56 protein-coding genes and 1 pseudogene (1 of these 57 running past the window's edge) are annotated in these 55112 nt (G+C 73.9%); 21 read left to right on the forward strand and 36 right to left on the reverse strand.

The features are described from left to right. The 3 genes in view from ACFU9E_RS19930 to ACFU9E_RS19940 are tightly spaced (at most 59 nt apart) and all read right to left on the reverse strand, a layout consistent with a single transcriptional unit that may run on beyond the window. On the reverse strand, positions 1 to 139 hold the start of the coding sequence (locus ACFU9E_RS19930) for a galactokinase (RefSeq protein ID WP_380683521.1). The gene continues 857 nt to the left of window position 1, outside the view; the window shows 139 of its 996 coding nt (coding positions 1–139); its start codon is at positions 137 to 139; its stop codon lies off the left edge, out of view. Continuing rightward, positions 136 to 630 carry an NUDIX domain-containing protein gene (locus tag ACFU9E_RS19935; RefSeq protein WP_380683522.1) on the reverse strand — a complete coding sequence of 165 codons (495 nt, stop codon included), beginning with the start codon at positions 628 to 630 and terminating at the stop codon, positions 136 to 138. The genes ACFU9E_RS19930 and ACFU9E_RS19935 overlap by 4 nt, the downstream gene beginning before the upstream one ends. 59 nt (positions 631 to 689) lie before the next feature. Continuing rightward, positions 690 to 1772: an NAD-dependent epimerase/dehydratase family protein gene (locus tag ACFU9E_RS19940; RefSeq protein WP_380683523.1), complete on the reverse strand. Its 1083-nt coding sequence runs from the start codon at positions 1770 to 1772 to the stop codon at positions 690 to 692. Between the two features lie 248 nt (positions 1773 to 2020). On the opposite strand from ACFU9E_RS19940, the gene ACFU9E_RS19945 reads away from it, so the two are divergent. Further along, positions 2021 to 3700 (forward strand): NAD-dependent epimerase/dehydratase family protein, encoded by a 1680-nt coding sequence (locus ACFU9E_RS19945; protein ID WP_380683524.1) that lies wholly within the window; start codon positions 2021 to 2023, stop codon positions 3698 to 3700. 315 nt (positions 3701 to 4015) lie between these two features. Here the strand turns inward: ACFU9E_RS19945 and ACFU9E_RS19950 are convergent, their stop codons facing one another. Beyond that, complete coding sequence (locus ACFU9E_RS19950; RefSeq protein ID WP_380683526.1) at positions 4016 to 4813, reverse strand: universal stress protein; 798 nt, start codon at positions 4811 to 4813, stop codon at positions 4016 to 4018. A gap of 379 nt (positions 4814 to 5192) precedes the next feature. Here ACFU9E_RS19950 and ACFU9E_RS19955 point away from each other — a divergent pair, with 379 nt between their 5' ends. After that, on the forward strand, positions 5193 to 6077 hold the full coding sequence (locus ACFU9E_RS19955) for a universal stress protein (RefSeq protein ID WP_380683527.1): 885 nt from the start codon (positions 5193 to 5195) through the stop codon (positions 6075 to 6077). Between the two features lie 186 nt (positions 6078 to 6263). Here ACFU9E_RS19955 and ACFU9E_RS19960 read toward each other — a convergent pair whose 3' ends face one another. The 4 genes from ACFU9E_RS19960 to rpe all read right to left on the reverse strand — a co-directional run bounded on the left by ACFU9E_RS19960 (position 6264) and on the right by rpe (position 10143). Further along, complete coding sequence (locus ACFU9E_RS19960; RefSeq protein ID WP_380688936.1) at positions 6264 to 6965, reverse strand: carbamate kinase; 702 nt, start codon at positions 6963 to 6965, stop codon at positions 6264 to 6266. 166 nt (positions 6966 to 7131) lie between these two features. Continuing rightward, positions 7132 to 8196 (reverse strand): 2,3-butanediol dehydrogenase, encoded by a 1065-nt coding sequence (locus ACFU9E_RS19965; RefSeq protein ID WP_380688934.1) that lies wholly within the window; start codon positions 8194 to 8196, stop codon positions 7132 to 7134. 162 nt (positions 8197 to 8358) lie between these two features. After that, positions 8359 to 9318 (reverse strand): pirin family protein, encoded by a 960-nt coding sequence (locus ACFU9E_RS19970; protein WP_380688932.1) that lies wholly within the window; start codon positions 9316 to 9318, stop codon positions 8359 to 8361. A 141-nt stretch (positions 9319 to 9459) separates the two neighbouring features. After that, positions 9460 to 10143: a ribulose-phosphate 3-epimerase gene (gene rpe / locus ACFU9E_RS19975; RefSeq protein ID WP_380688930.1), complete on the reverse strand. Its 684-nt coding sequence runs from the start codon at positions 10141 to 10143 to the stop codon at positions 9460 to 9462. A 261-nt stretch (positions 10144 to 10404) separates the two neighbouring features. Here rpe and ACFU9E_RS19980 point away from each other — a divergent pair, with 261 nt between their 5' ends. Next, complete coding sequence (locus ACFU9E_RS19980) at positions 10405 to 11265, forward strand: hypothetical protein (protein WP_380715215.1); 861 nt, start codon at positions 10405 to 10407, stop codon at positions 11263 to 11265. A 57-nt stretch (positions 11266 to 11322) separates the two neighbouring features. Here ACFU9E_RS19980 and ACFU9E_RS19985 read toward each other — a convergent pair whose 3' ends face one another. The 5 genes from ACFU9E_RS19985 to ACFU9E_RS20005 all read right to left on the reverse strand — a co-directional run bounded on the left by ACFU9E_RS19985 (position 11323) and on the right by ACFU9E_RS20005 (position 16813). Continuing rightward, complete coding sequence (locus ACFU9E_RS19985; protein ID WP_380682467.1) at positions 11323 to 11856, reverse strand: DUF4188 domain-containing protein; 534 nt, start codon at positions 11854 to 11856, stop codon at positions 11323 to 11325. Positions 11857 to 12084: 228 nt separating this feature from the next. After that, positions 12085 to 13572, reverse strand: a complete 1488-nt coding sequence (locus ACFU9E_RS19990) for an FAD-dependent monooxygenase (RefSeq protein ID WP_380682468.1) — start codon at positions 13570 to 13572, stop codon at positions 12085 to 12087. Positions 13573 to 13885: 313 nt separating this feature from the next. Then, the gene (locus ACFU9E_RS19995; protein ID WP_380682466.1) at positions 13886 to 14872 is read right to left on the reverse strand and encodes an aldo/keto reductase; all 987 of its coding nucleotides are present in this window, start codon (positions 14870 to 14872) and stop codon (positions 13886 to 13888) included. A gap of 91 nt (positions 14873 to 14963) precedes the next feature. After that, positions 14964 to 15800, reverse strand: coding sequence for an ABC transporter permease (locus ACFU9E_RS20000; protein ID WP_380682464.1), 837 nt, complete (start codon positions 15798 to 15800; stop codon positions 14964 to 14966). After that, positions 15800 to 16813: an ATP-binding cassette domain-containing protein gene (locus tag ACFU9E_RS20005; protein ID WP_380682463.1), complete on the reverse strand. Its 1014-nt coding sequence runs from the start codon at positions 16811 to 16813 to the stop codon at positions 15800 to 15802. Before ACFU9E_RS20005 ends, ACFU9E_RS20000 begins: the two co-directional genes overlap by 1 nt. 109 nt (positions 16814 to 16922) lie before the next feature. On the opposite strand from ACFU9E_RS20005, the gene ACFU9E_RS20010 reads away from it, so the two are divergent. Continuing rightward, positions 16923 to 17669: a TetR/AcrR family transcriptional regulator gene (locus ACFU9E_RS20010; protein WP_380682462.1), complete on the forward strand. Its 747-nt coding sequence runs from the start codon at positions 16923 to 16925 to the stop codon at positions 17667 to 17669. A gap of 115 nt (positions 17670 to 17784) precedes the next feature. Beyond that, entirely contained in the window at positions 17785 to 18933 is a 1149-nt protein-coding gene (locus tag ACFU9E_RS20015) for a serine hydrolase domain-containing protein (RefSeq protein WP_380682461.1), read from the forward strand. A 51-nt stretch (positions 18934 to 18984) separates the two neighbouring features. On the opposite strand, the gene ACFU9E_RS20020 is transcribed toward ACFU9E_RS20015, so the two are convergent. From ACFU9E_RS20020 to ACFU9E_RS20035, 4 genes are all read right to left on the reverse strand, one after another. After that, complete coding sequence (locus tag ACFU9E_RS20020; protein WP_380682460.1) at positions 18985 to 19407, reverse strand: hypothetical protein; 423 nt, start codon at positions 19405 to 19407, stop codon at positions 18985 to 18987. Positions 19408 to 19599: 192 nt separating this feature from the next. After that, positions 19600 to 20313, reverse strand: a complete 714-nt coding sequence (locus tag ACFU9E_RS20025) for a ricin-type beta-trefoil lectin domain protein (RefSeq protein WP_380682459.1) — start codon at positions 20311 to 20313, stop codon at positions 19600 to 19602. A gap of 66 nt (positions 20314 to 20379) precedes the next feature. After that, positions 20380 to 21189: an alpha/beta fold hydrolase gene (locus ACFU9E_RS20030; RefSeq protein ID WP_380682458.1), complete on the reverse strand. Its 810-nt coding sequence runs from the start codon at positions 21187 to 21189 to the stop codon at positions 20380 to 20382. A gap of 103 nt (positions 21190 to 21292) precedes the next feature. After that, positions 21293 to 21739 carry an ATP-binding protein gene (locus ACFU9E_RS20035; RefSeq protein ID WP_380682457.1) on the reverse strand — a complete coding sequence of 149 codons (447 nt, stop codon included), beginning with the start codon at positions 21737 to 21739 and terminating at the stop codon, positions 21293 to 21295. A gap of 168 nt (positions 21740 to 21907) precedes the next feature. Between ACFU9E_RS20035 and ACFU9E_RS20040 the strand changes: the two genes are divergently transcribed. Together ACFU9E_RS20040 and ACFU9E_RS20045 are read left to right on the forward strand one after the other, a co-directional pair. Next, on the forward strand, positions 21908 to 22768 hold the full coding sequence (locus ACFU9E_RS20040; protein ID WP_380682456.1) for a helix-turn-helix domain-containing protein: 861 nt from the start codon (positions 21908 to 21910) through the stop codon (positions 22766 to 22768). Continuing rightward, positions 22765 to 22998: a DUF397 domain-containing protein gene (locus tag ACFU9E_RS20045; RefSeq protein WP_380682455.1), complete on the forward strand. Its 234-nt coding sequence runs from the start codon at positions 22765 to 22767 to the stop codon at positions 22996 to 22998. The genes ACFU9E_RS20040 and ACFU9E_RS20045 overlap by 4 nt, the downstream gene beginning before the upstream one ends. Before the next feature lie 97 nt (positions 22999 to 23095). Here ACFU9E_RS20045 and ACFU9E_RS20050 read toward each other — a convergent pair whose 3' ends face one another. Beyond that, the gene (locus ACFU9E_RS20050) at positions 23096 to 24025 is read right to left on the reverse strand and encodes a GNAT family N-acetyltransferase (RefSeq protein ID WP_380682454.1); all 930 of its coding nucleotides are present in this window, start codon (positions 24023 to 24025) and stop codon (positions 23096 to 23098) included. Positions 24026 to 24164: 139 nt separating this feature from the next. On the opposite strand from ACFU9E_RS20050, the gene ACFU9E_RS20055 reads away from it, so the two are divergent. Both ACFU9E_RS20055 and ACFU9E_RS20060 read left to right on the forward strand, forming a co-directional pair. Further along, a complete protein-coding gene (locus tag ACFU9E_RS20055) occupies positions 24165 to 24575 on the forward strand; it encodes an SSI family serine proteinase inhibitor (protein ID WP_380682453.1) in 411 nt (136 codons plus the stop codon). A gap of 82 nt (positions 24576 to 24657) precedes the next feature. Continuing rightward, on the forward strand, positions 24658 to 25023 hold the full coding sequence (locus ACFU9E_RS20060; RefSeq protein WP_380682452.1) for a hypothetical protein: 366 nt from the start codon (positions 24658 to 24660) through the stop codon (positions 25021 to 25023). A 63-nt stretch (positions 25024 to 25086) separates the two neighbouring features. On the opposite strand, the gene ACFU9E_RS20065 is transcribed toward ACFU9E_RS20060, so the two are convergent. Further along, positions 25087 to 25533, reverse strand: coding sequence for a hypothetical protein (locus tag ACFU9E_RS20065; protein WP_380682451.1), 447 nt, complete (start codon positions 25531 to 25533; stop codon positions 25087 to 25089). Between the two features lie 222 nt (positions 25534 to 25755). Then, positions 25756 to 25965, reverse strand: a complete 210-nt coding sequence (locus ACFU9E_RS20070; protein WP_380682450.1) for a hypothetical protein — start codon at positions 25963 to 25965, stop codon at positions 25756 to 25758. A 155-nt stretch (positions 25966 to 26120) separates the two neighbouring features. Between ACFU9E_RS20070 and ACFU9E_RS20075 the strand changes: the two genes are divergently transcribed. Together ACFU9E_RS20075 and ACFU9E_RS20080 are read left to right on the forward strand one after the other, a co-directional pair. Next, positions 26121 to 27095, forward strand: coding sequence for a threonine/serine dehydratase (locus ACFU9E_RS20075; protein WP_380682449.1), 975 nt, complete (start codon positions 26121 to 26123; stop codon positions 27093 to 27095). Further along, positions 27092 to 27595, forward strand: coding sequence for a DinB family protein (locus tag ACFU9E_RS20080; RefSeq protein ID WP_380682448.1), 504 nt, complete (start codon positions 27092 to 27094; stop codon positions 27593 to 27595). Before ACFU9E_RS20075 ends, ACFU9E_RS20080 begins: the two co-directional genes overlap by 4 nt. A 31-nt stretch (positions 27596 to 27626) precedes the next feature. Here ACFU9E_RS20080 and ACFU9E_RS20085 read toward each other — a convergent pair whose 3' ends face one another. Then, positions 27627 to 28643 carry a helix-turn-helix domain-containing protein gene (locus tag ACFU9E_RS20085; protein ID WP_380682447.1) on the reverse strand — a complete coding sequence of 339 codons (1017 nt, stop codon included), beginning with the start codon at positions 28641 to 28643 and terminating at the stop codon, positions 27627 to 27629. Positions 28644 to 28698: 55 nt separating this feature from the next. Between ACFU9E_RS20085 and ACFU9E_RS20090 the strand changes: the two genes are divergently transcribed. Both ACFU9E_RS20090 and ACFU9E_RS20095 read left to right on the forward strand, forming a co-directional pair. Further along, on the forward strand, positions 28699 to 29970 hold the full coding sequence (locus ACFU9E_RS20090) for an MFS transporter (protein ID WP_380682446.1): 1272 nt from the start codon (positions 28699 to 28701) through the stop codon (positions 29968 to 29970). 110 nt (positions 29971 to 30080) lie between these two features. Beyond that, positions 30081 to 30539 carry a hypothetical protein gene (locus ACFU9E_RS20095; protein WP_380682445.1) on the forward strand — a complete coding sequence of 153 codons (459 nt, stop codon included), beginning with the start codon at positions 30081 to 30083 and terminating at the stop codon, positions 30537 to 30539. A gap of 75 nt (positions 30540 to 30614) precedes the next feature. On the opposite strand, the gene ACFU9E_RS20100 is transcribed toward ACFU9E_RS20095, so the two are convergent. After that, entirely contained in the window at positions 30615 to 31979 is a 1365-nt protein-coding gene (locus ACFU9E_RS20100; RefSeq protein WP_380682444.1) for an FAD-dependent oxidoreductase, read from the reverse strand. A gap of 394 nt (positions 31980 to 32373) precedes the next feature. Between ACFU9E_RS20100 and ACFU9E_RS20105 the strand changes: the two genes are divergently transcribed. Continuing rightward, entirely contained in the window at positions 32374 to 33495 is a 1122-nt protein-coding gene (locus tag ACFU9E_RS20105) for a hypothetical protein (RefSeq protein WP_380682443.1), read from the forward strand. A gap of 63 nt (positions 33496 to 33558) precedes the next feature. Here the strand turns inward: ACFU9E_RS20105 and ACFU9E_RS20110 are convergent, their stop codons facing one another. Beyond that, on the reverse strand, positions 33559 to 34791 hold the full coding sequence (locus tag ACFU9E_RS20110) for a serine hydrolase domain-containing protein (protein ID WP_380688262.1): 1233 nt from the start codon (positions 34789 to 34791) through the stop codon (positions 33559 to 33561). A 569-nt stretch (positions 34792 to 35360) separates the two neighbouring features. Between ACFU9E_RS20110 and ACFU9E_RS20115 the strand changes: the two genes are divergently transcribed. The 5 genes from ACFU9E_RS20115 to ACFU9E_RS20135 all read left to right on the forward strand — a co-directional run bounded on the left by ACFU9E_RS20115 (position 35361) and on the right by ACFU9E_RS20135 (position 39131). Beyond that, positions 35361 to 35495, forward strand: coding sequence for a hypothetical protein (locus tag ACFU9E_RS20115; protein ID WP_380688264.1), 135 nt, complete (start codon positions 35361 to 35363; stop codon positions 35493 to 35495). Further along, positions 35488 to 36693 (forward strand): type III PLP-dependent enzyme, encoded by a 1206-nt coding sequence (locus ACFU9E_RS20120; protein WP_380688266.1) that lies wholly within the window; start codon positions 35488 to 35490, stop codon positions 36691 to 36693. The genes ACFU9E_RS20115 and ACFU9E_RS20120 overlap by 8 nt, the downstream gene beginning before the upstream one ends. A gap of 72 nt (positions 36694 to 36765) precedes the next feature. Next, positions 36766 to 37119, forward strand: a complete 354-nt coding sequence (locus tag ACFU9E_RS20125) for a DUF6204 family protein (RefSeq protein WP_380688268.1) — start codon at positions 36766 to 36768, stop codon at positions 37117 to 37119. Positions 37120 to 37236: 117 nt separating this feature from the next. Beyond that, complete coding sequence (locus tag ACFU9E_RS20130) at positions 37237 to 38178, forward strand: polysaccharide deacetylase family protein (RefSeq protein WP_380688270.1); 942 nt, start codon at positions 37237 to 37239, stop codon at positions 38176 to 38178. Beyond that, a complete protein-coding gene (locus tag ACFU9E_RS20135) occupies positions 38175 to 39131 on the forward strand; it encodes a hypothetical protein (RefSeq protein WP_380715218.1) in 957 nt (318 codons plus the stop codon). The genes ACFU9E_RS20130 and ACFU9E_RS20135 overlap by 4 nt, the downstream gene beginning before the upstream one ends. On the opposite strand, the gene ACFU9E_RS20140 is transcribed toward ACFU9E_RS20135, so the two are convergent. Next, positions 39107 to 39967, reverse strand: a complete 861-nt coding sequence (locus tag ACFU9E_RS20140) for a DUF6597 domain-containing transcriptional factor (protein WP_380687726.1) — start codon at positions 39965 to 39967, stop codon at positions 39107 to 39109. The two genes, ACFU9E_RS20135 and ACFU9E_RS20140, sit on opposite strands and share 25 nt — an antisense overlap. A gap of 335 nt (positions 39968 to 40302) precedes the next feature. Between ACFU9E_RS20140 and ACFU9E_RS20145 the strand changes: the two genes are divergently transcribed. Then, on the forward strand, positions 40303 to 41256 hold the full coding sequence (locus ACFU9E_RS20145; protein WP_380687724.1) for a LysR family transcriptional regulator: 954 nt from the start codon (positions 40303 to 40305) through the stop codon (positions 41254 to 41256). Between the two features lie 219 nt (positions 41257 to 41475). Here the strand turns inward: ACFU9E_RS20145 and ACFU9E_RS20150 are convergent, their stop codons facing one another. The 3 genes from ACFU9E_RS20150 to def all read right to left on the reverse strand — a co-directional run bounded on the left by ACFU9E_RS20150 (position 41476) and on the right by def (position 44544). Beyond that, positions 41476 to 42939, reverse strand: a complete 1464-nt coding sequence (locus ACFU9E_RS20150; RefSeq protein WP_380687722.1) for an RsmB/NOP family class I SAM-dependent RNA methyltransferase — start codon at positions 42937 to 42939, stop codon at positions 41476 to 41478. Positions 42940 to 43007: 68 nt separating this feature from the next. Beyond that, a complete protein-coding gene (gene fmt / locus ACFU9E_RS20155) occupies positions 43008 to 43949 on the reverse strand; it encodes a methionyl-tRNA formyltransferase (protein ID WP_380687720.1) in 942 nt (313 codons plus the stop codon). A gap of 49 nt (positions 43950 to 43998) precedes the next feature. Further along, on the reverse strand, positions 43999 to 44544 hold the full coding sequence (def, locus tag ACFU9E_RS20160; protein WP_380687718.1) for a peptide deformylase: 546 nt from the start codon (positions 44542 to 44544) through the stop codon (positions 43999 to 44001). 291 nt (positions 44545 to 44835) lie between these two features. On the opposite strand from def, the gene ACFU9E_RS20165 reads away from it, so the two are divergent. Then, a complete protein-coding gene (locus ACFU9E_RS20165) occupies positions 44836 to 45498 on the forward strand; it encodes a hypothetical protein (protein WP_380687716.1) in 663 nt (220 codons plus the stop codon). 129 nt (positions 45499 to 45627) lie between these two features. Here ACFU9E_RS20165 and ACFU9E_RS20170 read toward each other — a convergent pair whose 3' ends face one another. The 9 genes and pseudogenes from ACFU9E_RS20170 to carB all read right to left on the reverse strand — a co-directional run. Further along, a complete protein-coding gene (locus tag ACFU9E_RS20170) occupies positions 45628 to 47718 on the reverse strand; it encodes a primosomal protein N' (protein WP_380690059.1) in 2091 nt (696 codons plus the stop codon). Positions 47719 to 47831: 113 nt separating this feature from the next. Beyond that, positions 47832 to 49055, reverse strand: a complete 1224-nt coding sequence (gene metK / locus ACFU9E_RS20175) for a methionine adenosyltransferase (RefSeq protein WP_380689803.1) — start codon at positions 49053 to 49055, stop codon at positions 47832 to 47834. Positions 49056 to 49207: 152 nt separating this feature from the next. Next, the gene (coaBC, locus tag ACFU9E_RS20180) at positions 49208 to 50443 is read right to left on the reverse strand and encodes a bifunctional phosphopantothenoylcysteine decarboxylase/phosphopantothenate--cysteine ligase CoaBC (RefSeq protein WP_380689801.1); all 1236 of its coding nucleotides are present in this window, start codon (positions 50441 to 50443) and stop codon (positions 49208 to 49210) included. 178 nt (positions 50444 to 50621) lie between these two features. After that, positions 50622 to 50888 carry a DNA-directed RNA polymerase subunit omega gene (gene rpoZ / locus ACFU9E_RS20185; RefSeq protein WP_030056185.1) on the reverse strand — a complete coding sequence of 89 codons (267 nt, stop codon included), beginning with the start codon at positions 50886 to 50888 and terminating at the stop codon, positions 50622 to 50624. Positions 50889 to 50924: 36 nt separating this feature from the next. Further along, positions 50925 to 51482: a guanylate kinase gene (gene gmk, locus ACFU9E_RS20190; RefSeq protein ID WP_380688882.1), complete on the reverse strand. Its 558-nt coding sequence runs from the start codon at positions 51480 to 51482 to the stop codon at positions 50925 to 50927. Between the two features lie 48 nt (positions 51483 to 51530). Further along, complete coding sequence (gene mihF, locus ACFU9E_RS20195; protein WP_030056187.1) at positions 51531 to 51857, reverse strand: integration host factor, actinobacterial type; 327 nt, start codon at positions 51855 to 51857, stop codon at positions 51531 to 51533. Positions 51858 to 52228: 371 nt separating this feature from the next. After that, positions 52229 to 53062, reverse strand: a complete 834-nt coding sequence (gene pyrF / locus ACFU9E_RS20200) for an orotidine-5'-phosphate decarboxylase (RefSeq protein ID WP_376094343.1) — start codon at positions 53060 to 53062, stop codon at positions 52229 to 52231. Positions 53063 to 53093: 31 nt separating this feature from the next. Next, a complete protein-coding gene (locus ACFU9E_RS20205) occupies positions 53094 to 54206 on the reverse strand; it encodes a quinone-dependent dihydroorotate dehydrogenase (RefSeq protein ID WP_380688885.1) in 1113 nt (370 codons plus the stop codon). A 66-nt stretch (positions 54207 to 54272) separates the two neighbouring features. Then, positions 54273 to 55112 (reverse strand): annotated as a pseudogene (carB, locus tag ACFU9E_RS20210) (carbamoyl phosphate synthase large subunit); the annotation flags it as partial.

The raw sequence follows: 55112 nt of genomic DNA on the forward strand, positions 1-55112 counted from the left end.
CACCGGGCACCACCTCGACGGTGGTCGGCAGGTCGAGGGCGAGGCTGACCGAGCGGCCGTCGCCCAGCCAGTCCAGGTCCTCCCCCGACAGACAGGCCCGGCACGGCACCGCGACGCGGATCGCTTCTTCCTCGCTCACCTTGCCCGGAACCTCCCGTCCGTGAGAAACGCCCGGTACATCTCCAGTACGACCCGCGTGGGCGGATGCAGCGGCGCCGGCAGGTCGTCCAGCGGCCGGAACCGCGCCCGACGCACCTCGTCCGCCCCCGGGGACAGCTCCCCCGACCAGCGCGTCGCCGCGAAGCACAGCGCGAAGCAGTGGTTGACGTCCCCGTTCGGGTAGGTCACGGTGTGCAGGTCCGGATCGGACAGCGAGCCGAAGGCGACCAGGTCCTCCTTCTCGACCCGCAGCCCGGTCTCCTCCGCCACCTCGCGGACGGCGGCCTCGGCGAAGCCCCCGTCCTCCTCGCAGGCACCCGCGGGAAGCTCCCAGACACCGTTGTCCACCCGCTGCTGGAACAGACCCCGGCCCGCCTCGTCGATCAGCAGGACCTGGGCCCCCGGGACCAACAGTCTCCGGCCGCCCACCTTCTGACGCAGCGACCAGACGTAAGAGCCGACATAGCCCATGCTCGCACCACCCCCTCCGACGTCCGCCCGACGTCGGGCGGCCACGGGGGCACAGACTGTCACGCGCCGTCCTCGGCGAGCCAGCGCGGCACGGCCTCGGGCGTCTTCTCCAGCCACCGCACATAGCGGTCGACGCCCTCCGCGACATCGACCCGGGCCTGCCAGCGCAGCAGCTCCCGGCTCCGCTCGGTGGAGGCGAAGCCCCCGAGCGGGTCGCCCTCGGGCCGCGGGGTGACGATCCGCTGCGCCTGCGGGAAGTAGGGCATCAGCAGGTCCGCGACATCCCGGACCGCCGTCGGACGCCCGGTCCCCACGTTGACCGTTTGGCCCGCCATCCCCTCCTCGACGAGCGCGAGCGCCGTCGCCTCGGCCACGTCCTGGACGTGGATCATGTCGCGCACCTGGACGCCGCCGCCGTTCAGACGCATCGGGCGGCCGAGCTTGGCCTGCAGGGACAGCCAGGGCACCATCCAGGAGTGGCTGCCCGGCTTCGGGATCTGCGGGTCGCCGTAGACGGAGAAGTAGCGCACGATCGCGTACTCGGCACCCGCCGACGCCCCGAGCATCAGCCGGGTCTGGTGCTCCGCCCACAGCTTGCCGTTGGCGTACACCGACAGCGGGAACAGCGCCTGGTCCTCGTGGAACATGTGCGGGCCGGGCGAGTCGGTGGGGCCGTCGCCGTACACCGACGCGGAGGAGACCAGCACCAGGCGGCGCACGCCGGTGCGGGCCAGCTCCTCCAGGATGACCTGGGTGCCCTGCACATTGGCCCGGAAGGCGATGTCGGGGTTCCGGGTGCAGGCGGCCACGTCGGCGTAGGCGGCGGCGTGGACCACGAAGTCGGCGTCCCGGAGCAGGCCGGCGACCAGCTCGCGGTCGCAGACGTCACCGACGACGAGCTCGGCCCCGGTCTTCTCGACCCCGAATATGGTGTGGCCGTCCTCGGGGTAGGCGTCCATCCGGTCCAGGACGACCACCTGGGCACCGGCCCGGCACAACAGGGACGTGAGGTGGCTGCCGACCAGGCCGCCGCCTCCCGTCACGACGATGCGAGCATCGCGGAGCTTCTCCAACCGGGACTCGACGCTCTCACCGTCGTCGCTTCCGGCCTCGTTCAACGGCGCGTGCGATTCAGCGGACATAGGGGGTTCCCTCCGTGAAGACGGCGAACTCTCGAACACTCGCTCAAGCACAGCCACATGCTTCACTCGGAAGGTGGCGTGCCAGTCCAGCATCCTTGGGACACCAACCGTGACGCCAGTGCGAATTCGGCACTCTTGCCAGCCTCCGGCTCTATCCGTACTGTCCGGAATCGATGGCACCCGCAGTAGCAGATAGCGACACGAGTGCCACCAAGTCCCCCACACCCCACCAGAAAGAGGGAAACCACGTGACGCGCCATCAGCTCAGCGCGGTGGTCATGACCCACCCCAAGCGCCGGCGGGCCGCCGAGCAGATGGCCCTGACCGCACCTCCGGGCGCACTGCGCGTCGTCATGGACCCGGACCCGACCGGCACCCCGTCGGTGCTGCGCACGGCCCTCGCCGCCTGGGACTCCGTCGCGGACGGCGCCACCCATCAACTCGTGGTCCAGGACGACATGCTGTTGTCCGAATCGTTCTTCGAGCGGGTCGACCTGGCCATCGAGGCGATGCCGGACGCGGCACTGGCGCTCTTCGCCCTGTGGGACTCCCGCAACGGTGCCGCGGTCCGCTTCGGCGCCATGGCCGGTGCCCGCTGGGTCGGCGCGGTCAACGAGTACTTCCCGTGCGTCGCGATCGTACTGCCCCGGGCCGTCGCCGAAGGCTTCGTCCGCTACGGCCGCGCACGCCTCGGCGGCTGGCCCGACGACATTCTGATGCACCGTTATCTGACCGACCTCGGCGTCCCCCGCTACGTCTCCGTGCCCAACCTCGCCGAGCACCAGGACCAGGGCTCGATCTCGGGCAACGCCTTCCGCGGGCCGCGCCGCTCGGTCTGCTTCCTGCCCGACGACCGCCCCGGCGACGAGGGGCAGCGGCTGACCGACCTGAGCGTCCTGCCGTTCTTCAAGTACGGCGTCGCGCGCTGCGCGGTGCGGGTCGCGGGGCCCGGCCCCGAGCGCTGGCTGCACATGGACGGCGAGCAGTACCTGCGCGGCCTGGAGCTGCCCGGCTCGCTGTTCACGCCACCCGGGCCGGAGTCCGACGCACCCGACGTCCGGGGCACCTGGCTCACCGCCCTCGCCATGGGCCACGAGGCCGCCCGCCTCGGCCTGGACCCCGACGGCTCCGCACCGATGGTGCGGGCCGAGGTGTACGCCGAGGCGATCGCGACCACCGGGCCGGGCGGCATCAGCAACACCAGTACCGAGGAGCGGATCGCCGAACGCCGCGAGGTGCTGGCCGCGGTGGCGCACCGGGCACTGGCCGCCGGCCACGAGTTCGCCGGCCGGCCGGGTGCCCGCCGCCCCCCGCGGCCCGGCGGCCTCACCGTCCGCGGCGGCGCCTCACCGCTCGGCGAGCACCTCGTGCGCAGGATCACCGACCTGGCCGGGGACGGCCTGCCGGACGCCACGCTCGACCTGACCGGCCTGCGCGAGGGCGCTCCCGCACAGGAGTTGACGGTCCGTCTGCACCGCGACCCGCAGCCGTACACCCTCACCGTGGGCGAGGTCTACGGTCCCGGCTGCTCCCGCGACACCCTCATCGGCCGCATGGTGTGGGACGCCCTGCGCAGCCACCCGGTGACCGTCCACGGCAATCCCGACAGCGAGCTGCACCCCGTCTACGTGGACGACCTGGCCGACGCCGTCCTGGCGGTGCTCCGCTCCCGCCCGGCGCCCCGCGCCTTCACCGTCGCGGCCGAGAAGCCCACCACCCTCGCCGAACTGGCGAACGCCGTGCACGCCGCCGTCCGCCCGGTGCCGGTCCACACCAACCCCTCCCCCACCGAACCCCCCGCCCCGGCACCGCACTTCACCACCGCCCCCCGCCCACCCGCCTGGACGCCGGCGACCGAACCCGCGAAGGGCCTCCACGCCTTCTCCCAGTGGCTCGCCTACGAGGGGACCCTGCTCACCACCATGTGACCCACTACCCACCCCGGCGCACCCGCCCAGACAGCACCGACCCCCGCGCGTTCGGCGCTCCCGCACGCGTGCCTTGAGCGGGAGCGCCGGGAGCTCCGGGGCGGGCGCCGGTCCCCCGGCCGGTGCGGGCCCGGGTGACCCCTTCGACGCCCGGCCCGCGCCGTGGGTGCGGCCCCGTCACGGGCAGGTACCGCGGGCAGGTGGGTGCCATGGCCGCCGCGCGGGCGAGGGCCACGTCGTCGGATCGGGGAGGACCGGCGGCCACCGCGGTCCATCCCGGTCGGGGCCGAAGGTCCTGGCGGCAGTGCCTGCGGCTCACGCGTCGGGCACCACCGCCACCGGGCAGGCCGCGTGGTGCAGGACCGCGTGGGCGACCGGGCCGAGCAGGCCGATGCGGACGGTGGGGCGGCGTCCGAGCACCAGCAGTGCGGCCTTGGGCGACGCTTCCACCAGCACCGGCCCGGGCGCCATCCGCTCCGTCACCTCGACGACCTCGACGCCCGGATGAGCGGCCCGCCAGGGGGCGAGCGCGCGGGCCAGCAGCTCGGCCTCGGCGTCCCGCCCCCCGGCGGTCGGGCCTTCCGCCGCCGCGGTGGTGGCGTGCACGGCCCGCAGCGGGAGCCCAGCCCGTGCCGCCGCGGCGAACGCGAACTCCAGCGCCGCCTCGGCGGGGCGGCGGGCGTCCACGCCCACCACCAGGTGCTCGCGCTGGGCCGGCCCGGTCGGCTCGGCCGGGAGCACCACCGTCGGGCAGCCGGCCCGGGCCGCGAGGTACAGGGCGGTGGAACCGACCCGCAGCCCGGCGAAGCCGCCGTCGCCGCGCGCGCCGACCACCAGCAGCTCGGCGTCCTCGGCGGCGGCGCCGAGCGCCGAGGTGGCGACGTCCTGGACCTCCTCGGTGTGCAGCCGCACGGCGGGGTGGCGCCCGGCGAGGACCTGCCGCACCTCGTGCAGCAGGCCGCCCCCGTCGGACGGCAGCCCGGGGGCCGGGTGGGGCACGGCGTGCAGGGCGCGCAGCGGTCGGTCGCGCACCAGCGCGTCGCGCGCGGCCCAGTCGGCGGCCACCAGGCTCGCCTCGGAGGTGTCGACGCCGACGGTGACGGGCAGGTCCACGGTGGTTGTCTCCTCGATGACAGCCCCCCTGATGCTCGGTCAGGCCCCCGGGTCCAGTCTGCTACCTCGGGGAGGTCGATGCCGGGTTCGCGGATCCAGTCGTGGTGTCGGGCCGAGAAGCCGTTGTGGTCCTGGCGCCAGACGCGCGAGCGAGCAGGTGGTTGAGCGAGGGTCACCGCCGGGGCGCGAGGGCGAACAGGGCCGGTCGGCGCACGCCCGGACCGGTGGGACGGGACCTGTGGCCCTGTGTTCCCGGGCTGCCGGGCCCTGGGCCGCGGACCCCGGAAGGCGGAGGGTGATGACCGGCGTGGGCGAGCCGCCGGGCACGCCCCACGAGCGGGGGACTTCCCACCCCCGCCACGAGAACCGGAGCATTCCCATGAACAGCTACGTACTGGCCGGTGTCGACGGCTCGTCCGAGAGCACCGCCGCGGCGCGCTGGGCTGCCGCCGAAGCCGTCCGACGCGGTCTCGCCCTGCGCCTGGTCCATGTCCGGACCTGGTTGGACGACACCCACGGTGACCCCGGTCAGCCCGGCGACGTCCGCGCGCTGACCAGCCGGATGCTCTCGGACACCAGGCAGGCGGTCCTGGACGCCCACCCCGGTCTGGAGGTCGGGGCGGAGCTGATCGGGGACACCGACGCGGTCGAGCCGCTCGCCTCGGCGCTGGCCGGGGCGGCCGGCGGGGCGGAGCTGCTGGTCCTCGGTTCGCGGGGGCTCGGAGGCTTCACCGGCCTGCTGGTCGGATCGGTCGGCCTCGCCGTCGCCGGCCGGTGCGAGGTGCCCTCGGTCTTCGTCCGGGCCGGTGGATCCGAGCGGCCCGGCGGTTCCGGCCGACCCGAGGTGGTCGTCGGCGTCGACACCCGCGCCCCCTCCCGGGAGGTCGTCGAGTTCGCCTTCCGCGAGGCCGCCCGACGCGGAACGGTCCTGCGCGCCGTCCACGGCTGGGAGCCGCCGCCGGTCTGGGGCTACGCCGGCTGGGTCCCCCCGCTCGCCGAGGCGGAGCAGTTCCGGGCTATCGAGCGCGAGCTGCTCACGGTGGCGCTGGCCGACCGGCGGGAGGAGTTCCCGGAGGTCGAGGTGGTCGAGGACTGCCGGATCGGCACCGGCTCCTCCGCGCTGGTGGAGGCCTCCGCCGAGGCCTCGGTCGTGGTGGTCGGCCGCCGGCGGCACCCGCACCGCGCCGGCCTGCGGCTCGGCCCGGTCGCCCACGCCGTCCTGCACCACGCGCAGGCACCGGTCGTGATCGTGCCGCACGACTGACCGGCCGCCACGCGACGCGGCGGGCCCCACGGTCTCGTGGGGCCCACCGCGTCTTCCGCCGTTCCCTGCGGCCCGGGCTCCTCCCCGTCCCCGGCCCCCGGGAGAGCCGGGAGGGGAAGGAACGACAAGGACCGGGCCGGGGACGGTCGTCCGTCCCCGGCCCGGTCCGACGGGCTTCCGCACCCGCTACCCCCGGGCTTCGACCTTGAGGTCCTGGGTGCCGGGGGCGGCGTGGACCGTGGTTCCGGTGGTCCCGAGGAGGATGTCGAGGGCGTTGTCCAGCGGGCCGATGGCGGCCAGGCCCCCGGTCCGTTCGACGAACGCGGCGGCGGCCTCGGCCTTGGGCCGCATCGAGCCCTCGGGCAGATCCAGCGCACGCAGCCGCTCGGGGGTGGCGCTCACCAGCGGGCCGGGGTGGGCGGCGCCGTAGTGGGCGAACACATGGGTCACGTCGGTGAGGATCAGCAGGGCGTCGGCGTCAAGCTGCTCGGCGAGCAGGGCGGCAGTGAGGTCCTTGTCGACGACGGCCTCGGTTCCCCGGAGCAGGCCGGTGTCGCGGTCGCGGACGACCGGGACACCGCCGCCGCCCCCGCAGATCACCACCGCCGCGCCGGCCAGCAGGCGGCCGGCGAGGGGCGCTTCGAGGACCGCCCGCGGTGCGGGCGAGGGGACGACGCGGCGGTGGTGCGCGCCGTCCGGAGCGGTGGTCCAGCCGCGCTCGCGCTCCAGGGACCGGGCCCGCTGCTCGTCGAACTGCTGGCCGATGAACTTGGTGGGGTGGGCGAACGCCGGGTCGTGCGGGTCCACCTCGGTGTGGGTGACGAGGACGGCGACCTCCCGTCCCGGGAGCCGGTTCATCAGCTCCCGGGCGAGCAGGGTGCCGATCATGCCCTCGTCGGACCGGACCCGCGCCGCTCGCGAACGGCGGCCCCGCCCGGCACCCCTGGCACCCCCGGGGCGCGCGGCAGCGGGAGGGCCGCCGCCCCTTGCCTTGCACGGGAACGGCGGCCCTCCCCCGTCGACGGCCCACCGGCCGTCACGGATGGCTGACGGCTCAGAGGCGGGGGTCCACCAGGATCTTCACGGCCGTCTCGTTGTGGTGGATGAGGGTCTCGAAGCCTTCGCTGACGAGATCGTCCAGCCCGATGGTCCTGGTGATGAACGGCGCCAGGTCGATACGCCCCTCCTGCACGAGCTTGATGGTCTGCGGGTGGGAGTTGACGTAGGCGATCGTGCCGCGCAGGTCGACCTCCTTGAGGACCAGCTTCTGCATGTCGAGCGACGCCGGCTTGCCCCAGATCGAGATGACGGTGATGACGCCGCCCGGCTTCACGGCGTCGAACAGCGTGTCGAGGACGGCGTTGACGGACGTGGCCTCGAACGCGACGTCCGCGCCCCTGCCACCGGTGAGGCGCCGGACCTCCTCCGCGACATCGGTGACGGCGGGGTCGATGACGTGGTCGGCGACCTTGGCGTCCAGCGCCTTCTGCCGGCGCAGCGAGCTGAGCTCGGAGACCGCGACCTCGACGCCCATCGCCTTGAGCACCGCGCAGGTCAGCAGCCCGATGGGCCCGGCGCCACCCACGAGGGCGAAGTCGCCCGCCTTGGCACCCGAGCGCTCGAAGGCGTGGTACCCCACCGACAGCGGCTCGATGAGGGCCGCCTGGTCCAGCGGGACGTCGCCGACCGGGTGGACCCAGCGGCGCTCGACGGCGACCTTCTCGGCGAGCCCACCGCCGCGACCGCCCAGCCCGATGAAGTTCATGTCGGGCGAGAGGTGGTAGACCGGGTTGTTCTCACTGGTGTCGACATCCGGGCGCAGGATGTAGGGCTCGACGACCACGCGGTCGCCCGGCTTCAGGTCCTCGACGCCCTCGCCCACCGCGTAGACGACGCCGGACATCTCGTGGCCCAGGGTCACGGGGGCGGATTCGCCGGAGACCGGGTGCGGGTGCCCGGCCGGCGGTACGAAGATCGGCCCGTCGAGGTACTCGTGCAGGTCGGTGCCGCAGATCCCGCAGTAGGCGACGTCGATGCCGACCGTGCCCGGGCCGACCGTGGGCTCCGGAGTGTCTTCGATTCGGATGTCACCGCGGTCGTAGTAGCGCGCAGCCTTCATTTGAACTGTCCTCTTCACCTGTTGTGCTCACGGCCCGCATCGGGTCGTACCGTGCAGTGAGGCCTGCGCCTCACCAGGCGGATTTAAGTTGACTCTTAAACATTAACCCCGGCGGCGCGCACCGGCGCGGCGACACGCCCGGCACCGGGGCATCTCCGCAGCTCAGCGCTCGCGCCCGCGGGCCTTCAGCGGGAAGACTGGGAGCTCCGGGGCGTGCAGGCGGGCGCCGTCGTAGCCGTGGACCTCGCCGAAGCGGGTGCCGGTTTCCCAGTCCGTGCGGGCCTGGGTGATCTCTTCGCCGGTGCGGCCGATGAAGTTCCACCACATGACGAGCTTCTCGGCGAAGGGTTCGCCGCCGAGGAGGAGGAAGGTGGCGTCGGTGGTGGCGTGGAGGGGGAGGGTGCGGCGGCCGGTGCCGAGGTAGAGCATGGCGCCGGGGTCGAGGCGGACGGTGTCGACGTCGACGGTGCCGGACATGGTGAGGACGGCGTACTCGAAGTCGGGGTCCAGCGGCAGGCGCAGGTCGGTGCCGGCGGTGAGGGTGAGGTCGGCGCCTACGAGGGGGGTGTGGGTGGTGCCCGGGGAGGTGGCGCCGTCGAGGGTGCCGAGGATGACGGTGGCGGACAGGCCCGGGGCGGTGACCGTGGGCAGGTCGGGGTGGTGTTCGAAGGCGGGTTCGCGGTGGCGGTGGGCGTCGGGCAGGGCGACCCAGAGCTGGGCGCCGTGCAGGTAGCGGGCGTGCGGGCGCGGGGACTCCTCGGAGTGGGAGATCGCCCGTCCGGAGGTCATCAGGCCCAGCTCGCGCGGGCGCACGGTCTGCAGGCTGCCCAGGCTGTCGCGGTGCAGCACCTCGCCGGCATGCAGCCAGCTCACCGTCTGCAGGCCCATGTGCGGGTGCGGGGGCACCTGCATGCCCGGCTCGTCCGCGATGTCGTCCGGACCGTAGTGGTCCACGAAGCACCACGCCCCCACCATCCGCCGGCCCAGGTTCGGCAGGAGACGGCGCACGACGGTGCTCTCGCCGAGCGGCACCCGGCGGGCGGTCAGCAGGTCGCGGACCGGTCCGGTGCCGGGCTCGCCGCCGCAGGTGGTCGGGGCGGGCTTGACGTCGAGGTTGCTCATGGGGCGGTCACCGCCGTGTGCGTCGGGCCGGTGAGGGGTGGCAGGGCCCGCCCCTCCCCGGCCGGAGGGGTCGTCGCAACGATCCTCCTCCAGGGCCCGGCGATCCTCCAGCCGGGACCGCCCGGCCGGGCCCCCTCGGCCTCAGTGCGCGCAGGCCCAGTCGGCACCGGCGCTCGCGCCCTCGGCGAGCGTGCGCAGCTTGGCGACCGCCTCCGCCGGGTCCTCGGCGCCGTACACCGCCGAGCCGGCGACGAAGACGTCCGCGCCGGCCTCGGCGCAGCGCTCGATGGTGCTCGCCGACACACCGCCGTCGACCTGGAGCCACAGCTCCAGCCCGTGCTTGGCGATCAGCTGCCTGGTCCGGCGGATCTTCGGCAGCATGATGTCCAGGAACGCCTGGCCGCCGAAGCCCGGCTCGACGGTCATGATCAGCAGCATGTCCAGCTCGGGCAGCAGGTCCTCGTAGGGCTCGATCGGCGTGGCCGGCTTGAGCGCCATCGACGCGCGGGCGCCCTTGGCCCGGATCTCGCGGGCGAGCCGGACGGGCGCGGCGGCGGCCTCGACGTGGAAGGTCACCGAGCCGGCGCCCGCCTCCACGTACTGGGGGGCCCAGCGGTCCGGGTCCTCGATCATGAGGTGGCAGTCGAGCGGGATGTCGGTGGCCCGGGCCAGCGACTCGACGACCGGGACGCCGAGCGTCAGGTTGGGCACGAAGTGGTTGTCCATCACGTCGACGTGCAGCCAGTCCGAGCCCCGCACGGCCTCGGCCTCCTGGGCGAGCCGGGCGAAGTCCGCGGACAGGATGCTGGGATTGATCTGCGCCATGGGGCCTGTTACCTCTTCTGCCTTCTTGCCAACGTACCGACGTACCGACATACCGACGGGCCAACGTACCGAGGGATCGGGCGTGCGCGGGGGCGCACCCCGGCCATCATCTCGTGCGCCGTCGGCCACGTGTCACCACCGAGACCTCCGCGTGACCGTCATCACACCCCGGGCAGGGTTATGGTGACCGCCGCCGTGGTCATCAGCCTCTACGAGAACACTCGTACGGCGCGCCAGTCCCTCCCCGAGGAAGGTTCCCCTTTGGCCGATCTCGTCCATCCCGCCCGGGCCCTGTGGTGGCTCTTCGAGCCGGTGCACGCCGTCACCTACTTCACCCCGGAGGGCCTCGGCGCCTTCGAGGACGTGGGCCTGCGCGGGGTCGCGCGCAGCTACTTCGCCGGCCGCGCCGCCCCGCTCGGCCCGGTGGACGCGCCACCCGTGATCGCCGCCTTCTTCAACTTCGCGCCCGCCCCGATCGAGCGCGCCCTGCCGGCGATCTGGAAGCTCGCCGACCCGGACACCGCGCTCGCCGCCAGGGCCGCCGGCGCCTCGGCGGCCCTGGCGCGGCTGCTGGAGCACGTCGACCGGGCGCAGATCGAGCTGGCGACCGACCTCCTGGAGGACGCCGTCACCCGGCTGGACTGCGCCGGGCGGGTCCTGGCCGCCGCCAACGCCGCCCTCCCCCGCCCGTCCGACCTGCACGGCCGGCTCTGGCAGGCCGCCACCGTGATGCGCGAGCACCGCGGCGACGGCCACATCGCAGCCCTGGTCTCGGCGGGGCTGGACGGCTGCGAGGCGCTGGTCGTGCGCTGCGCCCTGGACGTGCGGCGCGAGGCGCTGCAGCCGATGCGCGGGTGGACCGACGCCGAGTGGGACGCGGCCGCCGCCCGGCTGACCGAACGCGGCTGGCTCACCGAGCGCGGCACCATCACCGAGTGCGGCCGGATGCGCCACCAGTCCCTGGAGGCGGCGACCGACCTCGCCGCCGCCCGGGTCTGGGAGGACCACCCGCGCGCCGAACTCGACCGGCTCGCCGCCGCCCTCAAGCCGATCTCGGCGCTCTGTCGCACGGCCCTGCCGCCGATCAACCCGATCGGCCTCCCGGCGACCACCACCGCCTGACGTTCCCGGCCGGTCACCGTCCCCGCCCGTCCGGTGGCGGGGACGGTGACCGGCCGGCTACTCGGCCGCCGCCGGCCCCGGCGCCCGCCCCTCCGCTTCCGAGCGGAAGGCGAACCGCTGCGCGGCGCTCCGCCCGCGGCGCTCCACCGGCAGCACCCCGGCCGCGCCCGCGAGCCCGAACGGCGGCATGTCGAAGTACACGCTCTCGTACGACCCCTCCGGTACGACGTACGTCTCGTGCCAGAGGCCGACCCGCCCGCGCAGCCGGCCCTCCTTGAGCTTCCTGTTGGCGATCTTCCACACCCGGTGGTGGAAGGCGTCCGGAGCGCTCGCGTACCGGTACAACTTCTCCTTGGACTCCCAGTACTGGACGACGTAGTAGGTGCGCGGCGAGGCGGTCAGCAGGACCTTGCCGCGCAGGCCGCGCTCCGGTTCCTTCGCCAGGTCGCGCAGCATCCGGAACATCGCCAGCATCACCGGCACCCACTGGTGGACGGCCCAGAACCGGTTGATCCGCATCCCGATGAGCAGGACGACGATGTCCCCGGTGGCGGCCGCGGTGGTGAAGCCCGGAGTCGGTTTCGCGAACACGTCTGCCCCCAGCCTGTCGGCGCTTCCGGCCCTCCCGCCACTTTGGCTACTCGCGGGTAGAGGCCGATGTGAGCGGTGATTACACCAGCGCGGACAGAACCGGTCAAGCTTTCGCGCAGGCGAAGTCACCTTCGCTCAAGACGTGTTGGCGAAGCCCCGGGAGTGCCGGTCGAGCAGCACCCCGACCCTCAGGTCGCGCAGCGGCCGGCGCCGCCCCAGTCATCGGCCTCAGGCCGACCCCTGCACCGATCCCTGGACCGGGGCGCCCCACCACCGGGTCAACGCGGCGTCCAACTCCTGCTGGTCGTCGCCGGTCCAGGCCACATGGCCGTCCGGCCGCAGCAGCAGCGCGGGCGCGTCCACCTCCGCGCCCTCACCGTCCACGTGGTCGACGTGGTCCGCCCAGCCGTCGAGGGAGAGCCGTCCGCCGGTGCGGTCGAGGAGCAACCCGCGGCCGCCGTGCATCAGTTGGTACAGCCTGCGGTCCCCCGAGAGCCGGACGTCCCGCAGCCGCCGGCCGACGAGTTCGACATCCCCGCCGCGCCCGACGCCGCTCGCGCCGCCGAGGTCGTAGCGCAGGTCGACGGCGGTGATCATCCCGGTCACGTAGCGGTTGACCTCCTCGATCTCCATCAGCCGCGTGAACAGCTCCCGCAACGCGGTCGGCCCCGACGCGCTGCCGAGCAGGGTCATCTGCGCGCGGGTGTTGCTCAGCACGCGGGCCCCGACCGGGTGACGTTCGGCGTGGTAGCTGTCCAGCAGCCCCTCCGGCGCCCAGCCGGTGACCTCGGCGGCGAGCTTCCAGCCGAGGTTGAACGCGTCCTGCACACCGAGGTTGAGGCCCTGCCCGCCGGTCGGCGGGTGGATGTGCGCGGCGTCGCCGGCCAGCAGCACCCGGCCGACCCGGTAGCGCTCGGCCTGCCGGGTGGCGTCGCCGAACCGGGAGAGCCAATGCGCCGTGTGGGCGCCGAAGTCGGTGCCCGCGACGGCGCGCAGCCGCCCCTTGAAGTCCTCCAGCGTCGGCGGCGTCGCCCGGTCCTCGGCGACGCCGGCCGCCGGTACGATCACCCGCGCGACCCCTGGCCGGCCGTCCACGTCGGGTGCCACGCCGAACCGCAGCTCGGTGCGGCGCACCCGCTCCACCACGGCGGCCACCTCCGCCGGCTCCGCGGACAGTTCCAGGTCGCCGATCAGCGTCTCGACCGTGGCGGGCTCGCCGGGGAAGCCCACGCCGAGCGCCTTGCGCACCGTGCTGCGCCCGCCGTCGCAGCCGACGACGTAGCGCGAGCGCAGCCGCGTGCCGTCCGCCAGTTCGACGCTCACGCCCTCCGCGTCCTGACTCAGGCCGGTGACCTCGTACCCGCGCCTGATCCCGGCCCCGAGTTCGAGGGCGCGCTCCTCCAGCAGCCGCTCGGTGACCGCCTGCGGGGTGGCCAGCCCGTACGGGTGGGCGGTGTCCAGACTGTCCGGCCAGGGCGCCATGACGCCACCGAACAGCCCGCCCACCCGGAACTTCTCGCTCACCGCGAGGAACCGCTCCAGCAGTCCGCGCTGATCCATGATCTCCACGCTGCGCGCGTGCAACCCGCGGCCGCGCGACTCCCCGCCCCGCTCCGCCCGCCGCTCCAGCACGACCACACCGACCCCGTGCAGCCGCAGCTCGCAGGCCAGCATCAGCCCGGTCGGCCCGCCACCGACCACGATCACATCCAGGATCCCATCCAGCACCGAAGGCCCCGTTCCGTCGTTCCCACGCATCCGCCGACCGGGGCAGAACGTCATGGACTCCGCAATTCCCACCGAATCCCGCCGTTCCGCCCCATCTCGGCCCAGGGCGACGATTCTGCGCCTCCCCCACCCCCTTGCCGCAAGGCCCCCCGTGCGCTATACGTTGAGAGTGGCGGTGAGTGGACACTCCTCCCGTCGTCGACCTCCCCCCTTCCGCATCCGGCACACGTGTGCCCGCTTCTCGTCTCGGCGAGAACCGGGAAGCGGGCACACGTGCGTCCGTCTCCCTCGTCCGCCGCTCCTACCAGGCGTAGTCCTCCGGCGCGGGCTTGTGGCCCGGGAAGAGGGTGTCGAGGCGGGCGAGGACCTCGTCGTCGAGCTTGATGTCCAGGGCGTGGACGGCGGCGTCGAGGTGGGCGGCGGTGCGCGGACCGACGATCGGCGCGGTGACGGCGGGACGCGAGAGCAGCCAGGCCAGGGCCAGGTCGGCGGGGTGCTCGCCGAGTTCGTCGGCGAGGTCCTCGTAGGCCTGGATACGGGACCGGTTGGCCTCCAGGATCTCGCCGGCGTGGGGCATCGCGCCCCGGACGAGACGGCCCTCGCGCTCCTTGCGCAGGGCGCCGCTGAGCACGCCGCTGCGCAGCGGGGACCACGGGAGCAGCCCGAGCCCGTAGTGCTCGACGGCGGGGACGACCTCCAGTTCGACGGCGCGGTCGAGCAGGTTGTAGAGGGACTGCTCGCTGACCAGGCCGAGGAAGTTGCGGCTGCGGGCGGCCTCCTGGGCCCGGGCGATGTGCCAGCCGGCGAAGTTGCTGGAGCCGACGTAGATGATCTTGCCCTGGGCGACCAGGACCTCCATCGCCTGCCAGATCTCCTCCCAGGGCGTGTCCCGGTCGATGTGGTGCATCTGGTAGAGGTCGATGTGGTCGGTGCCGAGACGGCGCAGACTGGCCTCGACGGCGCGGCGGATGGCGAGGGCGGAGAGCCGACCCTCGTTCGGCCAGTCCCCCATCGGGGCGTAGGCCTTGGTGGCGAGCACGGTGCGCTCGCGGCGGCCGTCGCCCTTGGCGAACCAGCGGCCGATGATCTCCTCCGTGTGACCCCTGTGGCCCCCGTTGACGGTGCGGCCGTAACTGTTGGAGGTGTCGAAGAAGTTGATGCCCAGCTCGTGGGCGCTGTCCATGATCAGGTGGGCGTCCGACTCCTCCGTGTGCGGGCCGAAGTTCATGGTGCCCAGGCAGAGTCGGGAGACGGTGAGGCCGGTGCGGCCGAGGTGGGTGAACTCCATGGGGCCACCCTGAGCCGCACCGGCCGTGCTGTCCAGCACATTTCGCCCCGTGGGGCGCGGGTCGCACTGGCCCCGGCGGTTTGCCTGCCCGTCAGCTCCCGCGGGTGCCGTGGGTGGCGAACTTCCGTACCGCGAGCGGACCGCAGAGCAGCAGCAGGAGCCCGCACCAGAGCAGGGTGGCCGGAGCCGCGTGCTGCATCGGCCAGGCGGCCGACGGGGCCGACGGGTTGCCGAACAGCTCACGCCCGGCCTGCACGACGGCGCTCATCGGGTTCCAGTCGGCGAGCGCGGCCAGCCAGCCGGGCATGCCGCCGGTGGGCACGAAGGCATTGGTGACCATCGCCAATGGGATGACGGCCACGGCCAGTTGTCCGGCCGCCTCCTCCTTGCCGACGGCCAGGCCGAGCAGCAGGCCGACCCAGGTCATGGTGAACCGGAAGACCAGCAGCAGGCCGAACGCCGCCGCGGCGTCGGCGAGTGAACCGCGGACCCGCCAGCCGACGGTCAGCCCGACCCCCGCCAGCAGCGCCAGCACCACCACGCTGACCAGCAGGTCGGCGAGGGTCTGGCCGAGCAGCAGGCCGGTGCGGGAGACCGGCATCGAGCGGAGCCGGTCGGTGACGCCGCGCCCGACGTCGCGGGCGGCGCCGACCATGGTGGGCATGATGCCGTTGACGGCCACCATGGCGAACAGGCCGGGCATCAGGAACTCCCGGTAGCCGCCGCCGGCACCGGCCCCGGAGGCACCGGACATGCCCGCCGCGTCGGGGACGGCAACCGCGCTGCCGAACACGTAGCCGAACACCACCACCATCACCACGGGGACGCCCAGCGAGGCGGCCAGCAGTCCGGGCGAGCGGCGGTAGGCGAGCAGGACCCGGAGCATCGAGGTCCAGGTGTCGCCGATCAGGCGCGCGGGTGCGGACATCAGGCGGCCCTCCCCGCGACATCGGCACCGTCCGGGACACCGTCCGTGCGCCCGGTGAGCGCGAGGAAGACGTCGTCCAGCGAGGGCGTCCGCAGCGCGGCGTCCCGCGCGACCACGCCCACCGCGTCCAACTCCCTGACCAGTCTGGGCAGCGGCACCTCCACCCCGGGCCGGGAGACCACCTCGACCGTCCGCTCCTGCTCGTCCACCACGACGTCGCCGGTCCCGGCGAGCGCCGCCAGCACCACAGCGGCCCGGCCGAGTTGCTCGGCGTCGGCGAGGGTGACCGAGACCCGGGTGCCGATGGACGCCTTCAGCCGCTGCGGCGGGCCGGTGGCGATCGCGGCGCCCTGGTCGACGACCACGACGGTGTCGGCCAGCCGGTCGGCCTCCTCCAGGTACTGGGTGGTGAGCAGCACCGTGGTGCCGGTGGCGGCCAACTCCCGCACCGTGTCCCAGATCTGCTGCCGGCTGCGCGGGTCCAGGCCGGTGGTGGGCTCGTCGAGGAAGAGCACCGGCGGCGCCGTCACCAGGCTGGCGACGAGGTCGAGGCGTCGGCGCATGCCGCCGGAGTAGGTGCGGACCGGGCGGTCGGCGGCCTCGGCGAGCCCGAAGCGGTCGAGGAGTTCCCCCGCGCGGGCCCGGGCTCCTGCGGCGCCGAGGCGGTGCAGCCGGCCGAACAGGTGCAGGTTGTCGCGCCCGGTGAGGCCCTCGTCGACGGCGGCGTGCTGGCCGGCCAGGCCGATGCTGCGGCGCACGGCGTCGGGGTCGCGCGCCACGTCGTGGCCGGCCACCCGGGCGGTGCCGCGGTCGGGGGCGACCAGGGTGGCGAGGACGCGCACGGCGGTGGTCTTGCCCGCGCCGTTGGGGCCGAGCAGGCCGCAAACGGTGCCGGCTGGGACGGTCAGGTCGAGCCCGCGCAGGGCCCGGGTCGCGCCGAAGCGTTTCTCCACGCCCGCCATCTCGATGGCGGCGACGGCGGCCGAACGGTTCTTCCGGACGGTGTCGGACATGGCTCTGCCCACTCCCCTCACTAGGTACAGCGTACGTAGAAGCACCTGCGAGCGCATCGTACTACGTACGCCGTACGTATCTAAGATGGGAAACCGAGGTGATCAACCAGTGCCGTCGAGCAAGCCCCCGAACAACAGCTCCACCCCCACCCCGCATCCCGGTGAGGCTCCGGAGCTGATCTGGCTGCGCCCCGAGCGCACCGGCCGCGGCCCCCGCCCGGCCCACAGCCGGACCTCGATCGCCGCCGCCGCCGTCACCATCGCCGACGCGGAGGGCCTCGACGCGGTCTCCATGCGCCGGGTCGCCGCGGCGCTCGGCGCGGGCACCATGTCGCTCTACAACTATGTGCCGAAGAAGGAGCACCTGCTCGACCTCATGCTCGACGCCGTCGCCGACGAGTACGACTACACCGCCCTCGCCCCGACCGGCGACTGCCGCACCGACCTGCGCCGCCTCGCCCACGAGCAGCTCGCCGTCCTGCGCCGCCACCCCTGGGCCCCCGCCCTGGTGATCGCCCGCCCCGGCCTCGGCCCCAACGCCCTGCGCTACACCGACCACTTCCTCGCCGTCACCGAGCCCAGCGGCCTGGACGGCGCCGCCCGCCTGGAGGCGCTCGCCCTGCTCAACGGCTTCATCTGCCAGTACGCGCAGTACGAGCGCACGGCGGCGGCCGGCGCCAAGTGGCAGGCGGAGCTGGCCGGTTACCTCGGCCGCGCCGCCGCGAGCGGCCAGTACCCGCACCTGGCCGCCGCGTTCGCCACCGCGGCGCCCCCGTCCGGGGGGCCCGACGCCGCCTTCGACCGCACGCTCGACCGCGTCATCACCGCCGCCCTGGCGCCACTGGCACCGTCCTGATCACCGGCTTCACGGGCTTCACGCCGTCAAAATCGTTTCCCCCGGACCCCGACCTCCCCCTACCGTGACCCGGTCGACGATCGCGCGCTCAGGAAATCAGGAGAAGGACACCGCCATGCAGACCGACCACCACGGCTGGGCCGACGAGGGCTTCGGCGCCGTCGCCGACACCTTCGCGCGCAACTTCTCAGACTTCCCCGAACTCGGCGCCGCCGTCACCGTCCACGCGGGCGGGCGCAAGGTGGTCGAGCTGTGGGGCGGCGTCGCGGACGAACGCACCGGCCGCCCCTGGCAGGCGGACACCGTCGTGCCGGTCTTCTCCTGCGCCAAGGCACTCGTCTCCCTCTCCGCCCACCTGCTCGCCCAGCAGGGCCGCCTCGACCTGGACGCGCCGATCGCCCGCTACTGGCCCGAGTTCGCGAGGAACGGCAAGCAGGCGATCACCACCCGTATGGTGCTGGCCCACCGCGCCGGCATCCCGGCCCTCGACGCGCCCCTCACCTTCGCCGAGGTCGCCGCCTGGACGCCGGTCATCCGCGCCATCGAGAACCAGAAGCCCCTCTGGGAACCGGACACCACCCACGAGTACCACGGCCACGTCTTCGGCTTCGCCATCGGCGAGGTGATCCGCCGCATCACCGGCCTCACCCCGGGGAAGTTCTTCCACCGCACCTTCGCCTCGCCCCTCGTCCTGGACGCCTGGCTCGGCCTGCCCGCCGCCGAACTCCCCCGCCTGGCCCGCCTCTCCGAGGCCGACGGCCGCCGCCCGATGCCCGGCCCCGAGCACCTGCTCACCCGCATCGTCACGATGAACGGCGCCCTCGTCTTCCCCGGCCTCGACGCCCCGCACGGCTGGAACGACCCTGACCTGCACGCCGTCGAACTCCCCGGCGCGGGCGCCGTCGCCTCCGCCACCGCCCTCTCCACCCTCCTCGCCGCCACCGTCACCGGCCTCGCCGACGCCCCGCCCCTGCTCACTCCGGCCACCCTCGCCGACGCCACCCGCGAACTCTCCTCCGGCCCCGGCTACCTGGGCTTCGACCTCGGCGCCCGCTGGTCCTCCGGCTTCCTCCTCCCCTCCCCCACCCTCCGCCCCATGCTTAGCCCCCACAGCTTCGGCAACGACGGCGCCGGCGGCCAGTTCACCTTCGCCGACCCCCACCACGGCATCACCTTCGCCTACACCGCCAACCGCATGATCGGCCACGCCGACCCCCGCGCCAACAACCTCATTGACGCCGTCCGCACCTCCCTCGCCGCCTGACCTGCCACCCGACTCGACATCAGATCTGCTGCACGGCCCCGAGGATCTGCATCATGATTCCCTCAGAAGCTCCTTCACCGGCGAAGGCTCCATGCTGAATCCCAGCTTCTCGATGCCTCCGCCGTACACACCGATCGACGCCCAGAACGTGCACGTTCCACCGCCGTCCTTGCGCACCGCCTCGACCCGGACACCCCGGCCGGCATCGGGCTCGAACTCCTTCTCCCAGGTTCCGTCCAATTCGATCAGCAGATCATCCGGCCTGTACCGACTTCCGCCACAGACACCGGCCGGAAGGGACGACCTGCCGATCTCGCCGCCTTTTCGGAGTTCCAGGAAATACGGCCCGCTGCGCCATGTTCCTTCCGGCTTGGTGCGATCCGCCGTGGCCAGGAGCCACCCAGCGACAGCCAGCACCCCCGTCCCGGCCAGGCCCGCGAGCACCACGCTCGACCACTTCATTCGAACAGCCACTTGCTCTCCCCTCCCCGAACTCGACCACACCCGCAGCCGCCCTGCTCAGTCCCCGCAGGATCTCGCCTTCCCCCAACTACCCGCCCCCCGGCACCCGACTCGGCGAACGCACAACGGCCGTGGGCCCTGGCCGAAGCCAGGGCCCGCGGCCCAGGGATGAAGTGCCTCAATCCCCCGTCCGTCACCGTCGAGTCAGGTCGTGCGCTCCGGCTGAAGGGTCCAGCGCTGGTTGTCCTGGAGTCCGGGGCAGTCCCAGATGCCCAGGCGCGTTCCCTGCTCGGTCGCCCATCCCGGCAGTTCGAGGCACTTGCCGCCAGGGCTGTCGCCATTGACGGTACCGGGGATGAACAGGCGGCCGTCAGGTCGCATGCTCCACTTCTGCCCGGCGGCGCCAGTGCAGAGGGAGAAGACGGCCCGCGTCCCGTTGTCCAGGGCGTTGTCACGGGTGGAGAGGCAGAAGCTGCCGCTGCGCACGGTACCGTCGCTCGCGAAGTTGAACCTCTGATTGGGGGTCTGCCAGCAGGAGAAGACGCCAAGTTCGGCGCCCTCACGCGCGCCGCCGAGGGCGTCGGCGCAGAGCCAGTCGACCTGGGCGGAATGTATGGAGACGCTGGCGTCCGCGTAGCCGGCGAAGGCCCAGGAGCCGAAGCCGTCTACCCGCCCGGTGGTGCCGGTGCTGCTGGAGCCGGGGAAGATGGCGAGGGCGTTGGTGATGTCGATGGTCCAGAGGTCGGCGTAGCCGTCGTTGTTGAGGTCGCCGGCGCCGATGAGCGGGTGGGTGTCGGCCTTGAGCGCGGCGCCGGTGCCCAGCAGCTTCTTCTTGCCGAGGCCGGGGATGAGGTAGCGGTTCGTACAGGCGGATCCGACGAGCCTCCGCCCGACTCCCGCCCATCTCCGTGCCCCCACCCGCAGGCCGAACGACGCGTCAGCATAGCGGGGCGCGCGGTGTGGGGTTCGCGCCCCCGGGTGGGGTCAGGTGAGGGCGTGGGGGAGGGTGGTGCGGACCCATTGCTCGGGTTCGGAGAGGTGCGGAGCGTGACCGGCCTGGGGGTAGACGTGGCGGTCGGGCTTGGGGAGGGAGAGGTCGATCAGGTCGAGGATTTCGCCGTACATCAGTTCGCTGTCGTCGCTCTGGGTGAGGAGGACACGTTCGGTGAAGCGGTTGAGGGCCGTGAGGTCGAGGTCGAGGGCGTCCGGGTCGCGCAGTTCGTCGAGGTAGGTGGGCGCGTTGCGGATGAAGGTGTGGCGGACCGGCGCGGGGAGTTGTTCCCACGCCCCCGGGCCGAGGGCGATGGTGTCAACGTAGCGCTCGGCGCCGGCCGCTGATTCGGCCTGTTCGAGGAGTTCGCGGACGGCCGAGATCCGTTCGGCGAAGGCGACGCCGAGGGGTCGCAGCTCCGGGTCGGCGAGCAGGGTACCGGTCGCGGGCGGTTCGTGGACGGCCAGGCCGCGCAGCAGGTCGGGCCGGGCGGCGGCGAGGCGGAGGGCGATCAGGCCGCCGTAGGAGTCGCCGCAGACATAGGCCGGCGCGAGGCCCAGGCCGACGATCAGACCGGCCAGGTCGGCGGCGTCCTCGTACACGGAACCCTGGGTGAGCAGGTCGTCGCTGCGGCTGTGCCCGCGCCGGTCGTAGGCGACGGCGGTGGTCTCCTCGGCGAGCCCCGGCAGCACACGCGCCCAGCTGTCGGCGTCCGTCCAGGACCCGTGCACCAGCACCAGCCCCGGCCCCGCGCCCCGGGTCTCGTAGTACAACGACACCCCGTTCACCCTGATCTCGGCCATCGCGAGCCTCCCGACCTCGGTCGTGCACCGACAACGCCCCACCCACCAGCCTGACACACCCCTGCCACACCGGTCGGATGAGCGGATGGAAGCATCGGGGCAGTTACGGAGGGCAGCGACCCGGCGGACTGGCGTCGGTGTCGAGCAGCACGCGGACCCACACCCGCTTGCCGGTTCCACGGCGGACGATGACACCGAAGTCGAGGGCGAGTTGGCGGACGAGTTCGATGCCGCGCCCGCCTTCGTTGAAGCGGCGCGGCCGGCGCTCCTGGAGCGGGAGGTCGTGCCGCGGGTCCCAGACTTCGAGCCGGCAGTCGCCGTCGAACTCCTGGAGGTAGAGCCGCACTTCGCCGTACCCCTGGCAAGCGTGGACGACGGCGTTGGTGACCAGCTCGGAGGCGATGAGGACGAGGTCGTCGACCCGTTCCCCGGCCCACCCCCAGGCGGTGAGCTGGTCGCGGATGCGGCGGCGGGCGACCCGCACCGAGGTGCCGTGCTCGGTGAGGGAGGTCTCCCAGGTGCGGAGGACGGGTCTGCGCAAGGCGGACATGGCAGGGCCCCTTCTGGAGCGTGTCCATTCGGTCACGTTGAGTGTGAATCCTTGTGAATCGAAAACACAAGAGAACGCCTTAGAAAATCGGTGGATCTTGAAACCGGCTTGAGTCCCGGCGCTACGTGCGGCAAGACTGGGCATCAACATCCGAAGGGAGGGCCCCACTTGACCACCGACCTCTCCACGATCCGGCAGATCAGACTCGGCGACGAACTGCGAGCCCTGCGGCTGGAGCAGAACAAGAAGCTCCTGGAGGTCACAAGCGGTCTGGATGGCTGGAGCGCCGCCCGTCTCAGCAAGATGGAGCGAGCCGACCAGCCCGTCGGCCCCAAGGACCTCGCGACGCTCCTCGACTACTACGGAGTCGTCGGCGCGGACCGGGAGTACTACGAGAACCTCCTCGGCAGCGGCCCGCCGAAGCAGTGGTGGCGGAACCTGGACTACGCGGAGGCGATCACGCCGGCCTTCGCGGAGTACCTGGCGCTCGAAGCCGAGGCCGCGTACATGTTGAACTACTTCCCGGCCGGGTTCCCGGGCCTGATCCAGACCGAGGGGTACGCCAAGGAGATGATCGCCGCCGGGCTCGACTCCCCGAACGAGGAGCGTGTCGAGGCCGGGGCCGAGGTCCGGATCCTTCGCCAGCGTCGGCTCACCGAGGCTCCGACCCTCGCGTTGGAGGCCTACTTCGGTGAAGTCGCGCTGCTGATCGCGGGCGATCGGGCGGTCATGGTGGAACAGCTCCGCCACGCCGTCGAGGTCGCTCAACTGCCCAACGTCACGCTCCGCATGGTGCCGCTGAGCGCAGGACGACCAGGCGTTCTCTCCTCGGGCCTCACCCTCCTCCGATTCCCGGGCGACCCCGAAAACGGCTTCGTATTCATCGAAGCCGTCGGCGGTATGCTCCCGCGTAGGACGGGACGCGACGTACGCCGGGCCGAACGCGCCATCGGCCGTGTCAAGCAGAACTCGTTGTCCCCCGAGGACACCATCACCGCCCTTGAACGCAAGTTGGAAGAGCTGACGTGAGCCAGACGCACGACCCCTACGACCACAACCCTGCTGACGCCGACTGGTCCAAGTCCCCTTTCTCCGGTGACGGCAACGGCGACTGCGTGATCATCGCCCGCTTCCCCAACGGCGACGTCTGGCTCGGTGACGACAAGGACCCCGGCCGGCCCCACCTCGCGTTCGACCACGCCGAGTGGGCCGCGTTCGTCAAGGCGATCGAGAGCCGCTCCCCCAACTTCACCGCCTGATCCGCCTGATCCACCTGATCCGCCAGAGCGCCAGAGCGCCAGAGCGCCGGAGTGGGAAGTCGGACCCGCCGACTTCCCACTCCCCCACCGGCTCGCCCTACTCGCCGCCGAGCGCCTTGCCGTAGACCGCCGAGCCGCGACGCACCGTCATGCCCACACGCTGGTACAACGACAGCGCGCCAGTCTCCGAGTGCGTCCACAGCGTGCACGTCCGGCGGCCCCGGCGGTAGAAGGCCCGGAACGACGTCTGCAACAGCAAACGGGCGATCCCCTGGTTCCGGTGGTCCTTCCGGACGGCGACCCGCTCGACGTAACCCTCGCCGGTGTCCGGGACGTTCAGCGACAGCACCGCACCGACCATCTCGTCACCGGCGAACGCCACCGCCGAGAGCTCCGACTCGAACGTGTCGAGCTCGACGGTGTGCCGGGCCCACTCCTCGTAGGACTTCCGCCGCTTCTGCCACTCGTCGAACGCGTCCTCGGTGAGCCGGTACGCGGCCCGTTCGTCGCCGGGCCGGAAGGGCCGCACGGTGATCCCCGGCGGCGGGCCGGGCAGCACGGGTTCGGCGGACATCTCGATCTCCAGCAGCCACTGGGTGACGAACGGCTCGTACCCCCGCGACCGCAGCAGCTCCACCGCCGCCCGGTCGCCGTCCGCGAGCGTCTGGCTGAGCCGTTCACCGCCCATCTGCCGTGCCCGCGCCTCGGCCCAGTCGAGCAGGGCGCTGCCCAGCCCCCTCCCCCGGTGGTCGGGGTGGACGTCGACCGCGCTGCGTCGGCCGCAGTGCACCCAGGCCCGGCCGACGAGGCGTTCGGCCGTGTCGTACACCAGCAGCGTGTCGACGGCCGGGTCGAGGCCGGGCAGGGTGAGGTCCGCGGCTATGCGGTCGGATTCGGTGTCGGGGCGGCCCAGGAGTTCGCGCTCGCGGGCGGCGACCAACTGGTAGATCGCGTCGGCGTCGGCGACGGTCGCCGCGCGCAGCTCGTAGGAATCCGGGAACGACGAGGAGAAGGACAGATCAGCCATGACGTGACTCTGCGCCAACCGAACTCGCCCTGTCGACCGACTTACCCTCCTCGGAGCGCGGAAAGTCGGCCCCGCCGACTTCCCACTCCGGCACTCCGGCCGGCCGTGACCTGCTCACCGGCCGGTCGTTGCGCCGGACGTGAAGACGACCCGAGCCCTCGCCCTCCTCGCGACCGCCCTGTTCACCACCGCTCTTGCGGGCACCGCCAACGCCGTCGCCCCCATCGCCCCGGCCACCGAGGCGAGTCTGCGGCTCACGGTGGCGCACGGCGCGACGCCCGGCGCCGGCATGCCGCACGTCGTCACCCTCGACTGCCCGCCGGACGGCGCCACCACCCACCCCGACCCGATCACCGCCTGCCGGCTGCTCGACTCCGTCAACGGCGACCTCGAACAACTGAACGTCAACCCCGGCGTCTGCAACGACCTCTACGACCCGTACACCGCGACCGCCACCGGCGTGTACCGGGGGCGGCAGCTCTCCTTCCAGCACACCTACGGCAACCACTGCGTCCTGCAACGCACCGCCGGCGCGTTCTTCGACTTCTGACCCGACCCCGCCGACGGCCGGGGACGGCGATCTGGGATGCTCTCCCCGGCCATGGATCGCACAGAGAGCGGGGGGACGGGGCATGGAGAACGGGGAGATCGGGGCGCTCCTGCGGGAGCGGAACGCGCGGGCGTGGCGGCGGGCCGAGGGCTCGTGGGGCCGGGGCGCGCACCTGCTGGGGCTGCTGGCGCTCGGCGCGTGGCTGTGGGCGGTCGGGCTGGCCTTCGTACCGGCCTCGCACGAGTTCCCGAACGGCACGTCGGTGGACTGCGGCTCGCCGATGTTCTACGAGTACTACAGCGGCCGGGACTACACCCACTGCGCCGCCGTCACGGACGGCCGGATGCGCGACGCGGTCGGCGTCGGACTGGTGACCCTGCCGCTCTCGGTGCTCTGGCTCTGGCGGACGGTCAGCATCCGCCTGGAGCGGCTGGAGCGCCGGGGCTGAGGAGCACCCCGCCCGGTCCCCGGCGGACGTGACGTCCACCGGGGGCGGGAGGGTGGCGGATCGTCAGCCGCGCGGCACGGCGTAGGTCCACCAGCCGCTCCAGGCGCCACCGGCGCTGCGGTCGCGGTAGACGTCGGCGTTGATCGCGGCGGAGCGCGAGGCGATGCTGAACGCGTCGCCCTTCTTGTTGACGATCTTCACCTTGCTGACGAAGTCGTTGGTGCCGCCGAGGGACATCCACGGCACCTGCGAGCCCTTCGGCGGTGTCCAGGTCGTCCAGACGTTGTGGTCGGTGCCGATCACGAAGATCTGCTTGGTGCCGTCGCTCAGGGTGACGTAGGTCTTGCCGTCGCCGTAGTCGCCGCCGCAGTAGAAGGTGCCGCCACTGGCGCTGCAGGTCTTCGCCGCGGGCTGCAGCTGGCCCATGTCGCCGGCCAGGGCCGGGGAAGCCCCCAGGCCGACGACGGTGAGGGCGGCGAGGGCCACCGCGGCGGACTTGATCGTGCTCATCGGATACTCCCGGAGATGCCGGAGTTGTCAGGGGAAGCGTGGGCCCGTTCGGCCCGCCGGAAAGCCTCGGGCAGCCGTTGACGGAGCGTCAACGCCGTTCGGGCGCGGTGCCCTCGGCACCGGTCGCGCATGCCTCTAGGGGCATGGATCCGCGGAAATCTGAACCCTCCGGGGCTCCCGGCCCGATGGAAAGGGAAACCCTGACGCGGGAACCCGGGGACCTCAGTACCCGTCGTCGCCGCCGCCGTCACCCCCGCCGCTGCCCAGCCGGCGGCGCTGGGACTTCTGGTAGCTCCGTACGACGCGCCCGGCACCGACGGTGGCGGCGGCCACGGCGCGGGTCCACCGGGGGCCGCCCCGGTCGGCCCACACCACGCAGACGCAGCCCCCGACGACGAGTGCCAGGACGGCGATCAGCAGCGCACCGATCATCTCGTCGGCCTCCGTTCACAGGTTCACAGTTCTCGGTTCCGGTGGAGCCAGTGCCCGGGAGCGGCCCCGCCCGCACGGCTTGGCAGGCCGCCCCGGTGCTTCGTACGGTACCCGGTACCGGGAACGGCGGTACGCGGACATGGAGGCGGTACACGATGGGACACCAGCTCGGCTACGACGACATCAAGGCGGCCGCGGAGCGGATCGCGGGCCGCGTCCGCCCCGTGGTGCTCGCGCCGGGCGGGGACGGCGGGCCGTGGCTGGCCCTGGAGTACCTCCAGCACACCGGTTCGTTCAAGGCACGCGGGGCGCAGAACTTCCTCCAGGCCCACCGGGAGGCCGGCACCCTGCCGGACGCCGGGGTCACCATCGCCTCGGGCGGCAACGCCGGGCTGGCCTGCGCGTGGGCGGCGCGGCAGCAGGGCGTGCGGGCCACCGTGTTCCTGCCCGCCAACGCACCCGGCGTGAAGGTCGCCCGGCTGCGCTCGTACGGGGCGGATGTCCGGCTGGTCGGCGCGGAGTACGCCGAGGCGCTGGCCGCCTGCGAGGAGTACGCCGCGACCGCCGGTGCGCTGGCGAGCCACGCGTACGACCACCCGCTGATCGCGGCGGGCGCGGGCACCCTGCTGGAGGAGGTCCACGAGCAGCTGCCCGGACTGGACACGGTGCTGGTCGCGGTGGGCGGCGGCGGGCTGTTCGCGGGGGTGGCCGCAGCTGCCCGCGAGCACGGCGTGCGTGTGGTGGCGGTCGAGCCGGAGGGCTCGCGCGCGCTGCACGCCGCCCTCGCGGCGGGCGGACCGGTGGACGTCACCGTCGACTCGGTGGCCGCCGACTCCCTCGGTGCCCGCCGCGCCACCGCCCTGGCCGTGGACGCGGCACGGCACGAGGGCGTGCGCTCCGTGCTCGTCCCGGACGCCGCGATCGTCCGGGCCCGGCATGAGCTCTGGGAGGACCGCCGGATCGCCGTCGAGCACGGCGCCGCCACCGCCCTCGCCGCGCTGCTCACCGAGCCGCACGACGGGACCGCCGGCCACGGCTACCGCCCGGCCGAGGGCGAGCGGGTCTGCGTCGTCCTGTGCGGCGCCAACACCGACCCGGCCACCCTCACCACCGCCCCGGCCGCCGCATGACCGGCGACCGCACCGGCACCACCGCGCTGCTCCGCTCCCTCGGCGCCCAGCGGCGCCACGTCCTCGGCATCCTCGACGGCCTGGACGACGAGGCCCTGCGGCGCCCCGTCCTGCCGTCCGGCTGGCACTGCCTCGGGCTGGTCCAGCACCTCGCGCTGGACGTCGAACGGTTCTGGTTCCGCGCGGTGGTCGCCGGCGACGAGGCGGTGATCCACCGCCTCGCGGACGAGGAGGACGCCTGGCGGGTGGGCGCCGACGTGCCCGCCGCCGACGTCCTCGACCGGTACCGCCACGAGACCGCGCTCGCCGACGCCGTGATCGCCGCCACCCCGGCCGACCGCGCCCTCGCCTGGTGGCCGCACGACCTGTTCGGCGAGCCGCACCTGCACAGCCTGCACGACGTGCTGCTGCACGTGATCACCGAGACCGCCTGCCACGCCGGCCACCTCGACGCCGCCCGCGAACTCCTCGACGGCCGCCGCTGGTTGGTGCTCCCCTGATCGGTCAGCCCCGTCAGCCCCGTCAGCCCCGTCAGCCCGCGCCGCCCGCCAGTCGGTCGCCGAGCGCGGTCCGCCGGTAGAGCACCTGGCGGCCGTCACGGACCCGGGCGACCAGGGCCGCAGCGTGCAGCACCCGCAGGTGCTGGGAGACGGCGCTGGGCGTCACCCGCAGCCGGCGGGCGAGTTCGACGGTGGCCAGCGGCTCGTCCAGCATGGTGAGCAGCCGGGCCTTGGCCGCCCCGACCAGCGGCGCCAGCACGGCGAACGCGTGCGCGGACGCGGGCCCGTCGACGGCGGGCGGCGGCCCGGGCCAGAGGGTCGCCACGCCGCGGCAGGGGTACGCGAGCGCGGGCGCGCCGTCCGCGCTGAGCGGTGGCGCCGGCTTGTGGGCGAACACGGACGGGACGAGCAGCAGACCGCGTCCGCGGGCGGCGACGTGGTGGTGGCTGAGCATGTCGGTGATGTGCAGGACGCCGCGGTGCCAGCGCAGGAACGGGTGCATGTCGGCGAAGAGCAGGCGGGCCCCGCCGACCGCGAGCCGGCGGGCGCGGTACGTCATGTCGGCCTCCAGCAGCAGCCGCATCCTCGGCCACTCCGGCCGCACGGCGATCTCCCAGTACCGCTGCAGGAGTTCGCAGATCCGGTCGCGCAGCCCGCACACCTCGGCATCGCCGCCGAGGGCGGTGCGCAGCGGCTCCGGCGGCGGGTCCGGCAGGTGGGTGTGCACCAGGTCGCGGCGGACCACCTCGGGGGTGGTGCGGCGGACGGCGGCCAGCTCCTCCTCGAAGGCGGGCGCGAAGACCGGCGGACGCGGGGTGAGGAAGTCCGGCACGGTCCGCCGCTCGGCGACCAGCGAGACCAGCAACCCGCCGTCGAACGAGTCGAGTTCGCCGATCGCCCGGAGCGCGGCGCGCCGCCACGGCAGGTGCAGGGCCGACAGGCCGGGCTCGCGCAGCACGCGCAGACTGAGCACGGTCTCCTGCAGCGGCGACAGGGCGAAGCGGGTGTCCGCGAGATCCTCGACGCCCAACTCGAAGGTGACGACCATGAAGTGCCACGCTACATCGATTGTCGCCGGCCCCGCGCCGCGCCAACCTCCTCGCATGACCCGCCGACTCCTCCTGCTGCTCTCCCTCGCCTGCGCCGTCGGGGTGGGCACCATCTACTTCGCCCAGGCGATCACCCCGCTGATCGCCGCCGGCCTGGGCACCTCCAAGGGCGCCGCCGCCTCGGTGGTGACGGTCACTCAGATCGGCTACACCGTCGGGATATTCCTGCTGGTGCCGCTCGGTGACCGGCTCCCCAACCGTCAGCTGCTGGTCACCCTGCTCGCGCTCACCGGCCTCGAACTGTTCGCGGCCGGCGCGGCACCGACGCTCCCGGTGCTGGTCGCGGTGAGCTTCACGATCGGCGTCACCACGGTCGCCGCCCAGGTGATATCGCCGATGGCGGCCGGGCTGGTGGCCGCCGACCGGCGCGGAGCGGTGCTGGGCACGCTGCTGAGCGGCTCGACCGGCGGCATGCTGCTGGCCCGCACCTTCAGCGGCACGCTCGGCGAGTGGCTGGGCTGGCGCGCACCGTACCTGGTGGCGGGGGCGCTGACGCTGCTGCTCGCGGCCGTGCTGACCCGCGCGCTGCCGGCCGTCACCGCCGCCGCGCCGCCCGGCCGTGACCCCTACCGGGCGCTGCTGGCCGCGCCGCTGCGGCTGCTGCGCACCGAACCGGAACTGCGCCGCTCCGGTCTCTACCAGGCCACCGTCTTCGCCGGCTTCTCCGCCGTCTGGACGTGCCTGCCGCTGCTGCTCACCGGCCCGGCGTACGGGCTGGGCGCCTCCGCGGTGGGACTGGTCGCGCTGGTCGGCGCGGCGACGATGCTCTGCACCCCGTTCGCCGGACGCGCGGTGGACCGCCGGGGCGCCGACCCGGTGAACCTGGCCTCCTTGCTCGGCACCCTCGCCGCGACCGCCGTCCTGGTCGCCGGGGGCGGGGGCGGTGCGGTGGGCCTGGTCGTCCTGGTGGCCGGGACGCTGCTGCTGGACGTCGCGATGCAGTCCGGCATGGTCGCCAACAAGACCCGCGTCTACGACCTGGGCGACGAGTCCCGCAGCCGGCTCAACACGGCCTACATGACCTTCGGTTACCTCGGCGGCAGCGTCGGCTCCTGGCTCGGTCTGCGCGCCCACGCGCTGGCCGGCTGGCCGGGCGTCTGCGCGCTGGCGGCCCTCCTCGCCGGCCTCGCCCTCGCCCGGCACCTCACCCGCCACCTCCGGCGCCGCCTCCGCCCGGAACGCGGCGGGGGAAGCCGCCACGAGGCGGCCGGGGCACCCGATCCGGAGCGCGCGCTTCTCCTGTCCGACGCGACACCGGACCGCTAGGGTCGCGTTCATGCCAACCGATGCTCCGGACAACCACCCTCGCCGCGGCCGCGCGTAGCCGCCCGGTAGCGTGGTCGTCCCGTCCGCCCGCCCCCGACCGGAGGTCGCCCGTGGCCCGGCTCTACGTACGCAGCGGCATCAACCCCGACGACCCGGAGGCGCCCGTGGTGGCGCTGCTCGTCGACCCGGACGGCCCGCCCGGGGAGCAGGCCGTCGCCAAACTGGGCTGGTACGGCTACGAGGGGGACGGCGCGTTCTTCCTGCTCCCCACCGACGGCTGGGCGGAGCACTCGCTCGACGGCGACCGGCTGACCGTCGCCGTGGCGGCGTACCCGTTCACGCTCCGGCAGATCGGCGCCGACCCGGACGCCTTCCCGGAGCGCTCGCCCGCCACGCCCGAGGCGGCGTTGGTGCTGCACGCGGACGCGGTGGTCGACCCGGGACTGTACGCCCGGGCCGCCACCGCGACCGCCGTGTTCAGCGCCGGCCCGGGGCTCGCGCTGGAGGACGTGCTGGCGGGCGACGACGCGTGGCCGGTCGTCCTCGCCCCGCCGCCCACCGAGGTGTGACGCGGCGCCTCGCACGGGTGCGGTGGCCGGTACCGAAGCGCCGGGACCGGCCACCGCCGCCGGCTACGGGGTCGGTCACGCCCCGCTGTGCCGGAGCATGTCCTCCCGCTCCACGACCTTGACCCGCTCGCGCCCCTCGGCCGCGCCCAGGGCGCGCTCGGCGGCGTCCAGCTCGTGCCAGCCCTGCCAGGTGGTGTACCGCACGCCGCGCTCCCGCAGGTACCCGACGACCGCCTCCGGCTCGGGCTCGGCGGCGCCGGGCAGACGGCCCTCGGTGTGGTCGGCGAGCAGGCAGGCGACGGTCTCGTTGGCGTCGCCCTTGGTGTGGCCGATGAGGCCGACCGGACCGCGCTTGATCCAGCCGGTCACGTACACGGCGTCCTGGTGCGAGCCGTCGGCGGCGAGCACCCGGCCGGCCGCGTTCGGGACGGTGCCGGAGACCGGGTCGAACGGCAGCTTGGGCAGCTCGTCGGAGTAGTAGCCGATCGCCCGGTAGACGGACTGCACGTCCCAGTCGGTGAACCTTCCGGTGCCGCGCACATTGCCGGTGCCGTCGAGCTCCGTGCGCTCGGTGCGCAGCCCGACCACCTGGCCGTCCTCGCCCAGCACCTCCACCGGGGACTCGAAGAAGTGCAGGTAGAGCCGGTGCGGGCGGTCGCCGACGTCGCGGATGGCCCAGTTCTCGATGGTCGAGGCGACCATGTCGACGTGCTTGGCGCCGCGCCGCTCGGCGATCGAGCCGTCGTCGTAGTCGATGTCCTCGGGGTTGACGATGACCTCGATGTTCGGCGAGTGGTCGAGCTCGCGCAGCTCCATCGGGCTGAACTTGGCCTGGGCCGGGCCGCGGCGGCCGAAGACGTGCACCTCCAGGGCCCGGTTGCGCTTCAGGCCCTCGTGGACGTTCGGCGGGATCTCGGTGGGCAGCAGCTCGTCGGCGGTCTTGGCGAGGATGCGGGCGACGTCCAGGGCGACGTTGCCGGCGCCGAGCACGGCGACCTTCTCGGCCTCCAGCGGCCAGGTGCGCGGCACGTCCGGGTGGCCGTCGTACCAGGAGACGAAGTCGGCGGCGCCGTAGGAGCCGTCGAGTCCGACACCGGGGATGTCGAGCGCGCGGTCGGCCATCGCGCCGGTGGAGAAGACCACGGCGTCGTAGAAGCGGTGCAGGTCGTCCAGCGTGACGTCGGAGGGGTAGTCGACGTTGCCGAACAAACGTATCTGTGGCTTGTCCAGCACCTGGTTCAGCGCGGTGATGATCCCCTTGATCCGCGGGTGGTCGGGCGCCACGCCGTACCGGATCAGTCCGAACGGCGCGGGCATCCGCTCGAAGAGGTCGATGGAGACCCCGGGCTGCTGGGCGGCGTCGGACTTCAGCAGGGCATCGGCGGCGTAGATGCCGGCGGGGCCGGCGCCGACGATCGCGACGCGGATCGGGCGGGTCATGGCGGGGCGATCCTCCGAACGTAAACGAACGAAAAAGAGCGGAACAGTGCCGGAGCGTGCCGGAACGGAACGGGACGGTGCCCGGTCCGGTCGGGGTGGACGGGCGAGGGTGACCCACTCCCACCCAACCCGGTCGGACCTTGCCACTGTAGGCGGTGTCGATCTATGACCCCATAGAGCAGACCTATGGCCGATCCGGGAACAATGGGCGCGCATGCCCGGCGAGCGGCCGACGAGCGCCCGGCGAGCGTCCCGCGGCCTTCGGACGTGCGCCCGACGGCCGACCGGCACCCCGCGCGCACAAGGTCCAAAAACCGACGCGGCACGGCCCTCCGAGTGCTCTAGCGTTGCCCCCGCACCACGACGTGAGGTCTAGACCATAGAGTGGGGAATCATGAATTCGCGTGTGTGGAAGGTCCGTTGGACGGGAGCGCTGGCAGCGGCGCTCCTGCTGACCGGGGCCGGGGCCGGGGCAGCCGCCGCCGACCCGGCACCGGGAGCCTCCGGCAGCACCGCCGGAAGCAGCGTCACCGGCACCGCCGTCGGCTGGCGGGCGCTCGGCCTGGCCGTCAGCCCGGAGGGGACGAAGGCGTACGTCGTGGCGGCCGACCGGTCCGGCAGCCGGACCCCGGTCGTGCTGCGCACGGTGGACCTGCGCAGCGGCGCGGTCGTCGCCGAACTGCCACTGGCCGAGGACGGAGCCGCCGGGAAGCCCGTGGTGAGCCAGGACGGCCGACGGCTCTACGTGGTCGTCACGGACCGGCTGGTGACGGTCGACACGGCCACCGGAACCGTGCTCTCCCGCACCCCGGCCCCCGACCAGGCGCGGCCGGACGGCTGGGCCGCGGGCGCGCTCACCGGGCTGGCGGTGAGCCCGGACGGCTCGAAGGTCTACACCGGCCAGAACGGCCCGGCCGGCGACGGACAGGGCGTGCGGCCCGGCCGGGTCCTGGTGTTCGACACCGGCCGGAGCGCGTTCGCCGGCGCGCTGCCGCTGCGCGGCTACGGCGTGAACGGGCTCGCGCTGCAGGCGGGCGGCGCCGCGGCGTACGTCGCCACCGACCTCGGCGTCGAGCACCTCGACACCACCACCCCGGTGCCGACCGCCCTGCGCGCGGTCGAACGGCTCGGCGCCGCCACCGAGCTGGCCGCCTCGCCGGACGGCCTGCGGCTGTACGCGCTGGGCGCGCAGGCCTCGGCCGGTACCGGGTACGCCGTGAACACCGTCACCGATGTCGCGCGGCCGGTCTTCACCTTCGCGAACGCGCCGGTCGACCTCCACTACGTGGCGGTGAGCCCGGACGGCGGGCGGCTCTACCTGCTCAAGGACAGCTGGACGCCGCAGGCCGCCGTGCTCGCCTACGACACCGCGACGGACGCCAACCTGCCGGGCGAGACGCTCACCGGATTCGGCCTGGACGGCGTCTCGGCGGCGGCGGTCGCCCCGGGCGGGCACGCGCTGCTGCTCGCCGGGATCCGCGGCGACGGCTCGTACCTGAGGACCGTCGCGCTCTGAGTCCGCCGCGACGTGCTCCCCCTCGGCTCCGAGGGGGAGCACGTCGCCGGTGCCGGCCGCGCCTCAGGACCCGGCGCCCGCCCCGGAGCCGAGCGCCGCGCAGGCGGCGGCCTTCGACAGTCCGCCGAACACGTCGTCGGCGTCCCGGTAGCCGTACTGGCCGGCGGCGACGACGGCCTGCCGCCCGCCGTCCTCGGTGCCGAGCAGGTACGAGATGTTGCGGTAGATCGAGCCGGCATGGCCCCAGACCACGCCGCAGCCCAGGTCCACGCTCCCCACCCCGAGGCCGTACCGGTAGCCGGGCGTGCGGGTGTCGACGGTGGTCTTCAGCTCGGCCAGCTCCGCCGGGCGCAGCAGCCGCCCGCCGAACAGCGCGGCGTGGAAGCGGGCGAGGTCGGCGGCGCTGGAGACGCCGGCCCCGGCGGCGCCGCCCGCGGACGGGTTGATCAGCGTGGTGTCGACCGGGCCGTCGGGCAGCTGGGTGTAGAGGTGCGCGTGCGAGCCGGTGATCAGCGGCGAGGTGGTCGGCATCGAGGTCTGGCGCAGGCCGAGCGGCCGGATGATGCGCCGCTCCACCTCCTGGTTCCAGTCGTTCCCGGTGACCTTCCGGATGATCATGCCGGCGAGCAGGTAGTTGGTGTTGGAGTAGTGCCAGGACGCGCCGGGCGCGAAGTACGGCGGGTGGGACACGGCGCCGGCGACGATCTCCTCCGCCGTCCAGGTGCGCCAGCGGCCGGTGGCGACCCACGCCTCGACGCCTTCCGCGGTCCGGGGCACGAACCGCTGGTCGTCGGTGTAGTTGTACAGCCCGCTGGTGTGGTTGAGCAGTTGGCGCACGGTGATCCGTTCGCCGCCCGGCACCACCCCGGGCAGGTGGGCGGACACCGGGTCGTCGAGCCGGACCCGGCCCTCACCGACCAGCTGGAGAACCACGGTGGCGGTGAACGTCTTGGTCAGGCTGCCGATCCGGAACCGGCCGTCCGGGTCGACCGGCCGCCGGTCGTCCAGGTCGGCGACCCCGGAGGTGCCCCGCCACACCGTCCGGCCGTGGTCCACCACCCGGGCCAGGTCCCAGGTCGCCTCCCCGCCGTTCACCACCGCGCTCAACTCGTCCTGGACCGCGGCGAAAGCCGGACCCACCGGCTTCGCGGCGCCCGGCGCCGCCACGGTGACCACCGAGCCGGACGCCCCCGCGGCGCCGGCGGCCGGCGCCAGCGTGCCGACCAGCACCGCTCCCAGCACGCCCGCCGCCACCAGCCGTACCGTCCGTCCGGTACGCCCCGTCGCTGCCCTCATCACGCACTCCCCATCCGCCCCGGGCCGAAGTCCCCCTCGCCCACCGGGCCTTGCGCTCGTCCCGCCCGCCGGCCGTTCCGGCGGACGACTACGAAGGTAGGCGGGTCGGCGTGTGCGAACCATGTGGTAACCCCGCCCCTCCACAGGGGGGTTGACCCCACCATGGGCCGGGCTCGCGCCAATCCGCGCCGCGGCCGCCCGACTGCCTCTTCAGGCAGCGGCGACTGCCTGAAGAGGAGCTGCCGCCTCCCGTTCGGACGACCTCCGGGCCGGTCCGGACCGCCCCCGCTCCGGGTTCCGACGCAGGTCAGGGCCGGTCGTCCAGCGACCGGCGGCGCGTCGACCGAGACCGCCCCGACAAGGGTTTGACACCGGAAGTTGGTCTAGTCCACCTTAAGGAGAACGCCGCTCGACGAAGCCGGAACAGGCAGCGGCACTCCCTGTCGGACGAGACCACCACTCCCCCTGCGGCCCCGCCCCTCCGCACGGACCACGGCGCACGGCACACGGCCGCCGACGTTCCGAGATACCGACCTTCCGACGTCTCGACCCGACCTTGGAGTGATGTGATGCCGAAGCCCGACGGGTACCCGCTCCGGACCGCTTCGCAGCGCCCCCGCTCCAGCGACGACGAGCCCCTGCTCGCCACCCCGCTCACCGCGTCCGCCCCGTCCACCGCCGGCCGGAGCGCCGACGATGCCTGACTACGGACGCCTGCGCACCGCCCTCGCCGCCGCCGAGGACGACCGGATCATCTTCGACCTCGACGGCATCGAGGCCCAGTACGACGCCCTGCTGAGCGAACTGCCCGGCATCGGCGTGCGGTTCGCGATGAAGGCCTGCCCCGTCGACGAGGTGCTCGCCTGCCTGGCCGCCCGGGGCGCGGGTTTCGACGCGGCCGGACCGCAGGAGATCGCCCAGGCGCTGCGCACCGGCGTCCCGGTCGAGCGGATCCACTACGGCAACACCGTCAAGTCCGACCGCCAGATCGCCGAGGCCTACGCGCTCGGTGTGCGCGACTACGCCACCGACAGTCTGGCCGATGTCGCCGCGCTCGCCGAACACGCGCCCGGCGCCCGGGTGTTCTGCCGGATCGCCACCACCGGCGAGGGCGCCCTGTGGGGGCTGAGCCGCAAGTTCGGCTGCTCGCCCGAGGACGCCGTCGGGGTGCTGGCCGCGGCCCGGGACGCCGGACTGGCCCCGGCCGGCCTGTCGGTGCACGTCGGCTCCCAGCAACTCACCTCCGAGGCCTGGCAGCAGGCGCTGGAGACGCTCGCCACGGTGATCGAGGAGGCCAACCGGCGCGGCATCCTGCTGGACCACGTCAACCTCGGCGGCGGCCTGCCCGCGCTCGGCGCCCTGGACCGGTACGGAATCGCGCTGCACCCCCCGCTCGACAAGATGTTCACGGTGCTCCGGGAGGGCATGCAGCGGCTGCGCGAGGTCTCCGCCGGACCACTGGAGTTCCTGCTGGAGCCGGGCCGCCACCTGGTCGCCGACCACGGTGCGATCCGGGCCCACGTCTTTCGCCTGACGGAGCGTCAGCAACTCGACGGGGAAAGGTCGTTCTGGCTCTTCCTGAGCTGTGGCAAGTTCAACGGCCTGTACGAGATGGACGAGCTGCGCTACCGGCTGGAGTTCCCCACCCACGCCGGAGCCCCGACCGTGCCCGCCGTGATCGCCGGCCCCACCTGCGACAGCGACGACGCCTTCGCCGACGAGGGCGCCGGCACACCCGTCCCCCGGGACGCCGCCTCGGGCGACCCGGTGTGGATCCTCTCCTGCGGCGCCTACGCCACCGCCTACACCACGCGGGGGTTCAACGGATTCCCGCCACTCCCCCACAGCTGCGTCCGAACGGCGCGTCCGGCCGAGCCGATCGGCCCCGGAGGCGAGCGGTAGTCGGACGGCGGCGCTGTCCCCTCCCCCGAAAACCCGTCGCCCGCCCGCCGTCGCACGGCATACGCTCGCCGGATGACCACGCGCACCTTCCGCATCACCGTCCGCGGCGTCTTCGACGGCCTCACCGCCGAGCAGCACGCCGAACTGCGGTCCCGCGCCGCCGACCATGACGTCCTCTTCGCGGCCTTCACCCCCGAGGGCCACCTCGCGTACGACCTCGACGCCCGCGCCGTCTTCACCTTCCGCTACCAGGACACCGGCGAGGCCGAGGAGGACATCCTCGACGCCACCGAACGCGCCGAGCGCTCCGCCCGCGCCTGGCTCGACGAACGCGGCTACGGCTACAAGAACCTGCGCTCCCAGGCCGAGGACCTCTCCCAGGCCCCGCTCGGCAAGCGCCAGCGGCGCGCCGCCCGCGAGGCCTGAGGAGCCCGCGAGGTCTGAGGAGCCTGACGGGCCCGCGAGCCCGAGGGACCCGGCCCCCGTCCCGCCGCCCCGGAGAAACGGGCTGCGCCACCCCGCCGGCCCCGGCAGACTGCGGACGTGACCCAGCCGACCCCCCTCGCCACCGAGCTGCTCGGCCACCCGCCGGGCACCCGCCTGCTGCTCCTCAACTGCGACGACTTCGGTCTCGACGAGGACGTCAACCTCGCCGTGATCGACGCGATCGACCACGGCGTCGCCGCCTCCTGCAGCCTGATGACCGGCTGCCCGGGATCCGCGCACGCGCTGCGCCTGCTGCGCGAGCGGCCCGGGCTGCCGTTCGGGATCCACCTCACCCTGGTGTGCGACACCGACGAGCCCGCGTTCCGCTGGGGCCCGCTCGCCCCGGCCGCCGCCGTCCCCTCGCTGCTCGACCCCGCCGGGCGGCTGTTCCCCGCCACCCCCGAGGGCCGGGCCCGGCTGCTCGCCCGGGCCGAGGCGGGCGAGGTGGAACGGGAGTTCCGCGCCCAGATCGAGGCCGCCACCGGCCGGGGGCTGCACCCGACCCACCTCGACTTCCACTGCCTGGCCGACGCCGGCCGCCCCGACCTCCTCGACCTCGCGCTCACGCTCGGCGCCGAGTACGGGCTGGCCGTGCGGATCTGGCTCGCCCCCGCTCTGGAGCGGCTGCGCGCCCGCGGGCTGCCGGTGGTCGACCACCCCTTCCTGGACAGCTTCGCCGTCCCGCTCGACGACCGGTCCGCCCACTACGCCCGGCTGCTCGCCGCACTCCCGCCGGGCCTGACCGAATGGGCCGTCCACCCGAGCCTCGCCACGCCGGTCACCCGCCCGGGCGACGGCGGCCGGCGGGTGCGGCGTGCCGACCACGCCTTCCTGCTCGCCCCGCGCACCCGCGAACTGCTCGCCGAGCACGGCATCACGGTGACCGACTACCGCCCGCTGCAGGCCCATTGGCGTCGGCTCCCGGCCCACGGCGCCGCCCCGGTCGTGTCCGAATCGTTCAAGACCGCCGCCCCCGCCCCGCCTACGGTCGAGCCATGACCCGCACCACACGCCTCACGGCCACCATGCTCGACGACGCCGCCCGCTTCCTCTGGACCTCCGGGCGCGTCCTCGAACAACGCCGCTTCGCCCACCTGTTCGGCACCGAGCCCGATCCCGCCGGTGTCCTCGCCGCCCTGGTCGCCCACCGCTGCGCCGACGACGGCTTCGCCTTCGGCATCGAACCGGACGTCCGCGGCCCCGTCCCCCAGCCCATCGCCGTCCCCACCGCACTGCTCGCCATGGAGGAGGCCGGGGCCCTGGACGAGGCCCGCGCCTGGCCCGTCTGCGACTGGCTGGCCCAGGTCGCCGCACCCGACGGGGGTGTGCCCGTGGTCCTGCCGAGCCTGCGCCCCTACCCGCGACCGCCGTTCCTGCCGGTGCCCGAGGACGGTGCGAAGCCGGTCGGCGCACTGCTCGCCACCGGGCAGATCGTCGCCCCGCTGCTGCGCCAGGGCATCGAGCACCCGTGGCTCACCGCCGCCACCGCGTTCTGCCGCACCGCCGTCGACGAGCTCGGCGCGACCCACCCGTACGAGGTCGGCGCCGCGCTGCGCTTCCTCGACGCGCTGCACTCGCTCGGCTCCGCCCCGGAGACCGCCTGGGCCCGGAGCTCGGCCGCCCGGCTGGGCGCGCTCGTCCGCGAGCAGCGGATCGTGCTGCTCGACCCGGCCAGGCCCGAGGAGGCGCGCACCGCCCCGGGCTACGCACCGGGCGAGCACCCCCTGCCGCACGACTACGCCCGCACACCCGACAGCCTGGCCCGCGGCTGGTTCACCGACGAGGAGCTGGCCCGCAGTCTCGACCACCTCGTCGCCGCCCAGCAGCCGGACGGCGGCTGGCCGATCAACTGGGCCCGCTGGTCGGCGACCACCGAGTCCGAGGCCCGCCCCGGCGTCACCGTGCAGGCGCTGATCACCCTCCGCGCCTACGACAACGCGTCGGGGGCCTGACCCGGGGCCCCCGGCCGGACCGCCCGGCCCAACAGCACCGTCGGCGGAACCCCCGCCCACCGGCGCACCTCCCTCGTGAGGTGCGCCTGGTCGGCGTACCCGGCCCGCACCGCCAGCTCCGCCAGCCCGGCCCCCGCGCGGCCGCCCTCCCCGCCCCGCGAACCGGTCCGCGGAACGCCCCGCGGACCGGCCTGTGCCCCGCCCTCGGGCCCGGCCTCCGAGCGCGCCCAGGCCAGCGCCCGCTGGAAGCGCAGCACGGCGTGCAGGGTCTTCGGCCCGTAGCCCACCGCGTCGGTCACCCGACGGCGCAACTGCCGCTCCGAAAGCCCGAGTTCCGCCGCAAGCGCCGGCAGCTGCGCCCCCTGCACGCGCCCCAGCGCGGCCACCGCGCGCTCGACCACCGGGTCCGGCGCCCACCCCGGCACCAGCGCGGCCGCGAAGCCGTCCAGCTCCGCCGCGGCCTCCCGCGGCCCGCGCGCCCGGGCCAGCCGCTCCCCGAGCCGCTCCGCCACCGCCGCGCCGGCCACCTCGGCAAACGGCACCTGGCGATCGGACAGCTCGCGCACCGGCACGGCGCCCAGCAACAGGCTCGCCGCACCGGGACGGAAGCGCACCCCCGCCAGCTCCGCGCCGCCCCGCACCGGGGCGCTGCGGGGCGCATGGTCCGGGCCGGCCACTTCCAGCCCCGCGTCCGACCACACCAGGTCCACGCACCCGTCCGGCACGATGAGCTGGCCGTACGACGGCCCACCGGCGTTGCTCCGCGTCCACACGCAGTCCACCTGCCGCCGGGGCGCGAGTGCCGGCCGCCACTGCTCGTACGAGGAGAAGGTCACCGCCCCGCTCCTCCCCGAAGCCCGCACGGCACGACCGGCCGAACGGGGCGCGCACCGGCGCGAACCCACTGGTCTGTACCACCTGGGCACGCCGTCCGGCGTACGCCGTGGTTCGCACGGAAGGTCGGCACACGGCCTCCTTGGCAGGCATCCACCAACATGTCATTGTCAATCATCACGTCAGATCCTTTACTCCCAAGGGGAGTTGTGGCGATCGACGCTAGATGCCGAGTCGCCATGCGCTCCTGCGGAACCCGGGTCAGCACACTTTCCACCTCCGGTCATCCCTGCCCCCACACCCCCACCCAGCCGACCGACCATCAGCGGAGAACCCCATGCCGGACCTCGATCTCAATCTGCTCGTCGCCCTGGACGCCCTGCTGGAGGAGGGCAGCGTGACGGGTGCCGCCGAACGCCTGCACACCTCGGCCCCGGCGATGAGCCGCACGCTCGGGCGGCTGCGCCGGGTGCTCGGCGATCCGCTCCTGGTCCGGGCCGGCCGCGGGCTGGTGCCGACGCCGCGCGCGGTGGAACTGCGCTCCGAGGTCCGCGCCCTGGTCAGCCGGGGCCAGGCGCTGCTGATACCGCCCGCCGCCGCCGAACCCGCCGGGCTCAACCGGCGCTTCACCCTGCAGACCGGCGACGTCCTGCTGACCACGATCGGCGCGGCCCTGCTGGCGACCGTCCGCGCCCAGGCGCCCGCCGTGACGCTGCGCTTCCTCGGCGACGACCTGGAGGGCACCAGCGCGATGCGCGACGGCGTGATCGACCTGGAGGTGGGCGTCACCGACCACCTCGACCCCGAGACCCGCACCGAACCCCTCACCACCACCCGTCTGGTGGGCATCGCCCGCGCCGGACACCCGCTGACCCACGGCGCGCCCCCGACCGCCGAGGAGTTCGCCGCCGCCGACCACGTCACGGTCTCCCGGCACGGCCGCGGCCCCGGCCAGCTCGACCAGCGCCTCGCCCAACTCGGACTCTCCCGACGTGTGGTGGCCAGCGTACCGAGCTACCCGGCGGCGCTCTTCCTGCTCCGCGACACCGAGCTCGTCGGCCTCGCCCCGGCCCGCCTCGGCACTCCGGCGGCCGAGGCCCTCGGCCTGACCACCTTCCCGCTGCCGGTCGACCTCCCCGAGGTGGTGCTCAGCATGGCCTGGCACCCGCGCAACGACCAGGACGCCGGCCACCGCTGGCTGCGCGACCTGGTCCGCGGCGTCGTCGCCTCCCACACCGGCCCGACCCGACCGCTCCCGCCCCTCCCGGTCCCCGCCCTGAGCGCCCGCTGAGCCGACCGCCACCCGCCGGCCCCACCGGCGTCCCCACCGGCGTCCCCACAACCGCACGCCGGCGCACCACGGGCCTCCGGTCCCCCTCCCGCGGGTCACGTCGGACCGGCGGCTGTGCGCGAAGCGCGCGCGTCGGCGGAGTGGACGAGGCCACGGCGGCGCGACAGCACGGCGGCGCACCGGGACGCCCGGTCCCGGTGCGCCGCCGAACCGCGACCGCTACGCCGTACGGCGCAGCAGCGCCAGGTACATCGCGTCCGTGCCGTGCAGGTGCGGCCAGAGCTGGACGTCCGGGCCGTCGCCGAGCGCCGGGACGCCGGGGAGCAGCGGCCGGGCGTCGATCCACTCGAGCCGGGCGCCCTCGGTGCGCAGCACGTCGTCCACCACCGCGCGGGTCTCCGCGAGGTGCGGGGAGCAGGTGGCGTAGCCGACCACGCCGCCGATCCGGGTGGCCTCGACGGCCGAGCGCAGCAGGTCGCGCTGGAGCGGGCCGAACGCGGCGACGTCCTGCGGCCGCCGGCGCCAGCGGGCCTCGGGGCGCCGGCGCAGGGCGCCGAGACCGGAACACGGGACGTCGACCAGGACCCGGTCGAAGCCGCCGGAGCGCCAGGCCGGGTGGGTGCCGTCGGCGGCGATCACGGTGTACGGGCCGGGGTTGCCTTCCAGCGCCCGGGCGACCAGCCGGGCCCGGTGCGGCTGCTTCTCGCTGGCGACCAGCGCCGCGCCGCGCTCGGCGGCCAGCGCGCCGAGCAGCGCGGCCTTGCCGCCGGGGCCTGCGCAGCCGTCCAGCCAGAGCCGGTCCGGGCCGTCCAGCGGCGCGGCGGCGAGCGCGAGGGCGACCAGCTGGCTGCCCTCGTCCTGGACGCCGGCCCGGTTCTCCCGCACCGCCGTGAGCGAGCCCGGGTCGCCGCCCTCGGCGAGCCGCAGCGCGTACGGGGACCAGCGGCCCGGCTCGGCCTCGGGCAGCACGTCGGCCAGTTCGCCGACGGTGGCCCGGCCGGGGCGGGCCACCAGGGTGACCTCGGGGCGCTCGTTGTCGGCGCGCAGCAGCTCCTCCACGGCGCCGCGCCCGGAGGCGTCCGGCTGCCAGCGGCCGAGCGAGTCCCACAGCGCGGCGACCACCCAGCGCGGGTGGGAGTGCACGACGGCGAGGTGGTCCTCGGCGTCCTGGTCGTAGGGCGGGGCGACCCGCTCGATCCAGGCGTCCATGTCGTGGGCGCTGATCCGGCGCAGCACGGCGTTGACGAACTTGGCCTTGCCGTCGCCGAGCACCACGCGGGCCAGCTCGACGGTGGCCGAGACGGCCGCGTGGCTGGGGATGCGGGTGGTGAGCAGCTGGTGGGCGCCGAGCGAGAGCACGTCGAGCACCGGCGGGTCGACCTTGCTCAGCGGGCGGTCGATGCACGCGGCGATGATCGCGTCGTAGGTGCCCTGGAGCCGGAGGGTGCCGTAGACCAGCTCGGTGGCGAGGGCCGCGTCGCGCCGCTCCATGCCCTTCTGCTCGGCCTCGCGGAGCAGCGAGGGGAGGATGAGGTTGGCGTACGCGTCGCGCTCGTCGACGGCACGCAGGGCGCGGAAGGCGACGATGCGCGCCGGGTCCTTCTTCGGGCGCCGGTGCGGGCGCGGGGCGCGCTTGCCGGCGGACGCGCCGGAGGTGCCGTTGGTACTGCCGGTCGTGCTCATGGGATGTGCCTCAAAGTGCTGCGGGGGTTATGACGGGATCTCTCGAACAGTAACGCGGAAAGCCGGACTCAGCCGCCCGCGCCGAACCGCTCGCCGGACTCGATGCGCGCGCCGCGCGCCCAGTCGGCCGCCCTCATGGCCTTCTTGCCCTGCGGGCGGACCTCGCCGAGCTCGACCTCGTGACTGCCGGTGCCGACCCGGACGCTGTTCTTGCCGACGGCCAGCTCGCCCGGTGCGAGGTCCGCGGCGTCCGGCAGCAGCCGCACCGGGCCGGTGACCTTGAGCCGCTCGCCGCGGAACTCCGTCCAGGCGCCGGGGGCGGGGGCGCAGCCGCGCACCACCCGGTCCACCCGCAGCGCGGGCGCGGTCCAGTCGATCCGGGCGTCCTCGACGGTGATCTTGGGGGCGAGGGTGACGCCCTCGGCCGGCTGCGGGACGGCGTGCAGGGTGCCGTCGGCGATGCCGTCCATGGTGGCGGCGAGCAGCCGGGCGCCGGAGTGGGCGAGCCGCTCCAGCAGCTCGCCGCTGGTGTCGGCGGGGCGGACCTCCTCGGTGAGCACGCCGAAGACCGGCCCGGAGTCCAGGCCCTGCTCGATCAGGAAGGTGGACGCGCCGGTGACCTCGTCGCCGGCCAGCACCGCGTGCTGGACGGGGGCGGCGCCGCGCCAGGCGGGGAGCAGCGAGAAGTGCAGGTTGACCCAGCCGTGCGCGGGGATCTCCAGGGTGCCGGGGCGCAGCAGGGCGCCGTAGGCGACGACCGGGCAGCAGTCGGGGGCGAGCTCGGTGAGCCGGGCGACGAAGTCCGGGTCGCTCGGCTTCGCCGGCTTGAGGACCTCGATCCCGGCCTCCTCGGCGCGCTGGGCGACCGGGCTGGCGACGAGCTTGCGGCCGCGGCCCGCGGGGGCGTCGGGGCGGGTGACCACCGCGACGACCTCGTGCCGGTCGGAGGCGAGCAGGGCGTCCAGGGCGGGAACGGCGACCTCGGGGGTACCGGCGAATACGAGGCGCATCAAGTGCCTTTCTGCAGTGCGGAGTTGACGTGGTTCGAAGCGGCGGGCGTCAGCGCGCCGCGCCGAAGGTGACGTGCGGGGAGACCTTGACCACCGGCGCGGGGCCGGAGCCCCACTCCGCCTCACGGATCGCCTTGAGCGCGGCCTTGCGCTGCTCGGTGTCCAGGCGGTCGATGAAGATGATGCCGTCGAGGTGGTCGGTCTCGTGCTGTATGCAGCGGGCGAGCAGCTGGGTGCCCTCGATGGTCACCGGGTCGCCGTACATGTTGAAGCCCCTGGCGACGACGCCGTGCGCGCGCCGGGTGTCGTAGCGCAGGCCGGGCAGCGAGAGGCAGCCCTCGGGGCCCTCCTGCTCCTCCTCGCTGAGCGACAGGTCGGGATTGATCAGGTGCCCGGTGACGCCGTCCACGTGATAGGTGAACACCCGCAGGGAGATGCCGAGTTGGGGCGCGGCCAGGCCGGCGCCGGGGGCGTCGAGCATGGTGTCGGTGAGGTCCTTGACAAGGGTGCGGAGCTCCTTGTCGAAGGTGGTGACGGGCCGGGCGGTGGCGCGCAGGACGGGGTCTCCGAAGATGCGGATCGGCTGGATCGCCACGGATGCGGGCTCCTGTCCGTCGAGGTCCGGAGCGGGGTCCGGGTGCGGGGTTCGGGTGCGGGGTTCGGGTGCGGTGCGGGCTGCTGGCAGCGGGCGGGCCGAGCGGCGTGCACACGGCCGTCGGCCAGTCTATGCAATCCGCCCCGAGCGGGATCCGGCACATCCCGCTCGCCCCGGCTGCGTGACCCCGGCGGGCGGTCCGGCGTTGGTCAAGTGGGATTGACCGTGGCCGGAGCGCGCGGGAAGGGCGCTCCGGCCGAGCCGAACCGTACGGAAGGTGGCACGTAGGCCATGGCCGAGCAGATCAACCACGACGCCCGGGCGCGGGCGAGCCTGCACCTGCTGGTGCGGGACATCGAGCGGGTGAGGCGACAGGTCGACGCCCTGCGGACGCTCACCGCCCAGTTGGGCAACGTCTACCGGCCGCGCCGCCCGAGCACCTCGGCGGGCTTCGTGGTGTACGGGCGGGCCCCGGCGCCGACGGTGCGCCTGGCGCAGGAACTGCGGGAGAGCGTGGAGACGCTGGTGGCGGCGGCCGTCGAGTTCGACCGCGCGCTGGGCTTCTCCTGGGACTCGGTGGGCTCGGCCCTCGGGGTCACCAAGCAGGCGGTGCACCGGCGCTACGGGATGCGCCGGCCGACCAGTGAACTGCTGGCGGCGGGCGGCGCCGTGCCGGGCCAGGGCCGGCCGGACCGCTCCGAGGAACTGCCCGGCCACCCGGCCGGCCACACCCCGGCGGCCGCCCACGCGCCGGCCCACGCCCCGGCGGCCGCCCACGCCCCGGTCCACCCGCCGGAGCGCGACCGCTCCCCCTCGCCCACCGGACTGGCCGCGACCGTCCCGGCCGCCCGCCAGGGCGGTCTCGACCGCACCAGCCTCGACCGCGGCACGATCGACCGCGGCCCCATCGACCGCCCCGCGCTGGACCGCCCCGGCGTCCCGCTGCGCGGCTGACGCCCCCGGACGCCGGGTGAGGACCGCGGGCACGGACCCCGCGCCCCTCACCCGACGTCCGGTCCGCCACCCGCCGAACCCCGTCCCCCGGGCCAGGACTCGGCCCCGCCACCCGACGCCCGACGCCCGTCAGCCGATGTCCGTCGGATCGATCCGCACCTTGACCGCCTCCGGCGTCCGCAGCGCGATCCGCGCGATCTGCGCCGCCTTCAGCGCCGCCGCCAGCGCCGCCCCCTGCCCGGGCGGCACCCGCAGCAGCGCGCGCTCCTGCTCCTCCCCCCGCAGCGCCGCCACCGGCACCGGCCCGAGCACGTCCGCCTCCGTCGGCAGCCGGACCAGGTTCAGCAGGTCCTCCACCGCCGCCGGGCTGCCGGTCACCGAGGCCATCCGCGCGACCGGAGGGAAGTGCAGCTGGGACCGCTCGTCCAGCTCCAGCCCGGCGTGCCCGAGCGGGTCCCAGCGCACCAGCGCCTGCACCGGCCGCGCCGTCGGCTCGGCGACCACCACCACCGTCCCGCCCTCGGTGGCCGGCCGCACCAGCGCGGCGGCGGCCAGCCAGAGCCGCAGCGTCTCCTCCCCGGCCCGCAGGTCGGGCCGGCTCAGCAGGGCCCAGCCGTCCAGCAGCAGCGCCGCCGCGTACCCGCCGCCGCCCTCGACGACCGGCTCGGCGCCGGGCGTGGAGATCACCAGCGCGGGCTCGTCCGGCACGGTCGGCAGCACCGCGTCCCGCCCGGAGGTGCGCACCGGGACGCGCGGGAACGCCTTGCCCAGCTCCTCGGCCGTCCGGCGGGCCCCGATCACCTGCGCCCGCAGCCGGAACGAGCCGCACTCCGGGCAGTGCCAGTCCCGCTCCTCCTCGCCGCACCACTGGCAGCGCAGCGGCGCGTCCGCCCCGGCCGCCTCCAGCGGGCCCTCGCAGCGCCGGCAGCGGGCGGGGGTGCGGCAGCGCCCGCAGGCCAGCCGGGGGACGTAGCCGCGCCGGGGCACCTGGATGAGCACCGGCCCTCCGGCCGCCAGCCCCTCGCGGGCCGTCTCCCAGGCGACCGAGGGCAGCCGGGCGGCCTGCGCGGCGGCGTCCCGGTGCTGGTCCAGGTCGGTGACGGTGCGCACCCGCGGCGCGGTGCGGCGCACCGTCTCCCGGTCGGCGGTGAGCGACCGTGCCCACCCGGTGCGCACCAGCTGGGCGCCCTCCACGGTGACGGCGTGCCCGCCGAGCAGGACGGCGGCACCCTCCTCGGCGGCGCGCAGCAGGGCGACCTCCCGCACGTGCGGATGCGGGTTGCGCGGGTCGCTGTGGCTGGAGTCGCCGTCGGACCAGACCACCACCAGACCGAGGTCGTGCACCGGCGCGAACATCGCCGCCCGGGTGCCGACGGCGGCGTGCACCGAGCCGCGGCTGACCTGCAGCCACCGCCGGTAGCGCTCGCGCGGGCCGAGGTCGGCGGCCAGCACGGTGTGCAGGCCCTCGCCGAGCAGCTCGCTCAGCGCCCGGTCGACCCGGGCCACCGAACGGCCGTCCGGCAGCACCACCAGGGCGCCGCGCCCGCCCGCCAGGGTGGCGGCGACGGCGCGGGCGATCTCGTACGGCCAGCCGGGGCCGGGCAGCGCCGTCCAGACCGCCCGGGGCGCGCCGCCGCCGGCCAGCGAGGCGAGGAAGTCCGGGCCGGCCGGGTAGCGTGACCAGCCGCCGGGCGCGGGCGCGGCCGGGCGCGGGCGGGGCGACGGCGAGGGTTCGGCCTCCGCCTTGGCGTGCCGGGGCGGCACCGCCAGCTGCAGGACGTCGGCCAGGGTGCCCGCGTACCGGTCGGCGACGGTGCGGCACAGCCGCAGCAGCTGCGGGGTGAGCACCGGCTCGGGAGAGAGGACCTGGGCGAGCGGGGCGAGCGGTCCGGGGAAGTCGCTCTTCTCCAGCCGGGCGACGATGAAGCCGTCGTGCAGTTCCCCGCCCTCGCGCTGGCCCTTGACCACCCGCGCGCCGAAGCGCACCCGGACCCGTACGCCGGGCCGGGCGTCCTCGGCCATCGCTGCGGGCACCTCGTAGTCGAAGAACTTGTCGATGGTGAGCACGCCCTTGTCGACGACCACCCGGGCCACCGGCAGGTGCTCGGCCCGCTTGGCACCGCGCCAGGTGCGCGGCTTGGCCCGGCGGACCGTCTCCCGGATGAACGCCAGCTGCTCCGGCGCCCCGCCCTCGTCACTGCCCTGCGTGCTGCTGCTCATCGCCCCAAGTAGTACCAGGTCCCACCGACAAAACGGCAGGTGGTGGCCGCCCGGAGCGCCGGGCGGCCACCACCTGCCGTTTAACGATCAGATCAACCGATCGGATCCGCCGATCAGGCCTCGACGGCCTTCTTCAGCTGCTCCACGCGGTCGGTCCGCTCCCAGGTGAAGTCCGGCAGCTCACGGCCGAAGTGGCCGTACGCGGCGGTCTGCGAGTAGATCGGGCGCAGCAGGTCCAGGTCGCGGATGATCGCGGCCGGACGCAGGTCGAAGACGTCGCTGACGGCCTTCTGGATGGTGAGGACCGGCACGGTCTCGGTGCCGAAGGTCTCCACGAACAGGCCGACCGGCTCGGCCTTGCCGATCGCGTACGCGACCTGCACCTCGGCGCGGCGGGCGAGGCCGGCGGCGACGATGTTCTTCGCCACCCAGCGCATCGCGTACGCGGCCGAGCGGTCCACCTTGGACGGGTCCTTGCCGGAGAAGGCGCCGCCGCCGTGGCGGGCCATGCCGCCGTAGGTGTCGATGATGATCTTGCGGCCGGTGAGGCCGGCGTCGCCCATCGGGCCGCCGATCTCGAAGCGGCCGGTCGGGTTGACCAGCAGGCGGTAGCCCTCGGTGACGAGCTTGATGCCCTGGTCGGCCAGCGCCTTCAGCTCCGGCTCCACGACGAACTCGCGGACGTCCGGGGTCAGCAGCGACTCCAGGTCGATGTCACTGGCGTGCTGGGTGGAGACGACCACGGTGTCCAGGCGGACGGCCTTGTCGCCGTCGTACTCGATGGTGACCTGGGTCTTGCCGTCGGGGCGCAGGTACGGGATGGTGCCGTTCTTGCGGACCTCGGTGAGGCGGCGCGAGAGGCGGTGGGCCAGGGTGATCGGCAGCGGCATCAGCTCGGGCGTCTCGTCGGACGCGTAGCCGAACATCAGGCCCTGGTCGCCGGCACCCTGCTTGTCCAGGTCGTCTGCGTCGTCCCGCTGGGTGGCACCCTCGACCCGGGCCTCGTACGCGGTGTCGACGCCCTGGGCGATGTCGGGCGACTGGGCACCGATCGAGACCGACACGCCGCAGGAGGCGCCGTCGAAGCCCTTCTTGGAGCTGTCGTAACCGATTTCCAGGATCTTGTCCCGGACGAGCTGGGCGATCGGCGCGTACGCCTTGGTGGTCACCTCGCCGGCCACGTGCACCTGGCCGGTGGTGATGAGCGTCTCCACCGCGACCCGGGAGGCCGGGTCCTCGCGGAGGAGCGCGTCAAGGATGGTGTCGCTGATCTGGTCAGCGATCTTGTCGGGGTGGCCCTCGGTGACGGACTCCGAGGTGAACAGGCGGCGAGACACAGCGCTCCCTGGGGTTGCAGCGGCTGCTGACTGAAAGACCCCGGACGGATCCGGGGGCTTCCGGAAAGACTTGATTCCTGGAGTGTAACGGTCAGCTATCGAGGAACGTCACGCGATTCCGCAATTGGAGACCGTCCGCCCACTCTGCGAGATCAGCCGGCGAAGGGATCGAGCCGTTCCACGACCAGGTCCCACACGACGTCCGCGAGCGCCTCCTTCGGACCCACCGGGACGGGCGTCTCACTGCCGTCGATGCCCAGCACCACGGCCTCGTTGACGTCCTGGCCGAAGGCCTTGCCGCCGCCGACCTCGTTGACGACCAGCAGGTCGCAGCCCTTGCGCGCGAGCTTGGCGCGGCCGTTGGCGAGCACGTCGTCGGTCTCCGCCGCGAAACCCACGACCAGTTGGCCCGAACGGGTGCGGTGGGCGGAGAGCTCCGCCAGCACGTCGGGGTTGCGGACGAGCTCGACCGGCGCCGGCTCGACGCCCTCGACCTTCTTGATCTTGCCGGCGGCGTAGACCGCGGGCCGGAAGTCGGCCACCGCAGCGGCCATGACCACGGCGTCCGCGTCCTGGGCCGCCTTCAGCGCGGCGTCCCGCAGCTCCAGCGCGGTCGCCACCCGGACCACGTCCACCCCGGCCGGATCGGGCAGCTCGGCATTGGCCGAGATCAACGTCACACGGGCGCCGCGGGCCGCCGCGGTCGCCGCCAGCGCGTAGCCCTGCTTGCCGGAGGAGCGGTTGCCGAGGTAGCGGACCGGGTCCAGCGGCTCGCGGGTGCCGCCGGCCGAGACCACCACGTGCCGGCCGGCCAGGTCGGAGCGCCCGCCGCCGTAGCGCAGCACCGCGCGGCAGGCGTCGAAGATCGCGGACGGCTCGGGCAGCCGGCCCTTGCCGGTGTCCTTGCCGGTCAGCCGCCCGCTGGCGGGCTCCAGCACGATGACGCCCCGGCGGCGCAGCGTGGCGACGTTCTCCCGGGTCGCCGGGTGCTCCCACATCTCGGTGTGCATCGCGGGCGCCAGGACGACCGGGCAGCGCGCGGTGAGCAGGGTGTTGGTCAGCAGGTCGTCGGCGAGTCCGTGGGCGGCCTTGGCCATGAGGTCGGCGGTGGCCGGGGCGACCACCACCAGGTCGGCGTTCTGCCCGATCCGCACGTGCGGCACCTCGTGCACGCTGTCCCAGGTCTCGGTGGCGGCCGGGCGGCCGGACAGGGCGGCCCAGGTGGCCTCGCCGACGAAGTGCAGCGCCGCCGCGGTGGGCACCACGGTCACCCGGTGGCCGGACTCGGTGAACCGCCGCAGCAGCTCGCACGCCTTGTACGCGGCGATGCCGCCGCTGACGCCGAGGACGACGCGCGGTGCGTCCGTCCGCTCCGTGCCACCGCTCATGTTCCCCAGCTCTCCTCGTGGCGCTCCGCAGATGCCAGCCAACCCTACGGCGCGCCGGCGATCACCCGCACTGTGGCACCCCCCACACCCCCCGCCCCCCGGCCGGAGCGCCCCGGGAACGCCGAAGGGCCCGTCGGAGCGGACTCCGACGGGCCCTTCGCACGAAGGTGGGTCCGCCTCAGGCGGCCTCGACCGCCTCGGCGGTCAGCATGCCGGCGTTGATCTCGCGCAGCGCGATCGACAGCGGCTTCTCGTGCACGTGGGTGTCGACCAGCGGGCCGACGTACTCCAGCAGGCCCTCGCCGAGCTGGGAGTAGTACGCGTTGATCTGGCGCGCACGCTTGGCCGCGTAGATGACCAGGCTGTACTTGGAGTCGGTGGCCTCAAGCAGCTCGTCGATCGGCGGGTTGATGATGCCCTCGGGCGCGGTCATGGAAGAGGACACGCGAAAACCTTCCGAAAGGGTGGAAAAGACAACAGGTCAGCCTACACCGAGCAAGGCTAGCAGTTCGCTCGCCACCTGCTCGACGGAGGTGTTGACCAGGGTCGTGTCGAACTCCGGCTCGGCCGCCAGCTCGACCTTCGCGGCCTCCAGCCGCTTCTCGATCACGTCCTGCGGCTCGGTCCCCCGGCCGGTGAGCCGGCGGACCAGCTCGTCCCAGCTCGGCGGGGCCAGGAAGACCAGCTGCGCCTCGGGCATGGACTCGCGCACCTGGCGGGCGCCCTGCAGGTCGATCTCCAGCAGCACGGGTTCGCCGCGCTCCAGCTTCTCCAGGACAGCCGCGCGGGGGGTGCCGTAGCGGTTGCCCGCGAACACGGCCCACTCCAGCAGCTCGCCGTTGGCGATCAGCTTGTCGAACTCGTCGTTGTCGACGAAGTGGTACTGGACCCCGTCCTGCTCGCCCGGCCTCGGGTGGCGGGTCGTCGCCGACACCGAGAGCCAGACTTCGGGGTACTGCTTCCTCATATGAGCGACGACCGTGCTCTTGCCGACCCCCGAGGGGCCGGAGAGCACGGTCAGCCGCGGACGCTCACTCATGCACCGATTATCCCGGATCGCGGACGATGCCGGGACCACGGGGCACGGTCAGGCGGCACCGCCGCCGAACTCCCGCTCCAGGGAGGCGATCTGGTTCGTGCCGAGACCGCGGACCCGGCGGCTCTCGGAGATGCCGAGCCGCTCCATGATCTGCTTGGCCCGAACCTTGCCGACACCGGGAAGGGACTCCAGCAGGGCGGAGACCTTCATCTTGCCGATCACGTCGTTGTCGGCCTTGCCGGCCTTGATCACCTCGTGCAGGGAGGCGCCGGAGTGCTTGAGCCGGTTCTTGACCTCGGCGCGCTCCCGGCGAGCCTCGGCGGCCTTCGCGAGCGCGGCGGTGCGCTGTTCAGGGGTAAGGGGCGGAAGAGCCACGCCGTTCACCTCAGGTGTGGATGGAAGGGATTGAACTCTGACTGTTGTGCTTCCCAGGGCACCGGTCGACGCCGGCCGGGAGAGCGAACTCGCCGCCCCTGACCTGCGGGAGCAGCGGGTTTCGCGGCTCCTCGGTGACCTATCGCCGGACACTACCCGGATTGCGGCGCCACGTCAGGAAAAGAACACGAAAAGTCCTGGTCAGCCAAGGCCGACCAGGACTTTCCCGGGCAAAATGACCGTGATTGCGAACCTTTGGCGGCACCGGTGTGACGGCGCTCACGTCAAGCCGCCGCCCCCGTGGACCGTCGCAGCCCGTCAGCGCGGCGCCGCGCAGCGTTCGCCAGGAGCGAACCCCTCCTTCTCGTCCGCTACTTGACCGCGTCCGCGTACTCCTGGACAAAACGGTCGGCGGCCGAGCGCAGCGCCTCCACCGAGGGGCCGTGCTTCAGCACGTCCCGGCTGACGCTCGGCACCACGTTGCGCACCGAGGCGCCGAAGACCCGCGGCAGGTCCGCCATGGTCGCGCCCTGGGCGCCGATCCCGGGGGCGAGCAGCGGGCCGTTGATCGCCAGGTCCACACCCGCGTCCGCGAGCGTCGCCCCGACCACCGCGCCGAAGGAGCCCAGCGGCTCGGCCCCGGCGTTCTCGGCGGCCAGCTGGCGCAGCACCGCGGCCGCCACCGGCTCGCCGTCCGCGCCGACGGCGCGCTGCACCTCGGCGCCCTCCGGGTTGGAGGTGAGCGCCAGCGCGAAGACGCCCGCGCCGTTGGCCGTCGCGAGGTCCAGCGCCGGGCGCAGCGAGCCGAAGCCCAGGTAGGGGCTGACCGTGACGGCGTCCGAGAACAGCGGGCTGCCGGGCGACAGGAAGGCCTCGGCGTAGGCGGCCATGGTGGAGCCGATGTCGCCGCGCTTGGCGTCCATCAGGACGAGCGCGCCGGCCGCCCTGGCCTCCTCGACGGACTTCTCCAGGACGGCGACGCCCCGGGAGCCGAAGCGCTCGAAGAACGCGGCCTGCGGCTTGAGCACGGCCACCCGGCCGGCCAGCGCCTCGACGACGGTGCGGCTGAAGGTCTCCAGGCCCGCGACGGTGTCCTCCAGGCCCCAGGCGGCGAGCAGGGAGGCGTGCGGGTCGATGCCGACGCAGAGCTGCCCGCGGGTGTCGAGGGCGTGGCGCAGGCGGGTGCCGAAGGGGGCGAGGGTCATGACGTCCTTCCGGGGAGCGTGAGGAGGGGTTTCAGGCGGCCTTGCGCGCGTCCACCGCGCTGCCGACGGCCGCGGCCAGGCTGCGGAAGCCACCGGCCCGCAGACGTGCGGACAGGCCCTTGTGGACGCGCCGGCACCAGAACGGACCCTCGTAGATGAAGGCGCTGTAGCCCTGGACCAGGTCGGCGCCGTGGACGATCCGCTGCCAGGCGTCCTCGGCGGTCTCGATGCCGCCGACCGAGACCAGCACCAGCCGGCCCTCGGTGCGGGCGCGCAGCCGCTGGAGGACCTCCAGCGCGCGCTCCTTGAGCGGGGCGCCGGACAGGCCGCCCATGCCGATCTCCTTCACCCGGGCGGCGTCGCAGCGCAGGCCCTCGCGGCCGATCGTGGTGTTGGTGGCGATGATGCCGTCCAGGCCCAGCTCCAGGGCCAGGTCGGCGACCTCGTCGATGTCCTCGTCGGCCAGGTCGGGGGCGATCTTGACCAGCAGCGGCACGTGGTGCGGGGTGGTCCGGTCGGCGGCCTCGCGCACGGCGCTCAGCAGCGGGCGCAGGTGCTCGACGGCCTGCAGGTTGCGCAGCCCCGGGGTGTTCGGCGAGCTGACGTTGACCACCAGGTAGTCCGCGTAGCGCGCGAGGCGCTCGGTGGACTTCACGTAGTCGGCGACCGCGTCGGCCTCCTCGACCACCTTGGTCTTGCCGATGTTGACGCCCACCACCGGCGTGGAGCTGGTGTGCGGGCGGGCGGCGAGGCGGGCGGCGACCCGGGCCGAGCCCTGGTTGTTGAAGCCCATCCGGTTGATCAGGGCACGGTCCTCGACCAGCCGGAAGAGCCGCGGCTGCGGGTTGCCCGGCTGCGCCTCGCCGGTCACGGTGCCGATCTCGACGTAGTCGAAGCCGAGCATCGACAGGCCGTCGATGCCGACGCCGTTCTTGTCGAAGCCGGCCGCCAGGCCGAACGGTCCGGGCAGCGCCAGGCCGAGGGCCTCGGTGCGCAGCGCCCGGTCGCGGGGGGCGAGCACCAGCCGGACCAGGCCGCGCAGGCCCGGCACCGAGGAGGCCAGCCGGATCCAGAAGAAGGCCAGGTGGTGGGCCTTCTCGGGGTCCATCTTCTTGAAGACGAGGTCGAACAGCAGCTTGTACACAAAGTCCTCCCAGGGCATGGAAGTGGGGGGCACCCGGCGGTACTGGTGCCCCCCACTGGAGTGGTGCTACTTGGCGCGGCCGGCGTTGATCAGCTCGGCGTGCTCCTGGAGCGACATGACACCGACCTCGTCGCGCAGCAGCCGGTCGATGCCCTGGACGGCGGCGCCCATGGCCTGGACCGTGGTCAGGCAGGGCACCGCGCGGGCGACGGCGGCGGTGCGGATCTCGTAGCCGTCGAGACGGCCACCGGTGCCGTACGGCGTGTTGATGATGAGGTCGACCTCGCCGTCGTGGATCAGCTGGACGATGGTCTTCTCGCCGTTGGGGCCCTCGCCCTCGCTGTGCTTGCGCACCACGGTGGCCGGGATGCCGCCGCGCTGCAGGACCTCGGCGGTGCCGGCGGTGGCCAGCAGCTCGAAGCCGAGGTTGACCAGCGCCCGGGCCGGGAAGACCAGGTTGCGCTTGTCGCGGTTGGCGACCGAGACGAAGACCTTGCCCTTGGTCGGCAGCGCGCCGTACGCGCCGGTCTGGGACTTGGCGTAGGCGGTGCCGAAGACCCGGTCCAGGCCCATGACCTCGCCGGTGGAGCGCATCTCCGGGCCGAGCACGGTGTCCACCCCGCGGCCGTGGACGTCACGGAAACGGCTCCACGGCATCACGGCCTCCTTGACCGCGATCGGCGCGTCGGCCGGCAACGTGCCACCGTCACCGTCCGCCGGCAGCATGCCCTCCGCGCGCAACTCCGCGATCGTGGCACCCAGCGAGATCCGCGCCGCGGCCTTCGCCAGCGGCACCGCCGTCGCCTTCGACGTGAACGGCACGGTGCGCGAGGCCCGCGGGTTCGCCTCCAGGACGTACAGGATGTCACCGGACAGCGCGAACTGGATGTTGATCAGACCCCGCAC

It is taken from the genome of Kitasatospora sp. NPDC057595, assembly GCF_042800875.1.
Taxonomy (GTDB): Bacteria; Actinomycetota; Actinomycetes; order Streptomycetales; family Streptomycetaceae; genus Kitasatospora.

Bases quoted from the DNA above. Each gene is read 5' to 3' on its own strand.
- ACFU9E_RS19935 (WP_380683522.1), bottom strand. From the start codon at position 630: ATGGGCTATGTCGGCTCTTACGTCTGGTCGCTGCGTCAGAAGGTGGGC.
- ACFU9E_RS19940 (WP_380683523.1), bottom strand. From the start codon at position 1,772: ATGTCCGCTGAATCGCACGCGCCGTTGAACGAGGCCGGAAGCGACGAC.
- ACFU9E_RS19955 (WP_380683527.1), top strand. From the start codon at position 5,193: ATGAACAGCTACGTACTGGCCGGTGTCGACGGCTCGTCCGAGAGCACC.
- ACFU9E_RS19960 (WP_380688936.1), bottom strand. From the start codon at position 6,965: ATGATCGGCACCCTGCTCGCCCGGGAGCTGATGAACCGGCTCCCGGGA.
- ACFU9E_RS19965 (WP_380688934.1), bottom strand. From the start codon at position 8,196: ATGAAGGCTGCGCGCTACTACGACCGCGGTGACATCCGAATCGAAGAC.
- ACFU9E_RS19970 (WP_380688932.1), bottom strand. From the start codon at position 9,318: ATGAGCAACCTCGACGTCAAGCCCGCCCCGACCACCTGCGGCGGCGAG.
- rpe (WP_380688930.1), bottom strand. From the start codon at position 10,143: ATGGCGCAGATCAATCCCAGCATCCTGTCCGCGGACTTCGCCCGGCTC.
- ACFU9E_RS19995 (WP_380682466.1), bottom strand. From the start codon at position 14,872: ATGGAGTTCACCCACCTCGGCCGCACCGGCCTCACCGTCTCCCGACTC.
- ACFU9E_RS20000 (WP_380682464.1), bottom strand. From the start codon at position 15,800: ATGTCCGCACCCGCGCGCCTGATCGGCGACACCTGGACCTCGATGCTC.
- ACFU9E_RS20005 (WP_380682463.1), bottom strand. From the start codon at position 16,813: ATGTCCGACACCGTCCGGAAGAACCGTTCGGCCGCCGTCGCCGCCATC.
- ACFU9E_RS20015 (WP_380682461.1), top strand. From the start codon at position 17,785: ATGCAGACCGACCACCACGGCTGGGCCGACGAGGGCTTCGGCGCCGTC.
- ACFU9E_RS20030 (WP_380682458.1), bottom strand. From the start codon at position 21,189: ATGGCCGAGATCAGGGTGAACGGGGTGTCGTTGTACTACGAGACCCGG.
- ACFU9E_RS20035 (WP_380682457.1), bottom strand. From the start codon at position 21,739: ATGTCCGCCTTGCGCAGACCCGTCCTCCGCACCTGGGAGACCTCCCTC.
- ACFU9E_RS20050 (WP_380682454.1), bottom strand. From the start codon at position 24,025: ATGGCTGATCTGTCCTTCTCCTCGTCGTTCCCGGATTCCTACGAGCTG.
- ACFU9E_RS20060 (WP_380682452.1), top strand. From the start codon at position 24,658: ATGGAGAACGGGGAGATCGGGGCGCTCCTGCGGGAGCGGAACGCGCGG.
- ACFU9E_RS20065 (WP_380682451.1), bottom strand. From the start codon at position 25,533: ATGAGCACGATCAAGTCCGCCGCGGTGGCCCTCGCCGCCCTCACCGTC.
- ACFU9E_RS20070 (WP_380682450.1), bottom strand. From the start codon at position 25,965: ATGATCGGTGCGCTGCTGATCGCCGTCCTGGCACTCGTCGTCGGGGGC.
- ACFU9E_RS20075 (WP_380682449.1), top strand. From the start codon at position 26,121: ATGGGACACCAGCTCGGCTACGACGACATCAAGGCGGCCGCGGAGCGG.
- ACFU9E_RS20080 (WP_380682448.1), top strand. From the start codon at position 27,092: ATGACCGGCGACCGCACCGGCACCACCGCGCTGCTCCGCTCCCTCGGC.
- ACFU9E_RS20085 (WP_380682447.1), bottom strand. From the start codon at position 28,643: ATGGTCGTCACCTTCGAGTTGGGCGTCGAGGATCTCGCGGACACCCGC.
- ACFU9E_RS20090 (WP_380682446.1), top strand. From the start codon at position 28,699: ATGACCCGCCGACTCCTCCTGCTGCTCTCCCTCGCCTGCGCCGTCGGG.
- ACFU9E_RS20100 (WP_380682444.1), bottom strand. From the start codon at position 31,979: ATGACCCGCCCGATCCGCGTCGCGATCGTCGGCGCCGGCCCCGCCGGC.
- ACFU9E_RS20105 (WP_380682443.1), top strand. From the start codon at position 32,374: ATGAATTCGCGTGTGTGGAAGGTCCGTTGGACGGGAGCGCTGGCAGCG.
- ACFU9E_RS20110 (WP_380688262.1), bottom strand. From the start codon at position 34,791: ATGAGGGCAGCGACGGGGCGTACCGGACGGACGGTACGGCTGGTGGCG.
- ACFU9E_RS20115 (WP_380688264.1), top strand. From the start codon at position 35,361: ATGCCGAAGCCCGACGGGTACCCGCTCCGGACCGCTTCGCAGCGCCCC.
- ACFU9E_RS20120 (WP_380688266.1), top strand. From the start codon at position 35,488: ATGCCTGACTACGGACGCCTGCGCACCGCCCTCGCCGCCGCCGAGGAC.
- ACFU9E_RS20125 (WP_380688268.1), top strand. From the start codon at position 36,766: ATGACCACGCGCACCTTCCGCATCACCGTCCGCGGCGTCTTCGACGGC.
- ACFU9E_RS20135 (WP_380715218.1), top strand. From the start codon at position 38,175: ATGACCCGCACCACACGCCTCACGGCCACCATGCTCGACGACGCCGCC.
- ACFU9E_RS20145 (WP_380687724.1), top strand. From the start codon at position 40,303: ATGCCGGACCTCGATCTCAATCTGCTCGTCGCCCTGGACGCCCTGCTG.
- ACFU9E_RS20150 (WP_380687722.1), bottom strand. From the start codon at position 42,939: ATGAGCACGACCGGCAGTACCAACGGCACCTCCGGCGCGTCCGCCGGC.
- fmt (WP_380687720.1), bottom strand. From the start codon at position 43,949: ATGCGCCTCGTATTCGCCGGTACCCCCGAGGTCGCCGTTCCCGCCCTG.
- ACFU9E_RS20165 (WP_380687716.1), top strand. From the start codon at position 44,836: ATGGCCGAGCAGATCAACCACGACGCCCGGGCGCGGGCGAGCCTGCAC.
- ACFU9E_RS20170 (WP_380690059.1), bottom strand. From the start codon at position 47,718: ATGAGCAGCAGCACGCAGGGCAGTGACGAGGGCGGGGCGCCGGAGCAG.
- coaBC (WP_380689801.1), bottom strand. From the start codon at position 50,443: ATGAGCGGTGGCACGGAGCGGACGGACGCACCGCGCGTCGTCCTCGGC.
- gmk (WP_380688882.1), bottom strand. From the start codon at position 51,482: ATGAGTGAGCGTCCGCGGCTGACCGTGCTCTCCGGCCCCTCGGGGGTC.
- pyrF (WP_376094343.1), bottom strand. From the start codon at position 53,062: ATGACCCTCGCCCCCTTCGGCACCCGCCTGCGCCACGCCCTCGACACC.